This window comes from Halopenitus sp. H-Gu1 (assembly GCF_041821145.1).
Classification (GTDB): domain Archaea; phylum Halobacteriota; class Halobacteria; order Halobacteriales; family Haloferacaceae; genus Halopenitus.
The window spans coordinates 57,672-99,708 of record NZ_JBGUBC010000012.1 but is presented as its reverse complement, the minus strand read 5'-3'; the positions used below and the strand labels follow the sequence as shown (position 1 = coordinate 99,708).

Here is a 42,037-nt window from a genome sequence, read left to right as displayed (position 1 = left end):
GTTCCCAGCGACGAGTTCCCAGCGACACGGATGTTCGACGGCTCATCCTCATCCGACCGTCACCGGGGACATCTCTACACCGGTCACTCGGGCGTCTCCGCCGTCGGGAGCACGCGATACCCCTCGAAAACGGAACCGAGTCGAGCCATCGAGGCGACGACGACGTCACAGGAGGGACGGACGGCCGGCTTCGGGACGAACCCGACGGAGAGGCCCGCGACCTCGAGCATCGGGAGATCGTTTGCCCCGTCCCCGATCGCGACGGTGTCAGCCATGGGAAGGTCGACCTCCTCGGCGAGCTCCTCGAGTGCCGTATCCTTCGTGCCCTCGATGAGCGGTCCCTCGGCGTCTCCGGTTAGCCGCCCGCCCGACTGCGGGAGCCGATTGGCGATGATCGTATCCACGTCGACGCCTTCGCGGGCGAGAGCGGCCTCAACGCCGCGTTCGAAGCCGCCCGTGAGGATGGCGACGTGGTGTCCGGCCTCCCGCAATCGAGCGATCAGCTCGGCGGCACCGGGACGAATCCGGACGCGGTCGAAGGCGTCCGAGACGTCCTCCGCGGAGAGCCCCTCCAGCAGGGCGGCACGCTGATAGAGGCTCTCGGCGTAGCTTAGCTCGTCGTTCATCGCCCGTTCCGTGATATCGGCGACTTCCTCGGCGACGCCGGCCCGTTCGGCGAGCAACACCGTCATCTCGGAGTCGGAGAGCGTCCCGTCGAAGTCGAACGCGATGAGTCGCATACGCGCGCTTTGCGGCGTGCCGGTTAAATCGCGACGATTTTACCTCGAGCCCCGGATCGCCGCGGTCGACGCGGCGACCGGCGTTCCGTCCGTCGTCATGCCTCGTATCGTCCATATCCCACAGCAACCGCCATCGTCACCGCACCTCGCTCTCGCCTGTCTTCGCCCACGCCCGAACCGAGCGAGCAAACACGCCGGACAGGGCACCGATGGCGTTGATCGCGGCATCCGAGAGTCCGCCGGACCGCCAGGGAACCGGTATCTGAACGGTCTCGATCGCTGCACCGTAGCCGGCAGCGATTGCGACCGCGATCGCAGCCGTGGTGAGAATACGACGGCGAGATCGTCTCCGTACCGAGGCCGCGCAGGCCGAGGGATCCGTTCGGTTGCGATCCGCCAGCGATCGGTGACAGAGCGCAGCCAGGATCGCGGACGCGAGGAAATGGCTCACGACGAACGGATCGATCTGGACCGAACCGACCGTCGGAAATACCGTGCCATGTGAGGCCCCGCCGGGTACTGGAACGATAGAGACGACGAGCACGACGAGCGCGAACCCGACGGCCGGACGCCATCCAGTCGGAGTGATCGTCCGACGGATCGCGGCGAGACGTCGTTGAGGACTACGGTCAGAAGCCATCGCTCGTGGGACGCTCGGATCGCCATTCGTTTATCCAACGCGATCGAACCCCTGATAATGAGCGAGACGCTGGACGACGACCTCTATCAGCGCACGATGGCACTTCTGGAGCCGGGAGATATCGATCTCCAGGGCTGTATCGTTCACTCCACGTACGACGGCCGATCCGATCTGGAGATGCACGAACTGACCGTCGCGATCAACGACGTGATCGCGGAGGCGGCCAGCACGGGCGAGACCTACATCGAGGCCGGCAACGACGATCCGGAGTTCTCCTCGAACCAGTTTCAGGGACTCACCCTCGAGGACGAATCGTTCGTCTGGGAGTGTCAACAGTTGCTCCGGGAGGGGACCTTCGATCTCGTCTTCTACTACGAGGCTGACGCCGATCAGGAGGCGATCGTCGAGGGGATCGAGCGACTGGAGGGCGTCGACCGCGTCACGCCCGTCCCCTGAATCGCGAGTCATGGCATGACCGACTCCGAGAACGTCCCGATCCCGGGCGGGCGCGACGTCCGGGCAACGCTCGATCATGGCGCGATCGAATCGGACGGCGACGGAGACAGCGAGTCACCCCCGAACGCCTGCGTGGTCGCCTGCCCGCCACATCCCCAACACGGCGGCCATCGCGGCGATCAACGTCTCGAGGCAGTCTCCACGGTAGTCGCCGACTTCGGCGTCGACTGCCTACGATTCGACTACGGAGAGTGGGATGAAGGATACGGCGAACTGGCCGACACGGACAACGCTCTCGCGTGGGCGTTCGATCGGTATGCGGACATCGGACTCTTTGGCTACTCCTTCGGCGGCTGTCTCGCGCTCGTGGCGGCGGCGGACCGCGAGGACCTGTCGGGGGTCGCAGCACTGGCGCCCGCACCGCGCCTCAATCCCGACATCGACGCAGTGGCGGCACTCGACGACATCGAGTGTCCGATCCGGATCGTCCACGGGACGCGTGACACCACCACGGACTGGGAGTCTCTCGTCGAACGCGCACGCGAGATCCAGGCGAACCGTCCGCCCGAGACGATCACGCTCACGGAGGTCGCCGCCGACCATTTCTTCATCGGACAGGTCGAGCGGGTCGGGGAGACGATCGGCGAGTGGTTCCTCGATCGGTTCCGATCGGAGCGATAGCTCCCGAGAACCGACGTCTATATTTCCAGATCCGGAGTCGGGATCGCTCCCTCGTCCCGTTCGGGATCGTACTCCTCGATCGCCGTCAGAGCAACGGCGAGCGTGCCGTCCGCGGTCCAGCGACCGGTGTTTACGCAGAGATCATAGATCGATCGATCGGTGATGTCGATGTCGTAGTACGACTCGTATCGCTGGGCTTCGATCACCTCGCGGACGCGCATCTCCGCCCCGATCTCCTCGCGGTCGGCAGTCCGTTCGACGCGAACCTCCTCGGGCGCGTCGAGCCAGATGCGGAGGTCGGCGCGGTTGCCCGCGATCCAGCCCGCGAGACGGGACTCGAGGACGAATGCCTTGTTTGCCGCACCCCACTTTTCGGCGATCCGCCGGAGCCGACGATCGAGTTCACGGTCGATGTCCTGGGACTCGCCAGTTTTGGCGACCAGCTGTGACAGGCTCATATCACGGTCCTCCGCGATCTCGCGGAATATCTCTCCACCCGAAACGTAGCCACAATCCAGCGCCGACGAAAGGCTCTCACTCAGCGTCGTCGCGCCACATCCCGGCGGTCCCGAGACCGTGATAAACAGGTTGCTGTCGATGCGCCGGTCGGCGACGTCGTCCTCCGTGGTCATTACGGGGGTTGTCTCGCGCAAGACGGGTAAGGGTAGGGATCGACGCGGAGAGATGGGACAGTGAAGGGGGTCGGGCGCGAACGGAGACGATCAGTTGTATCCGCGCCACCGATGTCCACACTCCGTGCATTTGAAGAATCGCGTCGGCGGTTCGTCGGCGCTGCCGGTCTGTTTGATCGTGTACCACGCCTCGCCGTGGCCACATTCGTCACAGGTCACGTCGGTGGCGGTCGGCTTCCCTTCGAAGTTCGCTCCCTCCTCCGTCTCGATGAGGTCGTCGTCGCTTTGTTCCTCGGTCGAGACGAACTGCTCCGCGAGGTCGTCGTCACGACTGCTCGTGGCCCCGCAGTCGGGGTTTTGACAGACCATCTCTCCGTCGACCGACACCATCATCGATCCACACTCCTGACAGAATTGCATTAATGACTCGTCTCTAATGATATACGTTCACGCCGTTTGAACCGTTCGTTCCGCCAGGCGACGTCGCCGACTGCCGGCTCGGACTATCGGTCGGTGCGATCGAATTCCGGTTCGCCATCGGTCACCATCGGACAGTTTCGCACCCGAAATTCGTCAACACCGATCACCTCGACGATCGTCGTTTCCTCGTGGTTGCATTCGACAGTTGGGGGGGCGCTAAAGTGAGGACAGCGGTGACAGTACTGTCGCTTCGCGACGAGGTGTTCCTCGTAACGTTCGTCCTCATCGACCAGTTTCGCCTCCCCGCCGATCTCGAAGCTCGATCCCTCCGCATCGAGGCTCTCCCAGACGTCGTCGGTCACCACGTCGACGTCCATCTGCTGGAAGGGATCGTCGTCTCCGTCCTCGATGGTCGAATCGGACCCGGATCGATCCGCTGCCGAAGCCGAAAACCCGTCGTCCGCGTCGAGTTCCGTGAAGGGATCGCCCGCTACATCCGCCTCGATCGAGTCCGAGCCAGTCTCGAGTTCCGACATCGTCTCGTCGAGACCGACCACGCGATCGGCGTCCGTCGGCTCCGTCGATACCTCTTCGACCGGCTCGTCGGTTTCAGCCAGTTCATCGCTTGTTCCAGCCGAGTCATCGCTTGTTCCAGCCGAGTCATCGCTTGTTCCAGCCGATTCATCGTTTGTTCCGGACTCATCGACCGGACCGAACGTCCAGTCGGTGGTGGCTTCCGATTCGTGCCTCTCCGAGAGATCAATCGGCTCGCGGTCGGCGTCATCCACGTCGGAATCGTCGGTGTCAGGGTCGTCAAAATCCGCACCAGGGTCGTCAAAATCGGCGCTGTCGGTGGGATCTCCGGCGTCGTCAGGGTCGGTGGCGTCGTCGTCCATCCTCAGTCCTCCAGAATGTCCTCGGCGTCGTCCGGTCCCTCGATCTCGCCTTCCAGCGCCGGGCGATCGCCGATGGTGAGCCACGGTTTCCCGAAGAAGCCGGATTTCGGCTCGACGGATGCGAAGTGGCTGTCACAGTGGGGACACCGCGGCTCGCCGAGTAGGCCCACGTAGACCGTCTCCTCACAGTTCTCGCAGGCGGCCTTCGTGATCCCGTGATAGTTCGCCCGCGAAAGGATGTCCTCGAGCGCCTTCCGGCGCGAGCGAAGCGCTTCCAGCTTCCCGAGCCGCCGTTGCGTGCTCACGACCCCCTTTGCCACCCGGGTGAGTTTCACCTCGAAGTCGGCCAGCTGCTCGTCGTGATCCGCGACCGACTCGCTCAGGGCCTCCGTCGCCGCGTAGTCGTCCTCCAAGCCGTCCATCCGCATCACCAGATCGTCGAGCGCCGACGCGATTCCGTCGATCTCCTCGGCGAGTTCCGGATGATCATGGTCCTTGGGCGAGCGAGATTCGGCCTCCTTGAGGACCTGTATCACACGGCTTCGGACGTCCGAGATCTTCTCATCGAGTTCGTTTTCAAGCGTCTCCACGTCGGCGTCGAGCCCATTGACGTCGCGCTCAACGGTCTCGACGTCGCGTTCGACGCTTTGGAGATCCGAGCGAATGCTCTCGATCGTCTCGGCGTCGGGGACATCGATGTCGCGTTCCTCCGCGAGGTTGACGATGGCTCGTGCGAGCAGTTCCCGTTGGCCGTCGCTCTGGAGATCCTCCAAGTCCTCCGGCCAGTCGTCCCCCGCTGATAGCGTCATCGGATCAGACCCATCTATCGTGTTCCTTTCGACGGCGGTACATAAGTAAGCTTGCGCGTGATCGTACCGATGATCGTCGTTTCGAACGGCAATCGTCCGAAACGGGTTCGATCCGGCCCCAACACGGACTAATTTTGATGGCGGACGTTTTTATAGGCACGCATCCACCCTTACCGGGCGACTTTTCAGGTCGGACATCGGCGTCCTCGGTATGTTACGACTCAGTCGCCGCAGTCGCGCGATCGTTCTCCTTCCGGCCGGGATCCTCGCGACCGGCGGCTCGATCGCCGTCTGGAACGCGAGTGGATCGTCCGCGCTCGGGTCGATCCTCGAGGATCCGACTACCGGCACATCGATCCTCTCGCCTGCGCTTCTCGTCGTCGGGGTCGTTCTCCTTGCGGCCGCGGCGGTCGCGATCGCCGGTCGGTCCGTGACCCCGTGGTCTGCAGCCGCGATCCCCGTCGCCAGTGCAATCGGAGTGATCGGATTCGGGATTCGGGCCGGACTCATCGCGACGACCTCGCCGATCCCGGAGATCACGCCGGCGGGGACCTTCGTTCTCATGACGGCGATCACGGGAACGGCGGTCGCTCCGATCGTGATCGCCACGATCCGCCAGCACACGCCAGTTCTCCTGGTCGGATCCGTCGTTCTCCTCGCTTCGATCTTCCTGTCGCCTGCCCCCGGATTCACTGTACTCTCCGGGCTCACCGGAGGCGTCATCGCCGTCGGTACGTTATGGCTCCTCGATGCGGAATCCTGGCGCCCGTGAGGGTTCGGCGTGACCGCCGTATCGCTGCGGACGGGCAGAAGGGAAGGGAGGGGAAAGGCAGGGAGGGGAGGGGAAAGGCAGGGAGGGGAGGGGAGGGGAAAGGCAGGGAGGGGAGGGAAGGGGAAAGGCAGGGAATCGAACGGACAAATGCACGGGCGTACAGACGCATGCACCGAGTGAAGGGTGGATTCCCAACCGGTCGACATGCCTATCCGTCGGCGTTTCAAATCGTAAGCATGGCGACGCAGTCGTGTGCAGTCTGTAAATCCGAGATCCGGATCGCGGGCGGGATCGGCGATCTCTGGAGCTTCGCGTTCGAGTCTACCCAAGGGATGACTCTCGAACTCGTCGACGGCTCCGAGTTCTTCCTCTGTTTCGAATGCGTAGAGCGGCTTCCCGAGGATCGAGAGCCGGTCGCCGCCGACGTCGAACGGCTTCGAAGTTCCTGTGAGAACGAGGACCACACGGAGTGAATCGGCGTGTCCGGCTAGCTCCCGTCTTCCGATAGGTTTACTCCGATCGCAACGGACCCGAAAGTGTGGACCCCGACCGGATTCTCACGGAGTTCCCCGCCCCGAGCTTTCGCGGTGCCCAGGAGCAAGCCCTCCACGATATCCGTGACGCCTTCGCGACGGGCAACGAGGTCGTCCTCGTCCGCGCGCCGACCGGCAGCGGGAAGTCGCTTCTCGCCCGGTCGATCATGGGGGGTGCACGGACCGTCGAGGCGGCCGATCCGCGGCAGGCGACCGGAGCGTATTACACGACACCCCAGGTTTCCCAACTCGACGACGTCGCGGCCGACGAACTCCTCGAGGATCTAAACGTGATCCGCGGCAAGTCGAATTACGCCTGCATTCTGCCGGGAGAACACGACACCCCCGTCAACCGTGCGCCCTGCGCTCGCCAGCGTGGGTTCGACTGCAGCGTGAAACACCGGTGTCCGTACTTTTCCGACCGAGCGATCGCCTCTTCACGGCGGTTTGCCGCCATGACGCTCGCGTACTTCATGCAAACGGCCGGATCGGAGGTGTTCGGGAAACGCGACGTGGTCGTGATCGACGAGGCGCACGGCCTCGCCGAGTGGGCCGAGATGTACGCGACGATCGAGCTTTCGCCGGATCGAGTGCCGGTGTGGGAAGACGTGGGAGTGCCCGACATCTCCGGTTCCGAGCCCCGTTCCGATGCCGGATCGAACAGCGATCACGGCCCCCTCGATCGCACCGCCCGGTTCGTCGAGCAACTGCGTGACGTCTGTGAGCGCGCAAAGGACGACCTCGTCGGACGATCGGAACTCGACGCCGAGGAGGTCGCTCGCCGCGACCGCCTCCAGGAGCTGATCGGCGAACTCGGGTGGTTTCTGGAGGACTACCGCGACCGGGAAAGCGCCACCACGTGGGTCGTCGACCAGCCCGGCGGCGAGGGAACGACGATCACGATCAAGCCGCTCGATCCGGCCCGCTATCTCCGACATACGGTCTGGGATCGAGGGAACCGGTTCGCGCTGTTGTCGGCGACGATCCTCTCGAAGGAGGCGTTCTGTCGCGGCGTGGGTCTCGATCCCGACGACGTCGCGCTCGTGGACGTCGATCACACCTTCCCGCTCGAGAATCGGCCGCTGTACGACGTCACGCAGGGAAAGATGACCTACGAACACCGCGACCGGACGATCCCCCGGATCGCCGACCTGATCGTCCGGCTGATGGCGGAACATCCCCACGAGAAGGGACTGATCCACGCCCACTCGTACGCGATCGCCGACCGGCTCGTGGATCGGCTTGGCGATCTCGGCGTGGCGCCGCGGCTGCGCCGACACACGAAGGTGACTCGCGACGACGAACTCGAGACCTGGAAGGCGAGCGACGATCCGGAAGTGTTCGTCTCGGTGAAGATGGAGGAGGCACTCGATCTTCGCGACGATCTGTGTCGCTGGCAGGTGATCTGTAAGGCGCCCTATCTGAACACGAACGACTCGCGGGTCGCCCGACGCCTGGAGGAGGGACAGTGGGCGTGGTACCACCGTGCGGCGCTTCGAACCGTCATCCAGGCGTGCGGACGCGTCGTGCGTGCGCCGGACGACGCCGGTGCGACGTATCTCGCCGACGACTCGATTCTCGACCTCTTCGATCGCGCACGCGCCGACGTACCGCCGTGGTTCGCGGACCAGATCCGGGCGATGTCCACGCCCGACCTTCCCGAGGTGGATCCCGAGACCGCACTCGGAGGGATCGAGGCGACTCCAACTACCGCCCCGTCCACCGCCGAAACGACCCCGCCGTCGACCCGCGAGGGAGGGGAAAATCGCACCGATCGGACGACGGGATCGAACGACGTCAGCGATCAAAACCGGTCGGACACCCGATCCGAACGCGACGCGAAGCGGCGTGAAAACCATCCCCTCTCGGACGTCTGGGGCGACGGCTGAGGAGTCGGGTCACGAGAAGCGTGCGCGGGCCTCAACGAAGGAGGGAAATCCGATAAGTCGGTGAACGATGAGGTCCTGGCTAGATGAGCGAGACGCCCCAGGCAACCATCGAACTGACCATCAGGAACGCGAAGAACAGCGCGAAGAATTTCTGTCGGTCCATGTTCCGAATAGGACCGCAGGCGGACATAACTCCTGTGTCCACGGTTCGACCGGGTCGACGGCTGTCGTCGTTCCCGATCTTCGAATGACTCTTAAATGCATTCGTGTCATCGCCGCTTCTCGAATGTGGCCTTATATCATATAAGGTCTGAATATCCCCCCTAGGACATAGTAACATTCATAATCAATCACGACCCATCAGGAAACATGGCATTCCACGGGCTGTCGACGGCGCTCACGCTGTACGACTCGGGAACGCTGACACTGTCGCAAGCGGCATCCCGGGCCGGGATCGACGAGAGCGAGTTCCTCGAACAGTTGGAACGGCACGGCATCGACGTGGACGAATCTGAACGGTCGACGAGACGGCGTGTGGACGCGACGCCCGCACGCGCCGACTGATTCCCGCGTCGAACGCGGGATCTCGCTCACACACTCACGCGTTCTCGATTACGCGTCCTCGTCGATCCTCGAAGGATCCTGATCCGGAAGCAGATAGACCTCGCCGTCGTATTTCACCGCGAGCGCCGCGTCGGCGTCGGCCTCGAAGAACTCGGGATTTGGAACCGTGACGGCCTCGTATGTCTCCGGATCGAGCACCTGGACGGCGTGTTCGTCCTCGACGGTCACCACGGTCGTCTCGACCGCATCCTCGTGAGTTTCGATCCGGTCCGCCTCGGGGGCCGCCCCCTCCTCAAACTCGGAAGCGTACTCCTCGCCGCTTGCCAGACGGATCCCCCGAACCCGTTTTGAGACGCCGGTGACGAGAACGGGGCCGTCGCCGTCGTTCGGATCAACTACCTCGCCGGGGGCGAACCGGGGAAGCCGAATGGCGAACGTGACCCGGTAGACCTCGTTGCCGTCGGTATCCTCGGTGACGAGGGTCGGATAGGACTCGAAGCTCCCGCCAAGTCGCTCCGTGATCCGGGTCGCGACGTCCTGTCCGAGTCCGTTCGAGGAGATCTTGATGTTCGGGCCGTCGTCGGTCTCGTCAATCTCCGTGATGAAGGCTTCACGGTCGCCTTTCTCCTCTTGGGCCGCCACGTGTGATCGTGCGATCTCGATGGCGCGCTGTCGCTCCCGAGAAGTGATATCGCGGCCGTCCGCGCGAACCTGGACGATCGCGGCGTAATACCCGCCGGCGATATGGCCACAGCGATCGCAGGTTCCCCGGGAAATTTTGACGGGAACGGTGACGGACTCCTCACGGAGAGTTCCCCTGACGATCCCCGAAAAGTGACAGTGCATCCGGATCGTGTTCTCATCGACCTGCTCGGGTTCGACGCCCCACTCGACCTCCTGGGCGTCGACGTGAACGCCGAGGCGCTCCGCAGTCTCCTCGATCGCGACGTCGGTGTAATCGCGCGCCTCGACATCCCGCCAGGAATTCCCGCGGCGGACCGCGCCACAGCCGGAACAGACGAGCACCTCGATCCGATCCGGGACGTCGACGAGATCGAAGTCCTCGAAATAACAGTCGTCACAGAGCTTTCGCTCTCGCGTGCGCGGTCGGCCAGGAAGCGGCTCGGCGCGCTCGGGGACCGGATCGCCACAGCGGGGACAGAACTCCCGGGACTGACTCATCGCCCGACAGTAGGTCGCTCGCTCGGTTAAATAGACCGAATCGGGGCGTCGCGTGGGACGCCGAACCGAAGCCGTACGTGAGAACGGCTCCGGAACGTCGGCAGGACCTGCAGGGGCCGCGTGTCTTTAACACGACGGCGGTCGAGGAAACGGGTATGGCAGACGAATCAGCGGACGACGAGACGCAACGGTTCGCGACCCGGAGCCTTCACGCCGGCGGAAAGCCGGACCCGACGACCGGCGCGCGAGCGACGCCCATCTACCAGACGACGTCCTACTCCTTCGATGACGCCGACCACGCAGCGTCGCTTTTCGCCTTAGAGGAGCCCGGCAACATCTACTCGCGGATCATGAATCCGACGAACGCGGTTCTTGAGGAGCGGATCGCCTCCCTGGAAGGGGGTATCGCCGCCGTCGCGACGAGTTCCGGGATGGCCGCGTTGAACCTCGCGACGTTCCTGCTCGCCGGGCCGGGCGACAACATCGTCTCCGCCTCCTCGCTTTACGGCGGCACCTACACGTACCTCACCCACACCGTCGAGCGTCGCGGGGTCTCCACGCGGTTCGTCGACACGCTCGACGTCGATGCCTACGCCGAGGCGATCGACGAGAACACCGCCTACGTCCATCTTGAGACGATCGGCAACCCCGCGCTGGTGACGCCCGACATCGAGGCGATCGCCGAGATTGCCCACGAACACGACGCGCCGTTGTTCGTCGACAATACGTTTGCGACGCCGTACCTCTGTAACCCGCTCGAACACGGTGCCGATCTCGTGTGGCACTCCACTACCAAGTGGATCCACGGTGCCGGCACCACGATCGGCGGCGTCCTCGTCGACGGCGGCAGCTTCCCGTGGGGCGAAAACGTCGAAAAGTATCCGGAGATCGCCGGTGAAAATCCCGCCTACCACGGGGTCAACTTCACCGAGCGATTCGGCGACGCCGCGTTCACCTATGCCGCCGTCGCCCGCGGCCTGCGCGATCTCGGCTGCCAGCAGTCTCCCTTCGACTCCTGGCAGACGATCCAGGGGCTCAATACGCTCCCGTTCCGGATGGATCGACACTGTGAGAACGCCGAGATCGTCGCCGAACATCTCGATGACCACCCCGAGGTGAGCTGGGTCAACTACCCCGGTCTCGAGGACCACGAGACCCACGAGGCCGCAAGCGAGTATCTCGACGGCGGCTATGGTGGGATGATCACCTTCGGACTGGAGGCCGGGTACGATGCAGCGAAGGCGACGGTGGAGAACACCGAACTCGCCTCGCTTCTGGCCAACGTCGGCGACGCGAAGACGCTCATCATCCACCCCGCCTCGACGACCCATCAGCAGTTGACCGAGGAGGAACTGCTGTCGGCCGGCGTCACCGAGGACATGGTCCGGCTCTCGGTCGGCCTTGAGGACCCTGCGGACATCCTCGCGGACCTGGATCAGGCAATCGAGACCGCAACCGAGTGAGCGTCGGGCCCCACCGAGACGAGACGGCTCGTCCCTCTATCTTCAGTCGCGTCTCGGTGTAGCCGTTCGTCGAAACGATTAGGGGGATTCCGCTCCCCCCTTCAGACGGCATGACCAAAGTAAGCGTGGTCGGCGCTGCCGGGACCGTCGGCGCCGCCGCCGGATACGACATCGCGCTGCGGGATATCGCGGACGAGCTCGTCTTCGTTGACATCCCCGACAAGGAGCCGGAGACGATCGGACAGGCGGCCGACGTCAACCACGGCGTCGCCTACGACTCGAACACAACGGTTCGACAGGGCGGCTACGAGGCCACCGCCGGGTCGGACGTGGTCGTGATCACCGCCGGGATCCCACGCCAGCCCGGCCAGACGCGGATCGATCTCGCCGGCGACAACGCGCCGATCATGGCGGACATCGGGTCGTCGATCGCCGAGTACAACGACGATTTCGTGACCGTAACCACCTCGAATCCGGTCGACCTCCTCAACCGTCACCTCTACGAGGTCGGCGATCGCGACCGCAACGCAGTCGTCGGATTTGGCGGACGGCTCGATTCGGCTCGCTTCCGATACGTTCTCTCGGAGCGCTTCGAGGCGCCCGTCAAGAACGTGGAGGCGACCATCCTCGGCGAGCACGGCGACGCACAGGTTCCAGTCTTCTCGAAAGTGCGCGTCGACGGCCGTGATCCGGGCTTCGATCCCGACGAGCGCGAGGCGATCCTGGGCGATCTCCAGGAGTCGGCGATGGACGTCATCGAGCGCAAGGGGGCAACCCAATGGGGCCCGGCCACGGGCGTCGCCCACGTCGTTGAGGCGATCCTGCGGGACACCGGCGAGGTGCTTCCGTGTTCGGTCGTTCTCGACGGCGAGTACGGCCACGAGGATACCGCCTTCGGCGTTCCCGCCAGGCTCGGCTCGAACGGCGTCGAGGAAGTCGTCGAGTGGGATCTCGACGACTACGAGCGTGACCTGATGGCGGAGGCCGCAACGAAGCTCTCCGAACAGTATACGAAGATCGTATAACGGACGCGGCCTCGCATACTTTTAAGCGACGGCCGGACGAACGGTTACTCGATGTACGATCGAATCCTGTTGCCGACCGACGGGAGCGAGGGCGTCGACCGGGCGGCCGAACACGCGATCGACGCCGCGAAGCGATACGACGCCGCCTTACACGTCCTTTTCGTGGTCGACGACGGTGTGATCAACGCCTATCCCGGGGACGAGTTCGTCCACGAGTTCGAGGGGGTCGAACGGACCCTCGAGGAATTCGGACGGGAAACGGTCGACCAGATCGGGGCGGAGGCGACCGACGCCGGCGTCGAACCGGTCGTGACCGAGGTGGTCCATGGCGAGCCTCACGAGACGATCCTCGAATACATCGACGAGGAGAACATCGATCTCATCGTGATGGGCACGAAGGAGCGCTCGGGCGAATACCGCCAGCTCCTCGGCTCCGTGACCGAACGCGTGGCTCGTCGAGCAAGCGATCCCGTCACGATCGTGAAAACGGCGGTCGAGTAAGGAAGCGCACCGGACTACCGCACCGTCACTCGACCATCCAAGCAGCGTTCCAAGCCGCGAACCGAATCGATTATTGATCGACGTCGATCGACTCGATCGCCACATCCGGCATCGGCGCGTCCTGTCGGTCGGTCGGGAGCGAACCGATCTCTTCGACGACGTCCATCCCGTCCGTGACCTGTCCGAAGACGGAGTGGCGACCGTCGAGGTGGGGCTGGGCGTCGAGGGTGATGAAGAACTGCGATCCGTTGGTGTCGGGACCGGAGTTGGCCATCGAAAGGATTCCCGGGCCGTCGTGGCCGAGATCGTCGTGGAACTCGTCGTCGAACTGGTAGCCCGGACCGCCGCGACCGGTTTCCGTCGGGTCGCCACCCTGGATCATGAAGTCGTCGATGATGCGGTGGAAGGCGACGTCGGAATACAGCGGATCGATCCGTTTTTCGCCCGACTCGGGGTCCTCCCAGGCGCCGGTTCCGGGGGCGATCTCGGTGTTCTCGTAGTCGTTTGCGCCCTCGGCCAGTCCGATGAAATTCTCGACGGTCCGCGGGGCACGCTCGGCGAAGAGTTCGACTTCGATGTCGCCGTGAGTGGTGTGGATCGTCGCCGTCGGGTTCTCTGAATCGTCTTCCGTCATACGTCCGGATCGGTCCGGCATCGGGAAAACGCTGCCCATTCGACCCCGTCGAACCGGCTCCACGTGGGGGACGCAAGCCCGTTGGCTGATCGGATCGGGGCCGGCAAACGGTCGGCACCGGAACCGCGAGCAGTGTGAACGAACAACCTCTTGCCCGTTCGGGTCCTCCTCTAGTCGGGATGTTGATCACAGGAACGGTCGTGGCGGACGCCGAGACGATCATCGAGGACGGCGCCGTAGTCATAAGCGAAGAAACGATCACGGCCGTTGGCGACCGTGAGGACCTGTCGGACCGCTACCCCGACCACGAGCGACGCGAGTTCGACCTGATCGCCCCAGGACTGGTCGGCGCACACGTCCACTCGGTACAGTCGATCGGGCGAGGGATCGCCGACGACGCCGCGCTCCTCGAGTGGCTCTTCGATCGCGTCCTTCCGATGGAGGCCGAGATGGACGCGGACGCGACCCGGGCGGCCGCCGAACTCGGGTATCTCGAATGTCTCGAATCGGGGACGACGACCGTCGTCGATCACCTCACGGTCCACCACTCGTCGGCCGCCTTCGAGGCCGCACGTGACCTCGGGATCCGCGCTCGGCTGGGGAAGGTCCTCATGGACGCCGATTCGCCGGAGGGGCTCGAACAGGACACGGAGACCGCGCTCGCGGAGACCGAATCGCTGATCCACGAGTACCACGGCGCCGCCGACGGGAGGCTCCGATACGCGGTTACGCCGCGATTCGCGCTCTCCTGTACCGAGGCCTGTCTGCGCGGCTGTCGAGAGCTGGCCGATCGTCACGATGGCATCCGGATTCACACACACGCAAGCGAGAACCGCGAGGAGATCGCCGCGGTCGAATCGCGAACGGGAACCTCGAACCTCCGCTTTCTCGACGCGGTCGGCCTGACGGGACCGGACGTTACCCTCGCTCACTGTGTCCACACCGACGAGGGCGAACGGGAGTTGCTCGCGGAGACGGACACGGTCGTCACCCACTGCCCCTCCTCGAACATGAAGCTTGCAAGCGGGATCGCTCCGATCGCGGAGTACCTCGATCGGGGGATCACGGTCGCACTCGGTAACGATGGACCGCCGTGTAACAACACGCTCGATCCATTCACCGAAATGCGACAGGCGAGCCTCCTCGGCAAGGTCGACGCGCTCGATCCCACCCGATTGCCCGCGGAGGCCGTCCTCCGTATGGCGACGGAAGGGGGCTCCCGGGCGGCCGGATTCGACCGTATCGGCGCACTTCGTGAGGGCTACCGGGCGGACTTGATCGGGATGACAACTGCACACGCACGGACGACCCCGATCCACGACCCGATCTCACACCTCGTGTACGCGGCCCATGGCGACGACGTCGTTTTCACGATGGTCGATGGAACAGTCCGGTATGCGGACGGCGAGCACGTCGGGGTAGACGCCGAGGCGATCCGCCACCGAGCAAACCGGCACGCAAAACGGATCGCAGACCGGATCTAGCGGGCGATCCGCCGCGGGAGAGGGACCTCAGGGACGCCGAACGCGAACGGCTCCATCGTGACCCACGGTGACGAAGAGCCGCCGTCGGATCTCACGTCCGTGAACGGCGTCGCCGGCGGCATCGCCGACGGCCTTCATCAGCTCCGGGGCGGTATGGTTGACCTTCACGCCGGCGCCATCGCAGGCGTCGTAGACCAGCCCCGGGACATCGTAGAGGTCGGTGTCGTTGGGGATCTCGACGCGGACCGGTGCCGTGAGCGCCTCGGCGAACGCCACCGTCTCGCGGGCCTTCTCGACGTTCTCACGCGCGCTCGATTCCACGCTCGAAACGTTCGCACGCGAGGTGCCGAGCACGTCGGCGATGTCCGACTGCTTCATTCCGCGTTCGCGCAACACGAGTACCTCGGCCTGGCGACGGGTGAGCACGCTCTCGTCGGGTCGAAACCCCGTTCGTTCGAGCAGCGCATCGACGGATCCGGCATCGATCGTATTGGCTCCCTCGGAGGACCCGAGATCGCCGGGACCGTCGGCGGACTCATCCACATCGTCGCCGAAATCCACGCGGTCCGCGCCTCGATCGACGTCGCCTGTGCCGTCGTCTGCATCCATGTCTGTCGGGAAGGGATGCGGGCGGAAAAAGGTACAGTACGGACTGTCGTTGCATCCTCCGAACGGAGGAGTGGGACTATCAGCCCCAGAAGTTCTCGCGGCTGCCGAGACGCTCGCGGGTAATGCCGCTGCGTTCCTCCTGTGAGTCGTCCTCGTCCTCTTCGTCTTCCTCCGCCTCGTCCTCGCCCTCCTCGCTTTCCTCGTCCGTCTCGTCTTCCTCCGCCTCGTCCTCGAGAGGGAGCCGATCGACGATCTTCTTGGAGGTGGCGTGATTCGACTTGACGCGGTGAATCCGTACCTTGGCGCGTGCCGGTGGGAGCAGACCCTCGACGAGAACGATGAATCCGTCCTCAGTACGGCCGACTCCCGCCCCGCTTTCGTGGATATCGTCGACCTCGACGACGACTTCCTCGCCGGGTTGGACGGGCTGGCGTTTCAACTCATGGATCGGCATATCGTAGTGTTGACACCACTCGGCGCCCCCGCGGTTGCCGTAGTGTTGACAGCCCATCCCCTGAATCCGTTCTTCGAAACTCGGGCAGTCATCCGCGAGTGGACAGTCCGCCATGGCGGCAGTTAGCCGGCGTGCGCTCTTTACGTTTCCGACTGGCCTACCGCGGGCGATCGCGGCGGGGAACCGCAACGATCGTCCCCGGATCGATAACGCTCAGCCCTGCAGCGCTGGAGTCACTATGGGGTAATGGGGCCGAACTCGTCGACGGGCATCACGCTGTAATCGACCGAGAGCGTGTCCTGTGTCGCGCGGATCTTGCCGACGAACGAGGATATCTCCTCTAACTGTCCCTCCAGGACGAAAAGCTCCATACAGTAGTGGGCGCCGACGTGGCTGTGGAAGTTGGATGCGACGAGCCGGTCGTGTTCATGTCGAAGCCGCATCATACGCTCCTCGACGCTCGTGGTCTCGTAGTTGAACAATACGGTGACGACGGCCATCAACTCCCGATCCTCCAAGCGGGCGTCCTCGAACTCCCCGAGGAGGTTTCGTGCCGATTCGCGGACGACCTCGCTGCGGCCGGTATAGCCGTGGTCATCGGCGAACCGGTCGATCCGTTCCAACAACTCCTCGGGCATGGAAACGCTGACGACGGTCATATATTAACTATGCCGCCTTGAGTTGTTAAAGATTGAGTCATCCGGGCAGTGCCGCCGGCGGGTCACCGGTCGATCCAGGGCGAGCGAGCAACGGCGAGCGAGCGACGACCGACTGCCATGATCGAGAGCAACCGCCACTCACTCGCCCCGGTAGTCGGAGGGAGAGGCGTCGCCAGGGTCGGGAACACCGTCACGGTCGCGAGAGCCGTCGAGGCCGGATGCGCCGTCAGGCTCGCGAGATCCGTCGTAGGTGCCATCGTCATCATCACCGCGATCATCGTCGGAAGCGGTGTGCTCGGCGGACCGATCGGCGTGATCGGACGTCGCCGCCGACATGGTCCAGACCGCGACCAATCCCAACAGCACGGCGGGGATCATCGGCAAGGCGAGGTACGCCCCAAAGAAGCCGAAATCGAGGACGCCCAGCGCGTACGGATAGACGTAGATGATCCCGGGGATCACGAGCGTACAGCCGATCACGGCCGCCGCGAGGAGCCACCCGGCTCGGCCGAACCCGCCCGGAGCGGGTTCTGCAGCCGCCTTCGAGGGGTCGGGAGCGGCCCCGTGGTCGGAACGGGCGGTCTCGGTGCTGTCAGAACTCACTGTCGGGTATTACCACTACCTTCCCAAAGCCCTCACGATCCTCCAGGAGTCGATGTGCCTCGTCAGCCTCACTCATCGGACGGACCTCCCGGATCCGCGGCTCGAAGGTACCGTCCCAGACGAGTTCGAGGACGTCGTCTACCTCGCCGGGCGTCCCCATCGTCGAGCCGAGTACCGAAAGCTGGTTCCAGAAGATGCGATCCAGCCCCGCATCGGGATTCGGGCCGGTCGTCGCACCGCAGGTGACGAGTCGGCCGCCGCGCGCAAGCGATGCGATCGAGTCGGGATAGGTCGCCGCGCCGACGTGGTCGACGACGACGTCGACGCCGCGGCGGTCGGTCATGGCCGCGATCTCCTCGGCGAAGTCGTCCGCCTCGTAGTCGATGACGTGATCCGCGCCACAGTCCTCGGCATGTCGGAGCTTCTCCTCACTGGAAGCCGTCGCAAACACCTCACAGCCCGCGTGATCCGCGATCTGTACCGCGGCGTGTCCGACTCCGCCGGAGGCGCCGAGAACGAGGACGCGTTCGCCCGCCTCGATGTCCGCACGCGTGTGCAACATCCGCCAGGCGGTCTGGAACACGAGGGAGGCCGACCCGGCGATCTCCCAGTCGACGTGATCGGGGACCGGAACGAGGTTGTCCGCCGGGACCGCCGCCCGTTCCGCGTGAACGCCCGGAAGATGCTCCCCGATGATCTGAAACCGATAACACAGCGTGGGGTCACCGTCACGGCAGAACTCACAGGACCCACAGGAGACGCCCGCCGAGACGGCGACGTGATCGCCAGCCTCGAAGCGGTCGACGTCCGCACCGACGGACTCGACGACTCCGGCTGCGTCGCTGCCCGGCGTGTGTGGCATCTCCAGATCGATCCCCGGCAGGCCGCGGCGCGTCCACACGTCGAGGTGGTTAAGCGCGCCGGCCTTGACGTCGACCAGAACCTCGTCGTCGGCCGGGTCCGGGTCCGGAACCTCGCCGTACTCGATCACGTCACGATCGCCGTGTTCGGAGAATATCACCGATCGCATACCGATCGAAACCGGGCCGAACGACTAAACGGTTCGGTGAACGGCGAAACATGAGCGTGTCCATTGACGTTCCGGTCCTTTCGCCCGCGGTCGCGCGTCGGTCTCGAAGGCAGTCACCACCGAAGCCACCACCATCCCGCAAGAAGCACGACGAGCAGGAGGAAGGCACCGGCAGCGAGGATCGTGGTGTCATCCGTCCCCGTATCCTCCCTGACGGTCACGGGAATCACGTACGTATCCACGACGATTTCCTCCTCATCCGGACGCTCGGCGGTGACGTTGAGCGTGACCGACGACTGCGTCGCGACTGCGTCCTCATCGACCGTGACCTCGAAGGCAGCCGTCTCGGTGTCGCCGGGATCGAGTTGCTCGATATAGGCAAGTCCCGATTCCGTCGAGAAGGGATCGTCAGTAGTGAGTCGGAGTTGAAGATCCCGCAACGGGACGCGTTCGGTATGCTGAATACGGACCGTCATCCGGTTGTCCGTGTCGGTTTCGAACGTGGCGTCCTCCGGCGTCACCGAAAGCCACGTTCGCTCCGGTGAGATCGACACGACCGGTTCGATCGGGTCGCTTACTCGTCGATCGTCGTGAGGATCGCGATACCGAACCGTGAGGTTCATCCGTCGATCGCCCGCCGATGCCCGCTTTGCAACGTCGAGGTCATACGAGAACGAGTCACTCTCGCCGGGTTCGAGTCGACCCAGGCTAACCGTCGTATCAACGGGATCGATGGTCGGAGTTTCGGGGGAAAAGACGAGGACGGCACTATCGATCGTCGTCGGTCCCGTATTGATCACCGTTCCACTGATCGACCCCGGTTCACCGACGTAAAGCGAGCCGGAAACGTCTTCGACGGCGAACGTTTGTTCCGCTCCCGGCGTGATTCCGGCCGTCGCGTTTTCCGAGGTCCGCGGGATGCCGTCGGGATCCTCGTAGGAAACGATCGAGGTGAGCGGATAGTCACGGGAGACTGCATTGTCGGTCACGCTGGTCGTAAACTCGAACGTGTGGGATTCTCCCGGTTCCCACGTATTCACGAAGGCAAAGCCATGGGAGCGCTGTGAGGGCGTTCCGAGTCGGATCTCCTCGCTCGGCGATGTGAACTGGAGCGTGGCGTCGGTGGCGGGCTCAGTACCGACGTTGCGAACCGTGACCGACGTATTTCCCTGTCCGTTGATCCTCGCCGTCGAGGAGGTGTTAGTTATTTCAAATCGTGGGGTGTCCCGTATCGTGATCTCGAGAGTGTGGACGCGGTTCCGAAACGCGTCGTTGTATTCCGGGGTGGTCGAGCTATAATCGACGAGCGATGTATAACTGTATCTCACACGAACCGGGATCTCGTAGGTTCCTGGCTGCGCATCCTCAGGAATCGTGATCGCGATCGGGATCGGTCCCTGGGTTCCTTCCGGGACACGGCCAACCGGATACCGGCCCGTATTCACTTCGATCGGGGAGCCGTCGTCGAGAACGTCGATCGTCATTCCTCGAGCAGTCGTGACACGATCGACGTGTGGAGCGGGCCCTCCTCGACGGAGTCTCCCGTTATTCGAGACGTATACCGGAAGGGATGCCTCCTGTCCAGGGACGAATTCGTTGTCCGGACTATAGACGGAGATTCCGGGGGATCCGATGACCTGATCGCCCGCGATAGCCGGAACCGGAATCACGGCCAGCGTGAGGACGAGGACGCACAATCCGAGGGCCGAACGTACTGCCGTCATCATCCCGGACTCGTTTCGATGCGTTGCTCCGGAACGACCGCAGGGAGGGAGCCAGCGTCAAAGGACCTATCTACAACCATCAATAGATATACATCTTGGGTGCTGACGTATAAAATATCATGCCTCCGGATGTACACACGGTTTCAACGCGTGTGAGACGCCACGGATACCCAACCGAGATGAGGACGTGATCCGGCAATGACGACGATCGAGGTGGAGGGCCTCACAAAAGTGTACGGAGAGACCGTGGCCAACGACGATCTGGAGTTCTCGATCGAACCAGGAGAGATATTCGGCTATCTGGGCCCAAACGGGGCCGGTAAATCGACGACCATGCGGTTGCTCATGGGATTTCAGGCGCCCACGGAGGGTACCGCGAGGATATTTGGGAAGGACGTCCGGGACGAACGGGCGTTACAGGAGGTTAAAGGTCGGATCGGATTCCTTCCCGGTGACCTGACGTTCAACGAATCGGTCACCGGAGCCGAGTTTTTGAAGTACCAGTCTCGACTCAAAGGCGATCCACGACGCGACGAACTCCTCGAGTTATTCACGCCACCACTCGAACGGAAGATCAGGGAATACTCATCGGGAAACAAACAGATGCTCGGGATCGTGCAGGCGTTTATGCATGACCCGGACCTGATCATCATGGACGAACCCACGTCCGGGTTGGATCCGCTAAAGCAGGAACGCTTCAACGACTTTCTCCGTGAGGAACGGGACACGGGGAAGACCATCCTCTTTTCCTCACACGTCCTCGGAGAGGTCCGCCGCGTCTGTGATCGCGTCGGAATCATTCGTGACGGGTCCCTCATCACCGTCGAAAACGTCGAGGAACTGCTTGCACGGGGGGGAAAGCAGGTCCGAATTCACATGGAGGAACCACTCGCGGAAGACGAACTTCAACTGGATGGGATCGTCCACTTCGAGACCGAGGGGCACGTCGCACGATTCACCTTCACTGGCGACTACAACGAGCTGTTCGACGCGCTTTCGACGCAGGAGATACTCGACATCGAGATCGAAGAGCCCCCGATCGAGGAGGTATTCATGCACTTTTACGGGGAGGACTGACCCATGGCACTCGAGACGACCAGATACAGCGCTCGACGGCGTGTCCGTGGCTCGATCGCGATGGCGATCCTCCTGGGAGCGTTCGCGCTACTCATCATCTATATTTACCCCTCGTTTGCTGAGGCAAGCGCCGATATCGATGCGCTGATGGAATCACTCCCGGAGTCGTTTCGGGAGGGAATGGGCGTGGAATCGTATTCGACGATAGAGGGATTCGTCGCTGCGGAACTCTATCAGTTCCTCTGGATCCTTCTGCTTGGACTGTATATGGCATATATCGCGGGCGAAACGTTCTCCGACGACATCGAATCGAAACGACTCTATCTGGTTCTTTCGACGCCGATCTCGCGGTCGCGATTTCACCTGGAGACGACGCTTGCACTACTTACGCCGCTCATTATACTCAACGTAGTCATCCCGCTCGTCGTGTTTGGCGGGACGATAGCGATCGATTACCCGGTTGACCCGTATTATCTGGCGGCAGTGCATCTCCTGTCCGTTCCGTATCATCTCGTGTGTATGGGCATTGGAGCGGTACTTTCGGTCACGTTCGTTCGTGGAAACACCGCAGAACTAAGCGGCATTTCGATCGTGTTCCTGTTATTTTTACTGGACTCCGTAACGGTGGGATCCGACTTCGAGCGATTGGGAGCGATCAGTCCAACCAGATACATCGATCCCACGGAGATCCTCCTCCACGAGACGCTTGCAGTCGGAGACGCGCTCATCTTGCTTTCAGTGGCGCTGTTGCTCATATTCGGAAGCATGATCCTGTTTCAGAATCGTGATATCTGAGTTGCGTTTCGTTTCGAGAGCGACGGGAATCGTGAGTCGTCTCGTGCTCAGCCAGACGGGGATTTCGATGGCTCCCGATCCCGGCCCTGACCCCGACGCCGCGGCAACGGTACCGTCCACCGATCTCCGAGATCGGGAGCCGGAGAGTTTTGTTCCCTCGGACGGTACCGACGAGCATGACCGCCGAACACGACCACTCGAAAGAGACCGATCACGACCACGATCGGGACCGCGGCCATGGCGACGATCAGGACCACGACCACAGCCATCATCACGATCATCACGGTCACGATCTCGATCGGGTCGGAGTCGCGATCGTCACGGTGACGTCCTCGCGAACGATGGACGAGGATCCCTCGGGTGAGTTGATCGCGAGTATCCTCCAGGACGCCGGCCACGAGATCGCGGTTCGCGAGCTCATTCCGGACGATTTGGACCGAGTTCAAGGGACGATCGACCGGCTCGTTAGCCGCGATGACACGGACGTCGTGGTGACCACCGGTGGAACCGGCGTGACGCCCGACGACGTGACGCCGGAGGCGATCGATCCGCTCTTCGATAAGGAGCTACCTGGCTTTGGCGAGACGTTTCGCCGACTCTCGTACGCAGAGATCGGAACGCGGGCGATCGGATCGCGTGCGACGGCCGGGATCGCGAACGGCGCCGTGGTGTTTTGTCTACCGGGATCGGAGTCCGCGGTGCGACTCGGCATCGAGGATATCATCCTCCCGGAGATCGGCCACCTGGCCGGGCTCGCACGACGCGAGGAGCAATAGGGTTCTTTCCTTCGCTGGACCATTCTATCCGTTGGACACGCTCCAGTTCAGTGGACCATCTCCCCTCCGTTGGACACTCGTCGGTCCGTTCGGATATCCTGTCCGGCCCGTATTCGACGCCGACATTGACATCCACCACACGGCTGAAGCCGTGGGATTCCTCGCGTTGGGGGTCTGGCATTAGCGCCACCCCCACGGAGGCAACTTTCTCCTACGCCGACCGTAGGATACTCTGGTCTGTGTGCTCCTCGTTGGGACGGTGAGCGCGTGGTGACGCCGACCAACGGTGGTCGTCCCACTTGAGGCACACGGGCCGTGCCATCGGCCGTGGTACGTCGGTTTCGTGGCGTCGGAGGAACGTCTCCGACGCGGTGAGGTCCGCGTGGCCCTCGAAGCCACACGAACACGTGAGCGTGTCCTGATGCCGCGTCGTGTCCTCCGTCGAACCGCAGTTCGGACACGTCTGACTCGTCCACGCTTCGGGGCGGACTTCGACGGTGATGCCGAACTCCTCGGCGGTACACGCCAACCGGTCGATGAACGCGCGGAACGCCCAGAAGTTGTGCGTCTTCTGGTTCGCCCGCACCGACCAGTGCGTTTCCAGTACGTCGGTGAGATCGCCGACGTACACCGTCGCAACTCCCTCCTCGTACAGTCGCTCGAAGAGGTCGCGGGCGAGGGCGTCCATGGCATGGTCGCGCCGTCGCGTCCGGCGGCGGTACAGCCGTCGAATCCGCTTCGACGTGTACCGCCCCTCTTCGCGCTTCACTTTCGATTGGTGTTCCGCGATTCGGCGCGTCGTTTCGCGGAACCGGTCGAAGAGGTCGCGCCCCTCGTAGAGGTACTGCTGGCCGGTCGTGGTCGTACAGGCGACGATGTTGTTTGCACCGATATCCAGAGCGGCGGTTTCGTTCGCCAGTGGTGAATCCTGTCGAGAATCGTCCGTGGTGACAGGCTGAATGGCTCTGAATCGGTCGTCCAACTCGTCGTAGTACAGTTCCAACCGACCGGGTTTGCCGTCCCACTTGGGACGACCGCGCACTTCGAGTCGCAGGCGCTCTGTGTGACCGAGGCCGTACTCGTCCTTGAGGTCGGACCCGACCGGGATTTCGAGGCGGGAACGGTCGCCGGTTTCCAGCGTGTACTGGTCGCACCGACCGTACCAGCGGAGGTCGCGTCCCTCTTCCTCGTTGCCCCAGTACCCCGGCGGGCCAGCGGGTTCGCCCTTCTCCTTGGCCGCGAAGAACGACCGCCACGCTTCGTCGTTCTTTCGCTTCATCTCCTTCGCGGCCGCCGAGCCGAGAACGCCCTTGTAGTGGTCGTGAACGCGGGGGGCGTCCCACACACTCCCGTCGAGTTCGCCGAAGAACCGTTGCCGACGCTCGTAGGTGAGTTCGTTCCACAGGCAGGCTGAAGCGTCCAACACACGGTGAAGTAGCTCTTCGTCCCGTGGCGAACGGGGCGCTACGTCGAAGGTGTTGGAACGCTTCACTGCCCTGTTTGGGCTTCGATGTACGCTTCGACAGTTTCGTCCGATACGTCGCCAGCGGAGGACACGAAGTAGCTCCGTGTCCACAGTGACGGAAGGCCGAAGTCGAACTCCTCGCGCATCCGGCGCGAAGAGTAGCCTTTGACCTGTTGCATGATTTTGTTCGGGGAGAGTTTCGGATTACCCTCGATGAACAGGTGAACGTGGTCGGGACGAACCGCGAGCGCCAGTATCTCCACGTCGAGTTCGTCGGCTTTCTCTTCGATGAGTGCTTCGAGTCGGTCCTTTGCCTCGCCAGTGAGCACCGATTTGCGGTACTTCGGGCACCAGATGAAGTGGTAGTGCAAGCGGTGAACCGAGGTCCGCTCTTTGCTATACCCGCGAGGCATTGACTGTATATAGATGTGCCACACCAATAAGTGTATCTCATCCATTCAGACCCGGCCGGGCCACCGTCGGCGGTTGTGGCCGCGTTGTCCGCTCAGACCCACCCGTAAACGGGTGGGGTTCCGCTCGATTAAGTCTCACGGCCAATTACGGGTCGTCCGAGTCCCGAACCGACTCCAGGACCGTCGAAAGAACCGGCAACACCCACTTGACCTGCGCGCCATCCTCGAGAAAGACGATCGTCCGCGGGGGCTGCGTGGCCGCCGGGCGAACACGGAGACCGGCCTCCGTTGCGGCCTCGGCCGCCACGTCCGGCGCCTCACGGAACTCGACGCGAGCACGGTCGGGCTGAACGTGGACCGCGGCGATCGCCCGTTCGTCGCCGTCGGGATCGTCGAGAACGATCCGATAGGCTAGTTCGCCGTCGACGCTCGCCTCGACATCGGGATCGGCGTCGGTCACCCGCAAGTCACGAAGGCGGTCGGCATCGCCGGATATCTCCGAGGACAGAAGCTGTGCGATCCGGACGCCATCGGTGAGCCGTTTCTCGACCATCAGGCAGTCCCCTCCGTGTCGGCGGATTTCTCGTCGGCCTTCTCGACGGTCCCGTCGGTGTGTGAGGGCGTGGCTCCGACGATCTCCTCGCGGACGGCATCGGCCAAGACATCGATGTCGATCCCACGTTCCCTCGCGTAGACGACGGCGGCTGCCTCGATCGTGATCCCGAGGTCGCGTTGACGTTCGTTGATCGACGCGACCGCGGTCCGCTTGTCGACGCCGGCGCTCACGATCGTCTCAAGCGCGCGCTCGAAGGTCGACTGCTCGCGCAGGATGGTTTCGTCGGGTCGAAACTCCTCGGGAATCTCGACCGCGTCGGGATCGAAGCCGGGAACGAGGTCGTCGGTCTCCGGGTCGATCTCGAGTAACCCCCGACCGCTCGCGACATCGACGAGCCGCTTTGCCTGATCCGGCGAGAACCAGTCCCGATCGAGCGAGAGGGCGACGACGAACTCTCCCTCGCCGAGACGGTCCGTGCCACGCTGGCGGAACGGAACGGCGACGGCGACCTGTAGGCTCATGGAGGGATCCCCGCGATCGACGCCGGTAAAGTTACCGAACCGCTGGCCGTCGTCCGAGCAGCCCGAGTCGAACGGTTCAAGTATTCGCTGGCCGTTTTCGGACGTATGATAGACCAGGGACGTTCCACGCGGAAGCGAACCGGGGGTCGACTGCGACCCTCCCACGACAAGAAGCGACACCAGCTCGGCCGCCAGCCCACCGAGACGACGGTCGGCGAGCCCCGTTTCCGGTACGTCGACGCTCGCGGAGGCGACACGAAGGTCCGCGCGCTCTCGACGAACACGGCCCAGATCGCGGTCGGCGACGAGACCGTGTCGGCCGACATCGAGAACGTGGTCGAGAATCCGTCGAACGTCAACTACGTGCGCCGGAACATCATCACGAAGGGTGCGATCATCGAGACGAGCGAGGGACGCGCCCGCGTCACCTCCCGCCCCGGCCAGAACGGCCTCGTGAACGCCGTCGCGATCGACGAGTAGACAAGCGACGATCGAACGACCGGCGTCGAACAATCGGCGATCGACTGACGATCGAACGACCGGCGTCGAACAATCGGCGAACAACTGACGATCGACTGATCGACGATCCGACGACCCTCCGTCAGGTTCTCCGGAGCCGATCACGGCCCCGATCGGTCACGACGTAGCCCGGCTCGTCGTCCCCGGCGGTTCGATCGGCGTCAGGGTCGATTCGTTCGAGGAGATCGAGAGCGACGAGCCACTCGAGGACGTACTCGGTTCGCTCCCGCCAGATCGACTCCCAACTGTCGGGATTTTTGTACCGCTCGTAGGTTGGAACATCGGAGCGGAGCCGCTCGAAGGCGGTCTCGACGGTCGTCGGCCCGGAGCGCGTTTCGTGGTCCGTGTCACGTCTCGCGACGACCCGGAGCGTCTCGCGCGCGAGGAGGATCCGATCGAGAAATCCGTCGCGAAGCCGCTCGGCCGTCGGTTCGGTTCCGGTGCGTGTAAAGCCGGAGGCGGTCCGTTCGACCACCCCGAGCGCGCGAAGGAACGTGAGCCAGGTACGCGAGACGTCCCGGCTCGGAAATCCGACCCGCCGCATGAGCCGTTCACAGCAATCGTCCTCGTCGGCGGGAACGATCGGGAGCGCCTGCCACGCGTCGCGGAGCCGGGCGAGGCGACGGCTCGACGGCGGTTTGGGGACCATCTTGAACTGGATGTCCGCGTCCCCGGACGGATCGTCGGTCCTCGGATTGGTGTCCGTTGGCATCGCTGGATCGCGAACGTATCAGTCGAGGCCGAACGAGTCGACGAGCATGGACTCGTCGATTCCGCCGTGCGTGTAGGTGGGGCCGTCGATGACGTCAACAGTGACGTGGGCGGGCGCGAAGACGGATTCGGGGACCTCATACAGGTCCCAGTCGGCCTCCTCGAAGACCTCGAGGAACGGCGTGCCGTAGTCATCGTGGGCCGTCGAGACGAGCTCGTCGAAGCGCGCGTCGTCGCGAGCAACCTGCAGATAGACCTCGCCGCCGTAGGCGATCGCGTCGTTCGTCCGACCCATGGCGACGTCCTCGTCGTAGCTGACGGGAGCAACGGGCGCCGACCCGGAAGCGGTGAGGACGTCCGTCGGATCGTAGCCGAGTTCCAGCAGTCTGAACATCGCGAGTTCGGCCGCGCGAGCAGCCATCGTTACCGACCCGACGATCGACCCGGTCGCGAAGGCCGGCAAGAAGACGCCGGAGGGCTCGACGCCGGCGAGATCCGCGACGTGTTCGGCGACGGTCTCGTCGGGGATTTCGGTCGACTCGACGGCCAGGGTGGCGAACTCGAACTCGTCGTAGTAACCGACCCGCTCGAACTCCGTCTCGCGGCCGACGAGCGCGCGGGCGGGACCCGATCCCAACCCCTCGAAGGAATCGAATTCGAGCTCCCAGCCGGCCTTCTGAGAACAAAGCAGCGCGATGGCCGGATGATCGGTTGTGACCTCGATGAAGGGACGGGGCGTACCCGCGAGTCGGCCCATCGTGCTCGTCACGTTCGCGAGACCGGCCGTCTGGATCTCCGCCAGGAGGATCCCGGCCTCGATGCCACCGTTAGCCTGGACGCCGAAGTCGATGACGGTGGCTTCGTTGTCCAACTCGTAGGCCGCGACGTTGAGCTCGCCAGCGAAGTCCAACGCCTCATCGACGAGTTCGATCGCGGTCCGGTTGATGCTCTCCATACGGCTACTGCGCGCTCCTCGCGTAAGGAGCTTATCAAGGGGCGTCGGGAACGATGAAACGATCAAAGCGGGAAGACGATATCACCGCTCGTGAGTCGCTTCACGGCCGAGATGTTCCTCGACTGCCTCGACTTTGTCCTCGGCCGAAACGTCCGCCGTCCGCTTGTCGTCGATCTTCAACACCGTCGAGACGCGATCGCCGTCGACCGCCTCGTGAGCGGCCTGGGCGGCTTCGAACAGCGTGGCCGCGTCCTCGGCTTCGATCACGGTACCCATCGGGTTCGTCTCGTAGCTCACATCGAACGCCTCGAGGGCGTCGACGGCCTTGGCGACCTCGCCGGACATGCTGTCTTCGATCACGGGCGCGACGCTCAACAGGGCGATGGCGGTCATACCATCTGGATCGGTCGGAGAATACTTAAAAGCGCGCGAAATCGGGAACTGCCCCGTGATATCAACCGTCGAGAGCGTCGGCGAGGAACGCGATCTGGTGGCCGACGGCGGGTTCGAAGTCGGCCCCGTAGATCGACCAGTGGTCCGCGGGCATCCGAACGTAGGTGGATCGGGAAAGTCGATCGGCGACGGCTTCGACCTCCGGTTCGGGTGCCAACGCGTCCGTCTCACCCGCGAGCACGAGCGTGGGCGCGCTGACGTCCTCGATTCGGTCGCCCATCCATGCGCGGGCGATCGAAAGAAGCGAGCGGGCGGGCGTCTCGTTGAGCCAGGCCGATTCACGGTCGACGAGATCGAGGTATCCCCGCCTGGCACCGGGATCCACGATCACCGCGTCATCGGCTGCGTCCCCGACGATCGGAACGGTTCGGCCACCGGTAAGGCGACCGACCGTCGCATCGCGAACGCCGGTCGCCATCGCGGCGAGGAAGGGTTTGGTGCCTCGTCGCCGGAGGAACGCACGGCCGTCGAGGATCGGCGTGATCGCCAGGGCGGCGTCCACGTCTCGCCGATTGCTGGCTGCTCGAAGCGCGTGGAGGGCCGCGAGCCCGGCCCCATAGACTGCGAGATCCGGACCGAGATCGTCGATCCGACGGACGCGATCGATCGCGGCATCGTAGTCATCACGGTGGTGGCCGGGCGCGATCCGTCGGCGAGTGCCCTCGGAGTCGCCGAATCCGCGATAGTCGAACCGAAAGGTGGCATAGCCGGCGGCCGCGAATCGCTCCGCGATCGCCGGCAGCCCGAACGAACGGTCCCCACCGAGTTCCGGACCCATCACGACGACCGGGGGATCCCTGGTCGCGGAGGGGAGGGACAGCGTGCCGCAGCAGGTCTCCCCGCCGCTCTCAAAGGAGACGAAACGAGTTGCATATCGCTCACGTGGCGGTCGATCGAGGTCCCGCTGGGCCCGGTTTCGCGGTTTCCGTCGGGTCACCGCTCGTCCTCCGCGGCCGAACGCGTCGGTTCGTGGTCGATCGTCTCGAGAACCCGCGTGGAGAACTCCGTCTCGGAGAGTTCATAGTCGACGAGCTGCTCGAACCACGCCGGCTCGACGTGCCAGCGACCGAGGACGTCCCCGGGCGCGCGTTCGACGGTGGCTTCGACGCGCGTCGGCTCCCAGCGGCCGTCCTCAATGAGTTCGATGAGGGCATTACACGCGCGGCCGATCTCGGGGTGATGTACCGTCTCACCGGGGAACGCGGTCATGTAGGTCATCTCGAGGACCTCGTCGTCGGTCGAGAGGGATTCAACGCTTATCCCGTAGCTTCGAAGCTCCTCGGTGAGCGCGTCCGCGTCCATGGTCATGACGGCCGTTGCGGCGCCGAGGCTAAATCGGTACCGGGAACGTGGATCGAGAACTACGGGTGGAGTTGAGTCAGTCGCGTTGAAAAGCCGCTGGCGGGGGGGATCGTCGGGGGGACGACGAACCAAATTCGGTTGTCAGAGGCACACGATTTGGGTTTCCCGCGCGGCAACTGATCGTTTAGTATCGAGCCTAATAACCTTTCTGCGATCAGCAGTATGCTAACAGGGCACAATTAGCCGGCAATCGGCGACAGCACTTTTCGACCGGGAACCGTAGCTGACCGCCATGGAACTCACCGAGGCGCTTCTTGCCGAGGACGCGGCGATGGCCGTGGTCGGTGCCGGCGGGAAAAAGACGACGATGTATGCGCTCTCGAGTCGACTCGATCGCCCGGTTCTCACCGCGTCGGTGCGAATCCCGATCTTCGATCCGCACGTCTCGACGGTGGCGACCACCGACGATCCCGTCGGTCGACTCGCCGACGCGTCCCCAGGCGAGTTTCCGCTCGGATTGATCCGTGAACGCGAGAACGGGCGCGAGGACCGCTATCTCGGATACGATCACGAGGTCGTCGCGTCGATCGTCGATGCCCATCGGGATCAGGGAAGCGTGCTGATCAAGGCCGACGGTGCGCGGATGCGCGAGTTCAAAGCACCCGGGGAGGCGGAACCACAGATCCCGGAGAACGTCGATGTCGTGGTGCCGATAGCAAGCGTCTCGGTCGTCGGCGAATCGCTCTCATCGGGTCTCGTTCACCGTCCCGAGCGAGTCCTGGAGGTGGCACGCGCGGCCGGCATCGACCTGGCGATAGACGATCCGGTCACCCCTGAAGTCGTCGCCGCGGTGCTTGCAAGCGACCGGGGCGGCCTGAAGAACGTTCCCGAGGAAGCACGGGTGGTTCCTCTGCTCAACAAGGTCGACGACGACGAGGACGCGGCCCTCGCACGCGAGATCGCAGGGGCGTTCATCGAACGGTTCGAGCAACGAAGGGCCACCCACCGGACCACGAATCATGCCAATCCGGAGAACGGGATGTCAGTCCCTGCCGTCCCTCACGTCGTTCTCGGCCGGCTGATCGACGGCGTGGTCGTCGATGTCGTTCCAGTGGATGGGGAGATCCCGGACGGCGGATCCGGGGCGTAGTCTGTGGGGGATCGAATCCGCCTCGATTGAACTACCCGGCGAGTTGAAACCTTTTTCCCCGTGTCGGCCCGAATACGGACGTGTACGATGCGGTAGTCTTCGACAACGACGGGGTGCTCGTGGGACGAACACCCTTCGAGACGCTACGGGAGGCGGCCTGGAACGCCTTCGAGAGCGTCGGCGTCGAGGACCCCGATCTCGCACACGTCGACGACGTCGCGATCGGCGTGAGCCCCGCGACGCTTACCGACGTCTGTGAGCGATACGACGTCGATCCGGGCGAGTTCTGGCGCGTTCGCGACCGGGCCGCAAGCGACGCGCAGGCCGCGGACGCGCGCGCCGGACGAAAGACCCCCTACGGGGACCTCGACGTCCTCGACGAGTTGGACGCCCCGCTTGGCGTGGTCTCCTCGAACCAGCAGGCGACCGTCGATTTCCTCCTCGATCACTTCGATCTCGCGGGGCGCTTTGAGACCGCCTACGGCCGAGAACCGTCGATCGCTAGCCTCTCGCGCAAGAAGCCGTCCCCCTACTACATCGAGCGCGCGATGGAGGATCTGTCGGCCGAAACGGCGCTTTTCGTCGGCGACAACGAATCCGACCTCGAGGCGGCCGATAACGCCGGGATCGATTCAGCGTTTATCCGTCGACCCCATCGGCGGGACTTCGAGTTGGACCGCCAGCCCACCTACGATATCGACGACCTCCACGACCTCGTGAGCATCTGCGGTCGCCGATAACCGTCGCTTTTGCTTCCGGTGGATCCGTCGCGCCGACGGGGCTTTCCACCCGGAGGCCATACAGCAAGTATGACAACGAACCCACCGGGAGGAGCTGATCCGGGAGCGGGACTCGAAGACGGGGACCCCTCCAAGCCGGTCGGATTGGACAGTGAGGAGGAGCTGAACGCGTTTCTCGCGGACCATGACGTCGCGCTGGTCGAGTTCTACACGGAGGGGTGTACGATCTGTCAGTCCGTCGAACCGGTGCTCGGGACGGTCGCGAAGGGAGCCGAGATCGCGATCGCGACGATAAATCCCCGGAACGACGCCGATCTGATCGAGGACTACCAGATCAAAAGCGTGCCGACGCTCGTGTTATTCCTCGACGGTGAGCCCGTCGATCGCCTCGCGGAAGGGTTCGTCGGCGTCGACCGCGTTCTCGAGTTCATCGCGACACACGCACCGGATCGCGTTCCCGAAAATCAGTAAGCACACCGAAACGGACGGTGACGATCGAGGCCGAATACCGATCGATCTCGAACCCGGATGGTCGGTCGCCGACTAGGCCGACGTCGGCGACATCTGGATGTTCAGACTCTTTTGGATGAGCTGAGTGAACGCCATCGAACAGAGGAAGTACCAGACGATCCAGATCTGTATCGGCCCGACGAGCGGCTCCGTCCACGAGAGCGACTGTCCGACGATCGGGACCACGATCTCGCCGAGCTCGTAGTGGGCCTCGCTGCCGCGGTAGCCGACGACCCAGTACATCCAGAGGAACGCCGGAATGGTGAGGAACATGATCCACACCATCGGGCGGAACTGCTCTTTGAACATGCCGAGCTGGTCGCCCATCGCCTCCATTTGTTCCTCCTGGATGCGATCCAGCGCCTCCTGGTCGTCGCGCTCTTTGGCCTCCTTGCGACGCTGTTGGATGTCCTTCATCCGGTCTTGGTACTGTCCCATCTTCTCCATGTCCATGATCCCGGCACGCAACAGCGTCGAGTAGAGCCCGGTTGCGAGCGCGACGACCATGATGACGACGTAGAAGGGAACGATCTCCGCGAGGGGGCCAAACACGAGATCGACGACTCCGGCAATAATCGATCTAACCGGCGCCCACGCGTAGCCGACGAAGAAGCCGACCGTCACGAGGCCGGCCAGTTTATCCCATTTCGACCAGGAGGACTCCTCGGGCGTCTCGGCGTCGCCGCCGGATCCGCCGACCGCTCCGGACGCATCAGTCGGCTCGAGGGCGGCCTCGATGGCCTCACGGTCGGTGAGCGCGAATCCGGACTCGCCGTCAACGAGGATTCCCTTTTCGATCAGCCGACCCCACTGGCCGCTGGTCAACTCCTCGCGGACGTCGACCCACTTCACCTCACCGTCAGCGGCGTGTTCGAGGACGACTTCGAGAGCCTCGCGCATTTCGTCGTCCTCGGCGACGAGGCTGCGAACTTTCCGTTCGACTTTGCTCATCGTGAAGCGGTAGGAAACGGACGGTTAAGAACCTTTTAGCTTGCACTCGAACAAATCATCGATCGATCGCGACACACGACGGGGATATCCGACAGTCAGGAACGGGGCGAGCGTGTTCCGTTTTTTGACTGATGTTGGCTGGAAGCACGTCGGTAGGCGTCGGTAGGCGTCGACGGAAGCGCATCGGTAGGCGTCGACCGAAGCGCGTTACTCGTCGTCGAGGACGTCCCGGATCCGATCGAAGACCTCCTCCGGGGACGCCTCGCCGTCGATCTCGACGAGGTCACCGGTCTCGCGGAAGTGTTCGATGACGGGTTCGGTGTTCTCCCGGTAGACGGACAGTCGCTCGCGGGCGGTCTCCTCCGTGTCGTCCTCACGCTGCTGGAGTTCGCCGCCGCACTCGTCACAGACGCCCTCCTCCTCGGGCGGTGCGAACTCGACGTGGTAGTTCGCCCCACAGTCCTCACACACGCGCCGGCCGGTCAGTCGGTCGACGAGGACCTCCTCGTCGACGTCGAGAAATATCACGGCGTCGAGATCGGTGATCTCCGAAAGGAACTCGGCCTGATCGAGATTCCGCGGGTAGCCGTCGAGAACGAATCCGTCGGCGTCCGTAAGCGCCGCCTCCACGATCTCGTTGACGACCGGATCCGGGACGAGTTCGCCCGCCTCCATGAACTCGCGTGGCGTGCCGTAGTCGGTTTCCATGTCCTTTCGCGCCCGTAGCGCGTCGCCGGTGGTGACGTGTTCGAGATCGTACTCGTCGGCCAGCTTCTTGCTCTGAGTGCCCTTTCCCGCACCGGGTGCCCCAAGCAGGAGAATACGGTGACTCATATTCGGTGGATGAACCCCTCCACCTAAAGCCTTGAAGATATCCATGCGTCGGATGGGCGAGCATCCACCGGAGACGACACCACGACGAGGAGTGGGCTGATGCGGTGGCTGATGTGGGTGCTGGCTCGATGGACTGATTCGGAGGGCTGATTCGGAGAGCCGACGCGGGGAGCTGACGCGGCGAGCGAGGACGACCCGAAACGCTTTCGGAACGTCGCGCCGCGTTCCCGGACATGGCGTTTCTTCCCGAGGGGTTCACGCTGCCGGCACTCCCGCACCTCGTCATCCTGATCGCGGCGGTCGCCCTGGTGGCTGCCGCATTTCGCCGGGATCCACCACAGGTGGGAAAACGACACGTGCTCGCGCTCGCCCCATGGATGGTCGTCGGATCGTGTACACACGTCCTGTACGTGATCGGCGCCTTACCCGAGACGGTGCGACCGTTCGCCGGGACCCCCGCCGTCTATCTGACGATCGCGGCGATCGCCGGCGCGACGTGGATCGCTGCCGAATCTGCCGCGTCGATCCGGCCGCGTCGTGTCCCGGCGGTCCTGGCCGCGATCGGCCTCGTAGTGCTCGTCCCGATCGTCTCTCTCGCCCTGGCGACGGGCGCCCGAAGCGGGTCCCTCTCGCCGATGTGGCCCGCGATCGCCCTCGTCCTCTCGGCGCCGATCGCGGCCGCGACGTGGATGGCGCTCGTGCGAACGGTTCCACGGACCGCTGTCACGGGCGAAATCGGCGCGCTCGCGGTCTTCGGCCACACGCTCGATGGCGTCTCGACGGCCGTCGGTGTCGACGTCCTCGGGTTCGGCGAGCGGACACCGCTATCGCGAATCATCATGGAGGTCGCGGGCGGACTGCCGACGCCGGAGGCACTCGGGGTCGGCTGGCTGTTCGTGGTCGTCAAGCTCGCGGTCGCAAGCCTCGTAGTCGTCCTCTTCGCCGACTACGTCGAGGCGGATCCGGCCGAGGGATATCTCCTGCTCGGATTCATCGCCGCGGTCGGGCTGGGACCGGGCGCCCACAACCTGTTATTGTTCACCGTTTCGGGATGACGACTCCCGCCGATCCGCGTTCTCGGACGTGATCTCCGGATCGATCCCAAGTCGATCGAGGGTCGCCATCGTCGGGATCCCCTCGAGTTCCCAGCCCCGCGATCGGTAGTACGCGTCCAACGTCTCCTCGTATTCCTCGGGATCGATCCGGCTTCCGGCAGCCGGGCCGCCGACGATGGGCTCCGTGAACATCGTCGGGAGCCGATCGTCCGTGCGGTCGAGCCCCTCGCGGACGTTGAACAGGCGAACCAGCGTCCAGATCCGTTCGCCGATCGTCGAGAGCGTCTCCGTCTCGGTCGGATACGCCAGATCGGCGGTCGACTCGAGTGCGCGAAGGAAGCCACCGGCCAGGTCGCGCCACATCATCTCACCGGCGAAATCGTCGGCGACGAGACTCCACAGTAGTGACCGGACGTTCTGGGCCTCGATCACGGCCTCGACCCGATCCGTGCGGTCCCACGTGTCGAAGACCTCCCGTTCGATCGGACGGGCCCGGCGATGGCAGCCGCCACGGTCGCTCGTGGCGTACGCGAGTGCCATCGCGGGAGCAACCCGCGGATCATAGGCCGGAAGCGCCATCGACTTCACGGTCGGAATGGCCTCGAGATCGAACCGCTCCGTGGCCGTCTCGACGCCCAATCGGAGCGTCTCAACGACCGTGGGATCGATCGCCGGGAGTCGCTGGTCGAGATCGTCGTCGGAACTATCCGATCCGGACTCACCGGACGGATCCGCGTCCGCCACCCCGGCGATCAGTCGGATAGCACCTCGTGCGGGTTCCGGATCGCCGAAGGGAACGTCGGCGTCGATCAGGCCGGCTTCGTCGGCGTGGGCCAGCCATGCGACCGCGTTACCGGCGGAGATGACGTCGACGCCGAGTCGGTCACAGAGCCCACCGATCGTGGCCACCGCGTCGAAATCGTCGATCCCAAGTCCAGCACCGATCGACATCGATACCGCGCCACGTGGCACCGTCTCGCCCGCGTCGGTCTCGACGCGGAAGTCGCCTGGAACGTCCGAATCGGGGTTCTCACGGCCGGTCGCGGCCTCACGGGCGGCGTCGATCCCGACCGCATCCGTTCCCTCGAAGCATCCTCGTGTCCAGCCCTCAGTCGCGAGCCCCCCGACGGCGTTCGCGAAATCGACCGATTCGACGGTTCCGCCGGCGGCGTGCCAGCGTCCGGTTGGATCCTCGACGTACCGATCCTCGTAGTCCGCACGCAGGGCCGCAAGTTTCGGGCTTGCCGGCTCGGCGACGGCGTCGCGCGCGAGGACGGCCGTCAGTCCCTTCGCGCCCATCACCGCGCCGGCACCACCGCGTCCGGCGTGGTGTTCGCCGGCGTCGGAGGCGATCGTCGCGTATCGGACCCCATTCTCGCCCGCGGGGCCGACACATGCCACGGCAGCCTCGGAGTGGAACTCGGCGGTTTCGACGGCGTCCATACCCCAGCAGTCGGCGGGGACGATCCGTCCGTCACCATCGGCAATCTCGATCCGGACCGGATCGTCGCTCGTGCCGGTCACGAGGAGGCCGAGGCAGTCAGCAAGCGATCCCGCGAGTCGAGCGGCGAACTCGCCGCCCGCGTAAGAATCGAGAAAACAACCAGTGAGCGGCGACTTCGTCACGGCCGCATACCGTGGTTCGCCGGGTAGTGATCCCGAGAGCGGTCCAACGAGGAAACAAAGCAGGTTATCCGCGCCGAGAGGATCGACGTTGGGTTCCAGTTCCGCGTGGAGATAGCGAGCGCCGAGTCCCTTCCCGCCGAGATATCGGCGACGCCACCGCTCGGGAACGCGTTCGCGGTCGATCGTTCCGGCGGAGAGATCCGCACGGAGCACGTGCGTTCGGCCGGCCATTGCGTCGGAGAGCGATTGTTGTGCCGAACGTATATGCTCTCGGGTGGGGAACCCCCCGGGGTCCGATCCGGAGAGAAACATCGCGAAGCCGACGTGCAGGGAAACGGCCTTCACCGACGGGGGGCAAACGTGGGCATGGCGAGTGACGAAGTCATGATCGAAGATCGGGATCTGACCGGCGCGATCGTCGCGGGCGGCCGGTCGACGCGGTTCGGCGAAACCGACAAAGCGGTGGCGCCGCTCTCGGGAACCCCGATGATCCGCCGTGTGGCGGATCGGCTGGCGGGGGCCGACGATCCGGTCGATCCCGGCGCCGAACGCGCAAGCGGTGGCGAACCGATCGTGCGAGACATCGTGGTCAACTGTCGATCCGATCAGCGGGCGACGATCGAGGCCGCGATGGAGGGCTACCCGCTCGCAGTCCGGTACGCGGTGGACGACGAACCCGACATGGGACCGATGGCAGGTATCCGAAACGCCTGTCGTGGGGCCGCCGGCGAATACGTCGCCGTAGTCGCCTGTGACATGCCGTTCGTGGATCCACGCCTGCTCGAACGCCTCCACGGGCGAGCCCAGGGTCATGAGGCAGCCGTTCCCCGAATCGACGACCAATGGTATCAGACGACACAGGCAGTCTACCGGGCCGAGCCGATGGCATCGGCCTGTGACCAGGCGCTTTCGGCCGGAAAACGGAAGATCGTCGAGGCACTCTCCGAACTCGAGTACGTCGTCCTCGACGGGGCGGAGATCCGCGCCGTAACGACCGAACGCACCTTCGAGAATCTCAATACTCGTGAAGATCTCGCGGCCGCAGCGGCGCGCATCGACGAGCAGTAGAGGACCGGCGAGCAGTAGACGTGGACGATGGGACTTTCTCACTATCGCATAAAAGTACGGAGCAGAGCGGCGACCTGACCGACATTCACGAGCGTTCACCCACGCTCGACTGGAGGATAAGTCGGGACACGTGGACTGACACGGTCGATCACGTCCAGTCGTCAGGATCCCCCGAAGCGATCGCGTTTATATATGCCTCGGCCGTAGACTGACTCGTGTCGAACGAGAGCGTTACCGTCCGGATCGATCCGCACGTCCACTCCGCGGCGTCCTACGACGGTCACGAGCCGATCGAGTTGATCCTCGAACACGCCGCGGACATCGGACTCGACGGCGTGGTGATCACCGATCACGACGTGCTCTCCGAATCGGTTCGCGCCGCCGAGATCGCCGCCGAGTACGGCCTGATCGGCATCCCCGGCGTGGAGGTCTCGACGGCCCACGGCCACCTGCTTGCGATCGGCGTCGAGTCGATGCCACCACATCGGGTCTCCTACGAGGAGACGGTCGAGTGGATCCACGACCACGGCGGCGTGGCGATCGTCCCGCACCCCTTCCAGCGATCGCGACACGGCGTCCGCCAGCGAGATATCCCGACCGGATCGGACGCCGACGGACGGCCGAGTGGCGTGGATGCGATCGAGGTATTCAACGCGTGGCTATTCACGGGCTATCGAAACCGCAAGGGCCGTCGGTTCGCCGGCGAGCACGCGCTTCCCGGAGTGGCCGCAAGCGACGCGCACACCCTCGAGTATGTCGGTCGGGCCTTCACCGAGGTCGAGATCGAGAACGGAGAATCACTCGCCACGGTGGATCCCACGGACGTCCTTGAGGCGATCCGGGGGGGAACGACGAGCGTCTCGGGTAAGCGCGCACCCGTTCCGATGGCGGCGAGACATTATGCGATCGCCGCGGGACGAAAATCCGGGTACTACGCGAAGACGGGCGCGATCCGGAGCGCGACCGCGGCGCGCTGGGCGGCGTTCACGGCCGCCTCCACGGCCCGGGTTGGTGTCCTCCAGGGCGCCCACCGGATCGCGAGGGTCGCCGCCTGGCTCCGATGAGGATCGCATAGCGCGGTGCGGATCGCGGGCGATTCGGCGCCCAGACGAACCGTTCGTGACACTCACCCGGCCGTACTGCCGCCGTCGACGGCGATGACCTCACCAGTGATGTAATCGGCATCCGGAGACAACAGGAACGCCACCGTCTCGGCGACGTCCTCGGGTGCACCGAGTCGTCCGAGCGGGATATTCCGAGCACGCCGCTCCTCCCACTCCGGATCCTCGCGTCGGACCGTCTCGTTCATCGACGTCCGGGTCGTGCCCGGTGCGACGGCGTTGATCGTCACGTCCTCATCGGCGTATTCGATCGCCAGTTGCCGAGTCAACGCGTCGATCGCGCCCTTCGTCGCAGAGTAGGCCGGCAGCTCCGGGATGCCGCGCGTCGCGGCTTCCGAGGAGACGAAGACGAACGATCCGTCCGTTTCGACCAGTTCGGGGAGCGCGGCTCTCGCCAGTCGCAACCCACCGAGCAGGTTGGTATCGACGACGAACTCGAGGTCCTCGTCGGTCGCGTCGGTGATCGGCCCGCGAGTGAGCACGCCGACGGTCGTGACGACGGCGTCGAGGCCGCCGAACTCGTCGGCAGCGCGGTCGACGGCCCGGTTGACGGCGTCCGTCTCGCGGACGTCACACTCGATGGGCACTGTGTCTCCCGTGAGCGCCGCCGAACGGTCCCGTAGCTCCTCGATCGATCGGGCCGCCATGGCGACCGACGCCCCGCGATCCAGCAGCGCCTCGACGATCGATCGGCCGATGCCGCGGCTCGCGCCGACGACGAGCGCGCGCATTCCGTCAGCGTCCGCCTGTTCGCTCATACCGCCCGTGAGAGTGGGTGGAAAAATAGGCGTTCGGGTCGGGTCGGGGTCGCCGACGGAGCGAAGCCCGCGGCGATCGATGGCGGGAGCGGAAACGGCCGATCAGTCGGCGGCGACCGTGCTGGTCGAGTCGGTCATCGAGAGGACGTCGTCGAAGAAGTCGAGCGAGTCGTGGGGGCCCGGATTCGCCTCGGGGTGGTACTGGCGGGTGATAACGCCGAACTCCTCGCTTTCGAGACCCTCGGCGGTATCGTCGTTGACGTTGATCTGCGTGACCTCGAGTGGCCCCGGATCGGAGACGGTGTACCCATGGTTCTGGGTCGTCATGATGACGCGATCGGTCCGCAGGTCCTGGACGGGCTGGTTGACCCCACGGTGACCGAAGGTCATCTTCTCCGTGGATCCGCCGAGCGCACTCGCGATGATCTGCTGGCCCAGACAGATCCCGGCAAGCGGAATCTCGCCGGCGAAGGTGTCGACGATCCCCTTTGCGGCCTCGAAGTTCTCCGGGTCACCGGGGCCGTTCGAGACGAACAGGATGTCGGGGTCGACCGTCTCGACGTCCGCGGGAGAGGAGTCGTAGGGCAGGACGTGGACGTCGGCACCGCGTTCGTTGAGCGAGTCGATGATCGAACCCTTCGCGCCACAATCGAGAAGCGCGATCCGCACGTCGGCCTCGCCGTTCGAGTCGCCCTCGTGCAGGGTCGGCTCGGTCACGGAGACCTGCGCACCGATATCGACGTGATCGCTCATCGGCTTGCAGGCCTCCATTTCTGCGATTGCGTCCTCGGGAGTAACGTCCTCGCCGGCGGCGATCCCGCAGGCCATTGCACCTTCCTCACGGACGGTCGTGACGAGTTCGCGCGTATCGAGATGGTCGATCGCCGGAATTCCCTCATCGGCGAGCCACTCGGCGACGTCGTCGGTGAACTCGCGGGCGATCGCCGCGCGCGGCTGGACGGTTTCCGATTCGAACCGCTCGGACCGGACGCCGTAATTGCCGATCAGGGGGTAAGAGAAGGTGAGAACCTGTTCGGCATAGGACGGGTCAGTCAACGATTCCTCGTACCCGGTGTAGGCGGTCGTAAAGACCAATTCACCACGTGTACGCCCCGGAGCGCGGGCGCGCGCCTCGAGCACGCGTCCGTCAGCCAGCGCGATATAGGCGTCCGACATTACGAGAAACGTACGGAGCTACCCTAATAAGTGCGTCGTTCGTAGTTGAGTTACGAAATTCGTAATCAGTATATGGCCCCGGCTCCACGGGTCGACATGGACGAACTCGATCGAGAGATCCTCGGCGTGCTTCGCCGTGACGCCCGCACCCCGTATACCGAGATCGCGGATCGGGTCGGCACCTCGGAGGGGACCGTCAGAAATCGGGTCGAACGGATGAGCGAGTCGGGAGTCATCGAACGATTTACCGTGACTACCCGGACCGGGAACGTGAAGGCGATGATCGAGATCTCCGTCGAGGTGAACGTCGACACGAGCGCCGTCAGCGAGCGGATGGCCGACTGGGAGGAGGTCGATTTCGTCTGGCAGGTCTCGGGTGAAGACGACATCGTGCTCGTCGTCGACTGCGTCGATACGGGCGCCGTCAACGAGTTGATCACGGACGCACGCGAGCTGGACGACGTCAAATCGACGAAGACACGTCTGATCCTCGACGAACGGCTCGGGTGAGCCCACGATCGCCCGGTGGGATCGGCCGGCAGGTCCGATCCGAATCGATCGAATTCTTATTAGGGAGGCTCACCATCCCATATCGTATGAACGCAGACGACGCGGCCGATCGTCGTCCGGTCGCCGACGGTGGCGAGTCGGGGACGACGGCGACGGACGCGGCCGATCACGAGAACGCGAGCCAGGACGTCATCGCCGTCGATCCCGACGACACCGCCCAGGGAACGGTCAACCGCCTGGATGCCCACACTGGCGACGGGATCCGCCATCGAGCGTTTACGTGCCTCGTCTTCGACGGCGACGGCAAGCTCCTTTTGGCACAGCGTGCGCCGGACAAGCGGCTCTGGGACACCCACTGGGACGGGACGGTCGCCTCCCATCCCGTCGAGGGACAAACCCAAACGGAGGCGACGAGATTGCGGCTCAAGGAGGAACTCGGGATCACGCCCGACCAGTATCAGGACCTCCGAGTGACGGACAAATTCGAGTACAAGCGCTACTACACGAACGCCGGCGTCGAATGGGAAGTCTGTGCGGTCCTGAAAGTTACCCTCAACGACGTCAGTCTCGATCCGGACGAAACGGAGATCGGCGG

The 42,037-nt window shown here is 64.2% G+C and carries 50 protein-coding genes (1 of these 50 running past the window's edge); 22 read left to right on the top strand and 28 right to left on the bottom strand.

Annotation, left to right across the window (positions count from 1 at the left end; all coding sequences use genetic code 11):
- Positions 1-83: 83 nt before the first annotated feature.
- Positions 84-740: a phosphoserine phosphatase SerB gene (gene serB, locus ACERIT_RS10555; protein WP_373674816.1), complete on the bottom strand. Its 657-nt coding sequence runs from the start codon at positions 738-740 to the stop codon at positions 84-86.
- Positions 741-876: 136 nt separating this feature from the next.
- Positions 877-1,380 (bottom strand): hypothetical protein, encoded by a 504-nt coding sequence (locus tag ACERIT_RS10550; protein ID WP_373674815.1) that lies wholly within the window; start codon positions 1,378-1,380, stop codon positions 877-879.
- A 57-nt stretch (positions 1,381-1,437) separates the two neighbouring features.
- Here ACERIT_RS10550 and ACERIT_RS10545 point away from each other — a divergent pair, with 57 nt between their 5' ends.
- Together ACERIT_RS10545 and ACERIT_RS10540 are read left to right on the top strand one after the other, a co-directional pair.
- On the top strand, positions 1,438-1,836 hold the full coding sequence (locus tag ACERIT_RS10545; protein WP_373674814.1) for a DUF5778 family protein: 399 nt from the start codon (positions 1,438-1,440) through the stop codon (positions 1,834-1,836).
- 15 nt (positions 1,837-1,851) lie between these two features.
- Complete coding sequence (locus tag ACERIT_RS10540) at positions 1,852-2,517, top strand: alpha/beta hydrolase (RefSeq protein ID WP_373674813.1); 666 nt, start codon at positions 1,852-1,854, stop codon at positions 2,515-2,517.
- Between the two features lie 17 nt (positions 2,518-2,534).
- On the opposite strand, the gene cmk is transcribed toward ACERIT_RS10540, so the two are convergent.
- The 4 genes from cmk to ACERIT_RS10520 form a co-directional block, all read right to left on the bottom strand.
- Positions 2,535-3,149, bottom strand: a complete 615-nt coding sequence (gene cmk / locus ACERIT_RS10535) for a (d)CMP kinase (RefSeq protein ID WP_373674812.1) — start codon at positions 3,147-3,149, stop codon at positions 2,535-2,537.
- A gap of 90 nt (positions 3,150-3,239) precedes the next feature.
- On the bottom strand, positions 3,240-3,569 hold the full coding sequence (locus tag ACERIT_RS10530; protein WP_373674811.1) for a transcription factor S: 330 nt from the start codon (positions 3,567-3,569) through the stop codon (positions 3,240-3,242).
- A gap of 83 nt (positions 3,570-3,652) precedes the next feature.
- Positions 3,653-4,465 (bottom strand): hypothetical protein, encoded by an 813-nt coding sequence (locus ACERIT_RS10525; protein WP_373674810.1) that lies wholly within the window; start codon positions 4,463-4,465, stop codon positions 3,653-3,655.
- A gap of 2 nt (positions 4,466-4,467) precedes the next feature.
- Positions 4,468-5,274 carry a hypothetical protein gene (locus ACERIT_RS10520; protein ID WP_373674809.1) on the bottom strand — a complete coding sequence of 269 codons (807 nt, stop codon included), beginning with the start codon at positions 5,272-5,274 and terminating at the stop codon, positions 4,468-4,470.
- Positions 5,275-5,485: 211 nt separating this feature from the next.
- On the opposite strand from ACERIT_RS10520, the gene ACERIT_RS10515 reads away from it, so the two are divergent.
- The 4 genes from ACERIT_RS10515 (at position 5,486) to ACERIT_RS10500 (ending at position 9,032) form a co-directional block, all read left to right on the top strand.
- Positions 5,486-6,046, top strand: coding sequence for a hypothetical protein (locus ACERIT_RS10515; RefSeq protein ID WP_373674808.1), 561 nt, complete (start codon positions 5,486-5,488; stop codon positions 6,044-6,046).
- A 236-nt stretch (positions 6,047-6,282) separates the two neighbouring features.
- Positions 6,283-6,519 carry a hypothetical protein gene (locus ACERIT_RS10510; protein WP_373674807.1) on the top strand — a complete coding sequence of 79 codons (237 nt, stop codon included), beginning with the start codon at positions 6,283-6,285 and terminating at the stop codon, positions 6,517-6,519.
- Between the two features lie 65 nt (positions 6,520-6,584).
- Positions 6,585-8,468 (top strand): helicase C-terminal domain-containing protein, encoded by a 1,884-nt coding sequence (locus ACERIT_RS10505; RefSeq protein ID WP_373674806.1) that lies wholly within the window; start codon positions 6,585-6,587, stop codon positions 8,466-8,468.
- A 369-nt stretch (positions 8,469-8,837) separates the two neighbouring features.
- Positions 8,838-9,032, top strand: coding sequence for a UPF0175 family protein (locus ACERIT_RS10500; RefSeq protein WP_373674805.1), 195 nt, complete (start codon positions 8,838-8,840; stop codon positions 9,030-9,032).
- 48 nt (positions 9,033-9,080) lie between these two features.
- Here ACERIT_RS10500 and ACERIT_RS10495 read toward each other — a convergent pair whose 3' ends face one another.
- On the bottom strand, positions 9,081-10,214 hold the full coding sequence (locus tag ACERIT_RS10495; protein WP_373674804.1) for a 60S ribosomal export protein NMD3: 1,134 nt from the start codon (positions 10,212-10,214) through the stop codon (positions 9,081-9,083).
- Positions 10,215-10,369: 155 nt separating this feature from the next.
- Between ACERIT_RS10495 and ACERIT_RS10490 the strand changes: the two genes are divergently transcribed.
- The 3 genes from ACERIT_RS10490 to ACERIT_RS10480 all read left to right on the top strand — a co-directional run bounded on the left by ACERIT_RS10490 (position 10,370) and on the right by ACERIT_RS10480 (position 13,203).
- The gene (locus tag ACERIT_RS10490; RefSeq protein ID WP_373674803.1) at positions 10,370-11,677 is read left to right on the top strand and encodes an O-acetylhomoserine aminocarboxypropyltransferase/cysteine synthase family protein; all 1,308 of its coding nucleotides are present in this window, start codon (positions 10,370-10,372) and stop codon (positions 11,675-11,677) included.
- A gap of 110 nt (positions 11,678-11,787) precedes the next feature.
- Positions 11,788-12,702: a malate dehydrogenase gene (mdh, locus tag ACERIT_RS10485; RefSeq protein WP_373674802.1), complete on the top strand. Its 915-nt coding sequence runs from the start codon at positions 11,788-11,790 to the stop codon at positions 12,700-12,702.
- Positions 12,703-12,753: 51 nt separating this feature from the next.
- Positions 12,754-13,203 carry a universal stress protein gene (locus ACERIT_RS10480; protein ID WP_373674801.1) on the top strand — a complete coding sequence of 150 codons (450 nt, stop codon included), beginning with the start codon at positions 12,754-12,756 and terminating at the stop codon, positions 13,201-13,203.
- 70 nt (positions 13,204-13,273) lie between these two features.
- Here the strand turns inward: ACERIT_RS10480 and ACERIT_RS10475 are convergent, their stop codons facing one another.
- A complete protein-coding gene (locus tag ACERIT_RS10475) occupies positions 13,274-13,837 on the bottom strand; it encodes a peptidylprolyl isomerase (protein WP_373674800.1) in 564 nt (187 codons plus the stop codon).
- 179 nt (positions 13,838-14,016) lie between these two features.
- Between ACERIT_RS10475 and ACERIT_RS10470 the strand changes: the two genes are divergently transcribed.
- Entirely contained in the window at positions 14,017-15,321 is a 1,305-nt protein-coding gene (locus tag ACERIT_RS10470; protein ID WP_373674799.1) for a 5'-deoxyadenosine deaminase, read from the top strand.
- 27 nt (positions 15,322-15,348) lie between these two features.
- On the opposite strand, the gene ACERIT_RS10465 is transcribed toward ACERIT_RS10470, so the two are convergent.
- The 6 genes from ACERIT_RS10465 to ACERIT_RS10440 all read right to left on the bottom strand — a co-directional run bounded on the left by ACERIT_RS10465 (position 15,349) and on the right by ACERIT_RS10440 (position 20,400).
- On the bottom strand, positions 15,349-15,930 hold the full coding sequence (locus ACERIT_RS10465) for a Tfx family DNA-binding protein (protein ID WP_373674798.1): 582 nt from the start codon (positions 15,928-15,930) through the stop codon (positions 15,349-15,351).
- A gap of 79 nt (positions 15,931-16,009) precedes the next feature.
- Entirely contained in the window at positions 16,010-16,498 is a 489-nt protein-coding gene (locus ACERIT_RS10460; RefSeq protein WP_373674797.1) for a TRAM domain-containing protein, read from the bottom strand.
- Positions 16,499-16,620: 122 nt separating this feature from the next.
- On the bottom strand, positions 16,621-17,043 hold the full coding sequence (locus tag ACERIT_RS10455; RefSeq protein ID WP_373674796.1) for a CopG family ribbon-helix-helix protein: 423 nt from the start codon (positions 17,041-17,043) through the stop codon (positions 16,621-16,623).
- Between the two features lie 138 nt (positions 17,044-17,181).
- Positions 17,182-17,646, bottom strand: coding sequence for a hypothetical protein (locus tag ACERIT_RS10450; protein ID WP_373674795.1), 465 nt, complete (start codon positions 17,644-17,646; stop codon positions 17,182-17,184).
- Positions 17,636-18,676 carry a zinc-binding dehydrogenase gene (locus tag ACERIT_RS10445; protein ID WP_373674794.1) on the bottom strand — a complete coding sequence of 347 codons (1,041 nt, stop codon included), beginning with the start codon at positions 18,674-18,676 and terminating at the stop codon, positions 17,636-17,638. Before ACERIT_RS10445 ends, ACERIT_RS10450 begins: the two co-directional genes overlap by 11 nt.
- 113 nt (positions 18,677-18,789) lie before the next feature.
- Positions 18,790-20,400 (bottom strand): COG1361 S-layer family protein, encoded by a 1,611-nt coding sequence (locus ACERIT_RS10440; RefSeq protein ID WP_373674793.1) that lies wholly within the window; start codon positions 20,398-20,400, stop codon positions 18,790-18,792.
- A gap of 198 nt (positions 20,401-20,598) precedes the next feature.
- Between ACERIT_RS10440 and ACERIT_RS10435 the strand changes: the two genes are divergently transcribed.
- From ACERIT_RS10435 to ACERIT_RS10425, 3 genes are all read left to right on the top strand, one after another.
- Positions 20,599-21,477: an ABC transporter ATP-binding protein gene (locus ACERIT_RS10435; RefSeq protein WP_373674792.1), complete on the top strand. Its 879-nt coding sequence runs from the start codon at positions 20,599-20,601 to the stop codon at positions 21,475-21,477.
- 3 nt (positions 21,478-21,480) lie between these two features.
- Positions 21,481-22,272: an ABC transporter permease gene (locus ACERIT_RS10430; RefSeq protein WP_373674791.1), complete on the top strand. Its 792-nt coding sequence runs from the start codon at positions 21,481-21,483 to the stop codon at positions 22,270-22,272.
- A gap of 176 nt (positions 22,273-22,448) precedes the next feature.
- Entirely contained in the window at positions 22,449-23,048 is a 600-nt protein-coding gene (locus ACERIT_RS10425) for a molybdenum cofactor biosynthesis protein B (protein WP_373674790.1), read from the top strand.
- Positions 23,049-23,259: 211 nt separating this feature from the next.
- Here ACERIT_RS10425 and ACERIT_RS10420 read toward each other — a convergent pair whose 3' ends face one another.
- The 4 genes from ACERIT_RS10420 to ACERIT_RS10405 all read right to left on the bottom strand — a co-directional run bounded on the left by ACERIT_RS10420 (position 23,260) and on the right by ACERIT_RS10405 (position 26,003).
- A complete protein-coding gene (locus ACERIT_RS10420) occupies positions 23,260-24,540 on the bottom strand; it encodes an RNA-guided endonuclease InsQ/TnpB family protein (protein ID WP_373674789.1) in 1,281 nt (426 codons plus the stop codon).
- Entirely contained in the window at positions 24,537-24,926 is a 390-nt protein-coding gene (tnpA, locus tag ACERIT_RS10415; RefSeq protein WP_373674788.1) for an IS200/IS605 family transposase, read from the bottom strand. The genes ACERIT_RS10420 and tnpA overlap by 4 nt, the downstream gene beginning before the upstream one ends.
- 145 nt (positions 24,927-25,071) lie before the next feature.
- Positions 25,072-25,479, bottom strand: coding sequence for a hypothetical protein (locus ACERIT_RS10410; protein WP_373674787.1), 408 nt, complete (start codon positions 25,477-25,479; stop codon positions 25,072-25,074).
- Positions 25,479-26,003, bottom strand: a complete 525-nt coding sequence (locus tag ACERIT_RS10405; protein WP_373674786.1) for a DUF2240 family protein — start codon at positions 26,001-26,003, stop codon at positions 25,479-25,481. Before ACERIT_RS10405 ends, ACERIT_RS10410 begins: the two co-directional genes overlap by 1 nt.
- A gap of 105 nt (positions 26,004-26,108) precedes the next feature.
- Between ACERIT_RS10405 and ACERIT_RS10400 the strand changes: the two genes are divergently transcribed.
- Entirely contained in the window at positions 26,109-26,483 is a 375-nt protein-coding gene (locus ACERIT_RS10400; RefSeq protein ID WP_373674785.1) for a 30S ribosomal protein S8e, read from the top strand.
- 121 nt (positions 26,484-26,604) lie between these two features.
- Here the strand turns inward: ACERIT_RS10400 and ACERIT_RS10395 are convergent, their stop codons facing one another.
- The 5 genes from ACERIT_RS10395 to ACERIT_RS10375 all read right to left on the bottom strand — a co-directional run bounded on the left by ACERIT_RS10395 (position 26,605) and on the right by ACERIT_RS10375 (position 29,943).
- Complete coding sequence (locus ACERIT_RS10395; RefSeq protein ID WP_373674784.1) at positions 26,605-27,234, bottom strand: hypothetical protein; 630 nt, start codon at positions 27,232-27,234, stop codon at positions 26,605-26,607.
- An 18-nt stretch (positions 27,235-27,252) separates the two neighbouring features.
- Positions 27,253-28,188 (bottom strand): methenyltetrahydromethanopterin cyclohydrolase, encoded by a 936-nt coding sequence (gene mch / locus ACERIT_RS10390; protein ID WP_373674783.1) that lies wholly within the window; start codon positions 28,186-28,188, stop codon positions 27,253-27,255.
- Positions 28,189-28,269: 81 nt separating this feature from the next.
- Positions 28,270-28,581, bottom strand: coding sequence for an MTH1187 family thiamine-binding protein (locus ACERIT_RS10385; RefSeq protein WP_373674782.1), 312 nt, complete (start codon positions 28,579-28,581; stop codon positions 28,270-28,272).
- 61 nt (positions 28,582-28,642) lie between these two features.
- Positions 28,643-29,578: a serine aminopeptidase domain-containing protein gene (locus tag ACERIT_RS10380; RefSeq protein ID WP_373674781.1), complete on the bottom strand. Its 936-nt coding sequence runs from the start codon at positions 29,576-29,578 to the stop codon at positions 28,643-28,645.
- The gene (locus ACERIT_RS10375) at positions 29,575-29,943 is read right to left on the bottom strand and encodes a hypothetical protein (protein WP_373674820.1); all 369 of its coding nucleotides are present in this window, start codon (positions 29,941-29,943) and stop codon (positions 29,575-29,577) included. Before ACERIT_RS10375 ends, ACERIT_RS10380 begins: the two co-directional genes overlap by 4 nt.
- Positions 29,944-30,235: 292 nt before the next feature.
- Between ACERIT_RS10375 and yqeC the strand changes: the two genes are divergently transcribed.
- From yqeC to ACERIT_RS10360, 3 genes are all read left to right on the top strand, one after another.
- Positions 30,236-31,093, top strand: coding sequence for a selenium cofactor biosynthesis protein YqeC (gene yqeC, locus ACERIT_RS10370; RefSeq protein WP_373674780.1), 858 nt, complete (start codon positions 30,236-30,238; stop codon positions 31,091-31,093).
- 80 nt (positions 31,094-31,173) lie between these two features.
- Entirely contained in the window at positions 31,174-31,833 is a 660-nt protein-coding gene (locus ACERIT_RS10365; protein ID WP_373674779.1) for an HAD family hydrolase, read from the top strand.
- 69 nt (positions 31,834-31,902) lie between these two features.
- Entirely contained in the window at positions 31,903-32,304 is a 402-nt protein-coding gene (locus tag ACERIT_RS10360; protein ID WP_373674778.1) for a thioredoxin family protein, read from the top strand.
- Between the two features lie 72 nt (positions 32,305-32,376).
- Here ACERIT_RS10360 and ACERIT_RS10355 read toward each other — a convergent pair whose 3' ends face one another.
- On the bottom strand, positions 32,377-33,294 hold the full coding sequence (locus tag ACERIT_RS10355; RefSeq protein ID WP_373674777.1) for a DUF106 domain-containing protein: 918 nt from the start codon (positions 33,292-33,294) through the stop codon (positions 32,377-32,379).
- 207 nt (positions 33,295-33,501) lie between these two features.
- Complete coding sequence (locus ACERIT_RS10350; protein ID WP_373674776.1) at positions 33,502-34,128, bottom strand: adenylate kinase; 627 nt, start codon at positions 34,126-34,128, stop codon at positions 33,502-33,504.
- Between the two features lie 233 nt (positions 34,129-34,361).
- Between ACERIT_RS10350 and ACERIT_RS10345 the strand changes: the two genes are divergently transcribed.
- Complete coding sequence (locus ACERIT_RS10345) at positions 34,362-35,183, top strand: DUF63 family protein (protein ID WP_373674775.1); 822 nt, start codon at positions 34,362-34,364, stop codon at positions 35,181-35,183.
- Here the strand turns inward: ACERIT_RS10345 and ACERIT_RS10340 are convergent.
- On the bottom strand, positions 35,160-37,040 hold the full coding sequence (locus ACERIT_RS10340; RefSeq protein ID WP_373674774.1) for an aldehyde ferredoxin oxidoreductase family protein: 1,881 nt from the start codon (positions 37,038-37,040) through the stop codon (positions 35,160-35,162). The genes ACERIT_RS10345 and ACERIT_RS10340 overlap by 24 nt on opposite strands.
- Positions 37,041-37,175: 135 nt before the next feature.
- On the opposite strand from ACERIT_RS10340, the gene ACERIT_RS10335 reads away from it, so the two are divergent.
- Together ACERIT_RS10335 and ACERIT_RS10330 are read left to right on the top strand one after the other, a co-directional pair.
- Positions 37,176-37,877, top strand: coding sequence for a molybdenum cofactor guanylyltransferase (locus tag ACERIT_RS10335; protein ID WP_373674773.1), 702 nt, complete (start codon positions 37,176-37,178; stop codon positions 37,875-37,877).
- 215 nt (positions 37,878-38,092) lie between these two features.
- The gene (locus tag ACERIT_RS10330) at positions 38,093-38,941 is read left to right on the top strand and encodes a CehA/McbA family metallohydrolase (protein WP_373674772.1); all 849 of its coding nucleotides are present in this window, start codon (positions 38,093-38,095) and stop codon (positions 38,939-38,941) included.
- Between the two features lie 62 nt (positions 38,942-39,003).
- Here ACERIT_RS10330 and ACERIT_RS10325 read toward each other — a convergent pair whose 3' ends face one another.
- The gene (locus tag ACERIT_RS10325; RefSeq protein WP_373674771.1) at positions 39,004-39,756 is read right to left on the bottom strand and encodes an SDR family NAD(P)-dependent oxidoreductase; all 753 of its coding nucleotides are present in this window, start codon (positions 39,754-39,756) and stop codon (positions 39,004-39,006) included.
- A gap of 102 nt (positions 39,757-39,858) precedes the next feature.
- Positions 39,859-40,932, bottom strand: coding sequence for a glutamine-hydrolyzing carbamoyl-phosphate synthase small subunit (carA, locus tag ACERIT_RS10320; RefSeq protein ID WP_373674770.1), 1,074 nt, complete (start codon positions 40,930-40,932; stop codon positions 39,859-39,861).
- A 96-nt stretch (positions 40,933-41,028) separates the two neighbouring features.
- On the opposite strand from carA, the gene ACERIT_RS10315 reads away from it, so the two are divergent.
- Together ACERIT_RS10315 and ACERIT_RS10310 are read left to right on the top strand one after the other, a co-directional pair.
- Complete coding sequence (locus ACERIT_RS10315; protein WP_373674769.1) at positions 41,029-41,442, top strand: Lrp/AsnC family transcriptional regulator; 414 nt, start codon at positions 41,029-41,031, stop codon at positions 41,440-41,442.
- 86 nt (positions 41,443-41,528) lie between these two features.
- On the top strand, positions 41,529-42,037 hold the 5' portion of the coding sequence (locus tag ACERIT_RS10310; protein ID WP_373674768.1) for an NUDIX domain-containing protein. Its footprint extends 109 nt past the window's final position; 509 of the gene's 618 nt are visible here — the first part of the coding sequence; the start codon lies at positions 41,529-41,531; its stop codon lies off the right edge, out of view.

Bases quoted from the DNA above. Each gene is read 5' to 3' on its own strand.
- serB (WP_373674816.1), bottom strand. From the start codon at position 740: ATGCGACTCATCGCGTTCGACTTCGACGGGACGCTCTCCGACTCCGAG.
- ACERIT_RS10550 (WP_373674815.1), bottom strand. From the start codon at position 1,380: ATGGCTTCTGACCGTAGTCCTCAACGACGTCTCGCCGCGATCCGTCGG.
- ACERIT_RS10545 (WP_373674814.1), top strand. From the start codon at position 1,438: ATGAGCGAGACGCTGGACGACGACCTCTATCAGCGCACGATGGCACTT.
- ACERIT_RS10540 (WP_373674813.1), top strand. From the start codon at position 1,852: ATGACCGACTCCGAGAACGTCCCGATCCCGGGCGGGCGCGACGTCCGG.
- cmk (WP_373674812.1), bottom strand. From the start codon at position 3,149: ATGACCACGGAGGACGACGTCGCCGACCGGCGCATCGACAGCAACCTG.
- ACERIT_RS10530 (WP_373674811.1), bottom strand. From the start codon at position 3,569: ATGCAATTCTGTCAGGAGTGTGGATCGATGATGGTGTCGGTCGACGGA.
- ACERIT_RS10525 (WP_373674810.1), bottom strand. From the start codon at position 4,465: ATGGACGACGACGCCACCGACCCTGACGACGCCGGAGATCCCACCGAC.
- ACERIT_RS10520 (WP_373674809.1), bottom strand. From the start codon at position 5,274: ATGACGCTATCAGCGGGGGACGACTGGCCGGAGGACTTGGAGGATCTC.
- ACERIT_RS10515 (WP_373674808.1), top strand. From the start codon at position 5,486: ATGTTACGACTCAGTCGCCGCAGTCGCGCGATCGTTCTCCTTCCGGCC.
- ACERIT_RS10510 (WP_373674807.1), top strand. From the start codon at position 6,283: ATGGCGACGCAGTCGTGTGCAGTCTGTAAATCCGAGATCCGGATCGCG.
- ACERIT_RS10500 (WP_373674805.1), top strand. From the start codon at position 8,838: ATGGCATTCCACGGGCTGTCGACGGCGCTCACGCTGTACGACTCGGGA.
- ACERIT_RS10495 (WP_373674804.1), bottom strand. From the start codon at position 10,214: ATGAGTCAGTCCCGGGAGTTCTGTCCCCGCTGTGGCGATCCGGTCCCC.
- ACERIT_RS10490 (WP_373674803.1), top strand. From the start codon at position 10,370: ATGGCAGACGAATCAGCGGACGACGAGACGCAACGGTTCGCGACCCGG.
- mdh (WP_373674802.1), top strand. From the start codon at position 11,788: ATGACCAAAGTAAGCGTGGTCGGCGCTGCCGGGACCGTCGGCGCCGCC.
- ACERIT_RS10480 (WP_373674801.1), top strand. From the start codon at position 12,754: ATGTACGATCGAATCCTGTTGCCGACCGACGGGAGCGAGGGCGTCGAC.
- ACERIT_RS10475 (WP_373674800.1), bottom strand. From the start codon at position 13,837: ATGACGGAAGACGATTCAGAGAACCCGACGGCGACGATCCACACCACT.
- ACERIT_RS10470 (WP_373674799.1), top strand. From the start codon at position 14,017: ATGTTGATCACAGGAACGGTCGTGGCGGACGCCGAGACGATCATCGAG.
- ACERIT_RS10465 (WP_373674798.1), bottom strand. From the start codon at position 15,930: ATGGATGCAGACGACGGCACAGGCGACGTCGATCGAGGCGCGGACCGC.
- ACERIT_RS10460 (WP_373674797.1), bottom strand. From the start codon at position 16,498: ATGGCGGACTGTCCACTCGCGGATGACTGCCCGAGTTTCGAAGAACGG.
- ACERIT_RS10455 (WP_373674796.1), bottom strand. From the start codon at position 17,043: ATGACCGTCGTCAGCGTTTCCATGCCCGAGGAGTTGTTGGAACGGATC.
- ACERIT_RS10445 (WP_373674794.1), bottom strand. From the start codon at position 18,676: ATGCGATCGGTGATATTCTCCGAACACGGCGATCGTGACGTGATCGAG.
- ACERIT_RS10440 (WP_373674793.1), bottom strand. From the start codon at position 20,400: ATGACGGCAGTACGTTCGGCCCTCGGATTGTGCGTCCTCGTCCTCACG.
- ACERIT_RS10435 (WP_373674792.1), top strand. From the start codon at position 20,599: ATGACGACGATCGAGGTGGAGGGCCTCACAAAAGTGTACGGAGAGACC.
- ACERIT_RS10430 (WP_373674791.1), top strand. From the start codon at position 21,481: ATGGCACTCGAGACGACCAGATACAGCGCTCGACGGCGTGTCCGTGGC.
- ACERIT_RS10425 (WP_373674790.1), top strand. From the start codon at position 22,449: ATGACCGCCGAACACGACCACTCGAAAGAGACCGATCACGACCACGAT.
- tnpA (WP_373674788.1), bottom strand. From the start codon at position 24,926: ATGCCTCGCGGGTATAGCAAAGAGCGGACCTCGGTTCACCGCTTGCAC.
- ACERIT_RS10410 (WP_373674787.1), bottom strand. From the start codon at position 25,479: ATGGTCGAGAAACGGCTCACCGATGGCGTCCGGATCGCACAGCTTCTG.
- ACERIT_RS10405 (WP_373674786.1), bottom strand. From the start codon at position 26,003: ATGAGCCTACAGGTCGCCGTCGCCGTTCCGTTCCGCCAGCGTGGCACG.
- ACERIT_RS10400 (WP_373674785.1), top strand. From the start codon at position 26,109: ATGATAGACCAGGGACGTTCCACGCGGAAGCGAACCGGGGGTCGACTG.
- ACERIT_RS10395 (WP_373674784.1), bottom strand. From the start codon at position 27,234: ATGCCAACGGACACCAATCCGAGGACCGACGATCCGTCCGGGGACGCG.
- mch (WP_373674783.1), bottom strand. From the start codon at position 28,188: ATGGAGAGCATCAACCGGACCGCGATCGAACTCGTCGATGAGGCGTTG.
- ACERIT_RS10385 (WP_373674782.1), bottom strand. From the start codon at position 28,581: ATGACCGCCATCGCCCTGTTGAGCGTCGCGCCCGTGATCGAAGACAGC.
- ACERIT_RS10375 (WP_373674820.1), bottom strand. From the start codon at position 29,943: ATGGACGCGGACGCGCTCACCGAGGAGCTTCGAAGCTACGGGATAAGC.
- yqeC (WP_373674780.1), top strand. From the start codon at position 30,236: ATGGAACTCACCGAGGCGCTTCTTGCCGAGGACGCGGCGATGGCCGTG.
- ACERIT_RS10360 (WP_373674778.1), top strand. From the start codon at position 31,903: ATGACAACGAACCCACCGGGAGGAGCTGATCCGGGAGCGGGACTCGAA.
- ACERIT_RS10355 (WP_373674777.1), bottom strand. From the start codon at position 33,294: ATGAGCAAAGTCGAACGGAAAGTTCGCAGCCTCGTCGCCGAGGACGAC.
- ACERIT_RS10350 (WP_373674776.1), bottom strand. From the start codon at position 34,128: ATGAGTCACCGTATTCTCCTGCTTGGGGCACCCGGTGCGGGAAAGGGC.
- ACERIT_RS10345 (WP_373674775.1), top strand. From the start codon at position 34,362: ATGGCGTTTCTTCCCGAGGGGTTCACGCTGCCGGCACTCCCGCACCTC.
- ACERIT_RS10340 (WP_373674774.1), bottom strand. From the start codon at position 37,040: ATGGCCGGCCGAACGCACGTGCTCCGTGCGGATCTCTCCGCCGGAACG.
- ACERIT_RS10335 (WP_373674773.1), top strand. From the start codon at position 37,176: ATGGCGAGTGACGAAGTCATGATCGAAGATCGGGATCTGACCGGCGCG.
- ACERIT_RS10325 (WP_373674771.1), bottom strand. From the start codon at position 39,756: ATGAGCGAACAGGCGGACGCTGACGGAATGCGCGCGCTCGTCGTCGGC.
- carA (WP_373674770.1), bottom strand. From the start codon at position 40,932: ATGTCGGACGCCTATATCGCGCTGGCTGACGGACGCGTGCTCGAGGCG.
- ACERIT_RS10315 (WP_373674769.1), top strand. From the start codon at position 41,029: ATGGACGAACTCGATCGAGAGATCCTCGGCGTGCTTCGCCGTGACGCC.